53 protein-coding genes and 7 pseudogenes (2 of these 60 only partly in view) are annotated in these 55741 nt (G+C 68.8%); 32 read left to right on the top strand and 28 right to left on the bottom strand.

Features of this window, described 5'->3' with window-relative positions:
* Nucleotides 1–228: the 5' end (the start) of a Tn3 family transposase gene (locus ACSMXV_RS00620; RefSeq protein WP_473175728.1), read on the bottom strand. It extends 657 nt beyond the left edge of the window; 228 of the gene's 885 nt are visible here — the first part of the coding sequence; the start codon lies at nt 226–228; its stop codon lies off the left edge, out of view.
* A 318-nt stretch (nt 229–546) separates the two neighbouring features.
* On the bottom strand, nt 547–1392 hold the full coding sequence (locus ACSMXV_RS00625; protein ID WP_473175729.1) for an NAD(P)H-binding protein: 846 nt from the start codon (nt 1390–1392) through the stop codon (nt 547–549).
* A gap of 148 nt (nt 1393–1540) precedes the next feature.
* Here ACSMXV_RS00625 and ACSMXV_RS00630 point away from each other — a divergent pair, with 148 nt between their 5' ends.
* Together ACSMXV_RS00630 and ACSMXV_RS00635 are read left to right on the top strand one after the other, a co-directional pair.
* On the top strand, nt 1541–1933 hold the full coding sequence (locus ACSMXV_RS00630) for a winged helix-turn-helix transcriptional regulator (RefSeq protein ID WP_473175730.1): 393 nt from the start codon (nt 1541–1543) through the stop codon (nt 1931–1933).
* Between the two features lie 234 nt (nt 1934–2167).
* Entirely contained in the window at nt 2168–2668 is a 501-nt protein-coding gene (locus ACSMXV_RS00635; protein WP_473175731.1) for a type II toxin-antitoxin system Phd/YefM family antitoxin, read from the top strand.
* Nucleotides 2669–2863: 195 nt separating this feature from the next.
* On the opposite strand, the gene ACSMXV_RS00640 is transcribed toward ACSMXV_RS00635, so the two are convergent.
* Nucleotides 2864–3316, bottom strand: coding sequence for an Lrp/AsnC family transcriptional regulator (locus tag ACSMXV_RS00640; protein WP_473175732.1), 453 nt, complete (start codon nt 3314–3316; stop codon nt 2864–2866).
* Nucleotides 3317–3427: 111 nt separating this feature from the next.
* Here ACSMXV_RS00640 and ACSMXV_RS00645 point away from each other — a divergent pair, with 111 nt between their 5' ends.
* Entirely contained in the window at nt 3428–4045 is a 618-nt protein-coding gene (locus tag ACSMXV_RS00645; RefSeq protein ID WP_473175733.1) for a LysE family translocator, read from the top strand.
* Nucleotides 4046–4093: 48 nt separating this feature from the next.
* Complete coding sequence (locus tag ACSMXV_RS00650; protein ID WP_473175734.1) at nt 4094–4552, top strand: PaaI family thioesterase; 459 nt, start codon at nt 4094–4096, stop codon at nt 4550–4552.
* Nucleotides 4553–4894: 342 nt separating this feature from the next.
* Here ACSMXV_RS00650 and ACSMXV_RS00655 read toward each other — a convergent pair whose 3' ends face one another.
* Nucleotides 4895–5164: a hypothetical protein gene (locus tag ACSMXV_RS00655; RefSeq protein ID WP_473175735.1), complete on the bottom strand. Its 270-nt coding sequence runs from the start codon at nt 5162–5164 to the stop codon at nt 4895–4897.
* Here ACSMXV_RS00655 and ACSMXV_RS00660 point away from each other — a divergent pair.
* The 3 genes from ACSMXV_RS00660 (at nt 5147) to ACSMXV_RS00670 (ending at nt 10151) form a co-directional block, all read left to right on the top strand.
* On the top strand, nt 5147–6745 hold the full coding sequence (locus ACSMXV_RS00660) for a GMC family oxidoreductase N-terminal domain-containing protein (RefSeq protein ID WP_473175736.1): 1599 nt from the start codon (nt 5147–5149) through the stop codon (nt 6743–6745). The two genes, ACSMXV_RS00655 and ACSMXV_RS00660, sit on opposite strands and share 18 nt — an antisense overlap.
* 320 nt (nt 6746–7065) lie before the next feature.
* Nucleotides 7066–8289, top strand: coding sequence for a hypothetical protein (locus ACSMXV_RS00665; RefSeq protein WP_473175737.1), 1224 nt, complete (start codon nt 7066–7068; stop codon nt 8287–8289).
* Between the two features lie 110 nt (nt 8290–8399).
* Nucleotides 8400–10151, top strand: a complete 1752-nt coding sequence (locus ACSMXV_RS00670) for a VanW family protein (RefSeq protein WP_473175738.1) — start codon at nt 8400–8402, stop codon at nt 10149–10151.
* Between the two features lie 327 nt (nt 10152–10478).
* On the opposite strand, the gene ACSMXV_RS00675 is transcribed toward ACSMXV_RS00670, so the two are convergent.
* Nucleotides 10479–10766 carry a hypothetical protein gene (locus ACSMXV_RS00675; RefSeq protein ID WP_473175739.1) on the bottom strand — a complete coding sequence of 96 codons (288 nt, stop codon included), beginning with the start codon at nt 10764–10766 and terminating at the stop codon, nt 10479–10481.
* 20 nt (nt 10767–10786) lie between these two features.
* Between ACSMXV_RS00675 and ACSMXV_RS00680 the strand changes: the two are divergent.
* A pseudogene (locus ACSMXV_RS00680) lies at nt 10787–10921 on the top strand (phospho-N-acetylmuramoyl-pentapeptide-transferase); the annotation flags it as partial.
* 74 nt (nt 10922–10995) lie between these two features.
* On the opposite strand, the pseudogene ACSMXV_RS00685 reads toward ACSMXV_RS00680, so the two are convergent.
* From ACSMXV_RS00685 to ACSMXV_RS00695, 3 genes and pseudogenes are all read right to left on the bottom strand, one after another.
* A pseudogene (locus tag ACSMXV_RS00685) lies at nt 10996–11151 on the bottom strand (ATP-binding protein); the annotation flags it as partial.
* Between the two features lie 257 nt (nt 11152–11408).
* Nucleotides 11409–11921 (bottom strand): annotated as a pseudogene (locus ACSMXV_RS00690) (MraY family glycosyltransferase); the annotation flags it as partial.
* A 451-nt stretch (nt 11922–12372) separates the two neighbouring features.
* Entirely contained in the window at nt 12373–13122 is a 750-nt protein-coding gene (locus tag ACSMXV_RS00695; RefSeq protein ID WP_473175740.1) for an SDR family oxidoreductase, read from the bottom strand.
* Nucleotides 13123–13215: 93 nt separating this feature from the next.
* On the opposite strand from ACSMXV_RS00695, the gene ACSMXV_RS00700 reads away from it, so the two are divergent.
* From ACSMXV_RS00700 to ACSMXV_RS00715, 4 genes and pseudogenes are all read left to right on the top strand, one after another.
* Nucleotides 13216–13824, top strand: a complete 609-nt coding sequence (locus ACSMXV_RS00700) for a TetR/AcrR family transcriptional regulator (protein ID WP_473175741.1) — start codon at nt 13216–13218, stop codon at nt 13822–13824.
* Nucleotides 13825–14382: 558 nt separating this feature from the next.
* Complete coding sequence (locus ACSMXV_RS00705) at nt 14383–14583, top strand: hypothetical protein (RefSeq protein WP_473175742.1); 201 nt, start codon at nt 14383–14385, stop codon at nt 14581–14583.
* A 14-nt stretch (nt 14584–14597) separates the two neighbouring features.
* A complete protein-coding gene (locus ACSMXV_RS00710) occupies nt 14598–15113 on the top strand; it encodes a hypothetical protein (protein ID WP_473175743.1) in 516 nt (171 codons plus the stop codon).
* An 85-nt stretch (nt 15114–15198) separates the two neighbouring features.
* A pseudogene (locus ACSMXV_RS00715) lies at nt 15199–15390 on the top strand (MFS transporter); the annotation flags it as partial.
* Between the two features lie 191 nt (nt 15391–15581).
* Here the strand turns inward: ACSMXV_RS00715 and ACSMXV_RS00720 are convergent.
* The gene (locus ACSMXV_RS00720) at nt 15582–15752 is read right to left on the bottom strand and encodes a hypothetical protein (protein WP_473179250.1); all 171 of its coding nucleotides are present in this window, start codon (nt 15750–15752) and stop codon (nt 15582–15584) included.
* A 219-nt stretch (nt 15753–15971) separates the two neighbouring features.
* Nucleotides 15972–16925, bottom strand: coding sequence for a LysR family transcriptional regulator (locus ACSMXV_RS00725; protein WP_356095936.1), 954 nt, complete (start codon nt 16923–16925; stop codon nt 15972–15974).
* 171 nt (nt 16926–17096) lie between these two features.
* Here ACSMXV_RS00725 and ACSMXV_RS00730 point away from each other — a divergent pair, with 171 nt between their 5' ends.
* Both ACSMXV_RS00730 and ACSMXV_RS00735 read left to right on the top strand, forming a co-directional pair.
* A complete protein-coding gene (locus ACSMXV_RS00730) occupies nt 17097–18218 on the top strand; it encodes a PrpF domain-containing protein (protein ID WP_473175744.1) in 1122 nt (373 codons plus the stop codon).
* Between the two features lie 105 nt (nt 18219–18323).
* Nucleotides 18324–19577 (top strand): SLC13 family permease, encoded by a 1254-nt coding sequence (locus ACSMXV_RS00735; RefSeq protein WP_473175745.1) that lies wholly within the window; start codon nt 18324–18326, stop codon nt 19575–19577.
* A gap of 529 nt (nt 19578–20106) precedes the next feature.
* On the opposite strand, the gene ACSMXV_RS00740 is transcribed toward ACSMXV_RS00735, so the two are convergent.
* On the bottom strand, nt 20107–21285 hold the full coding sequence (locus ACSMXV_RS00740) for an MFS transporter (RefSeq protein ID WP_473175746.1): 1179 nt from the start codon (nt 21283–21285) through the stop codon (nt 20107–20109).
* 60 nt (nt 21286–21345) lie between these two features.
* On the opposite strand from ACSMXV_RS00740, the gene ACSMXV_RS00745 reads away from it, so the two are divergent.
* Nucleotides 21346–22353, top strand: coding sequence for an ArsR/SmtB family transcription factor (locus ACSMXV_RS00745; RefSeq protein ID WP_473175747.1), 1008 nt, complete (start codon nt 21346–21348; stop codon nt 22351–22353).
* A 247-nt stretch (nt 22354–22600) separates the two neighbouring features.
* Nucleotides 22601–22831, top strand: coding sequence for a DUF6416 domain-containing protein (locus ACSMXV_RS00750; protein WP_473175748.1), 231 nt, complete (start codon nt 22601–22603; stop codon nt 22829–22831).
* A 213-nt stretch (nt 22832–23044) separates the two neighbouring features.
* On the opposite strand, the gene ACSMXV_RS00755 is transcribed toward ACSMXV_RS00750, so the two are convergent.
* The 4 genes and pseudogenes from ACSMXV_RS00755 to ACSMXV_RS00770 all read right to left on the bottom strand — a co-directional run bounded on the left by ACSMXV_RS00755 (nt 23045) and on the right by ACSMXV_RS00770 (nt 26287).
* On the bottom strand, nt 23045–24193 hold the full coding sequence (locus ACSMXV_RS00755; RefSeq protein ID WP_473175749.1) for an SMI1/KNR4 family protein: 1149 nt from the start codon (nt 24191–24193) through the stop codon (nt 23045–23047).
* A 204-nt stretch (nt 24194–24397) separates the two neighbouring features.
* Complete coding sequence (locus ACSMXV_RS00760; protein WP_473175750.1) at nt 24398–24988, bottom strand: DUF6461 domain-containing protein; 591 nt, start codon at nt 24986–24988, stop codon at nt 24398–24400.
* A 277-nt stretch (nt 24989–25265) separates the two neighbouring features.
* A pseudogene (locus ACSMXV_RS00765) lies at nt 25266–25509 on the bottom strand (inositol monophosphatase family protein); the annotation flags it as partial.
* An 85-nt stretch (nt 25510–25594) separates the two neighbouring features.
* Nucleotides 25595–26287 carry a hypothetical protein gene (locus tag ACSMXV_RS00770; RefSeq protein ID WP_473175751.1) on the bottom strand — a complete coding sequence of 231 codons (693 nt, stop codon included), beginning with the start codon at nt 26285–26287 and terminating at the stop codon, nt 25595–25597.
* A gap of 447 nt (nt 26288–26734) precedes the next feature.
* Between ACSMXV_RS00770 and ACSMXV_RS00775 the strand changes: the two genes are divergently transcribed.
* On the top strand, nt 26735–26860 hold the full coding sequence (locus tag ACSMXV_RS00775; RefSeq protein WP_473175752.1) for a hypothetical protein: 126 nt from the start codon (nt 26735–26737) through the stop codon (nt 26858–26860).
* A gap of 1053 nt (nt 26861–27913) precedes the next feature.
* Nucleotides 27914–27995 (top strand): annotated as a pseudogene (locus ACSMXV_RS00780) (DUF6104 family protein); the annotation flags it as partial.
* A gap of 66 nt (nt 27996–28061) precedes the next feature.
* Here the strand turns inward: ACSMXV_RS00780 and ACSMXV_RS00785 are convergent.
* Nucleotides 28062–28646, bottom strand: a complete 585-nt coding sequence (locus tag ACSMXV_RS00785) for a hypothetical protein (RefSeq protein WP_473175753.1) — start codon at nt 28644–28646, stop codon at nt 28062–28064.
* Between the two features lie 376 nt (nt 28647–29022).
* Here ACSMXV_RS00785 and ACSMXV_RS00790 point away from each other — a divergent pair, with 376 nt between their 5' ends.
* The gene (locus tag ACSMXV_RS00790) at nt 29023–29913 is read left to right on the top strand and encodes a transposase family protein (RefSeq protein WP_473175754.1); all 891 of its coding nucleotides are present in this window, start codon (nt 29023–29025) and stop codon (nt 29911–29913) included.
* A gap of 136 nt (nt 29914–30049) precedes the next feature.
* Here ACSMXV_RS00790 and ACSMXV_RS00795 read toward each other — a convergent pair whose 3' ends face one another.
* The gene (locus ACSMXV_RS00795; protein ID WP_473175755.1) at nt 30050–30289 is read right to left on the bottom strand and encodes a hypothetical protein; all 240 of its coding nucleotides are present in this window, start codon (nt 30287–30289) and stop codon (nt 30050–30052) included.
* 383 nt (nt 30290–30672) lie between these two features.
* Here ACSMXV_RS00795 and ACSMXV_RS00800 point away from each other — a divergent pair, with 383 nt between their 5' ends.
* Both ACSMXV_RS00800 and ACSMXV_RS00805 read left to right on the top strand, forming a co-directional pair.
* Nucleotides 30673–31188: a GNAT family N-acetyltransferase gene (locus ACSMXV_RS00800; RefSeq protein WP_473175756.1), complete on the top strand. Its 516-nt coding sequence runs from the start codon at nt 30673–30675 to the stop codon at nt 31186–31188.
* 499 nt (nt 31189–31687) lie between these two features.
* On the top strand, nt 31688–31855 hold the full coding sequence (locus ACSMXV_RS00805; protein WP_473175757.1) for a DUF6372 family protein: 168 nt from the start codon (nt 31688–31690) through the stop codon (nt 31853–31855).
* Nucleotides 31856–32260: 405 nt separating this feature from the next.
* On the opposite strand, the gene ACSMXV_RS00810 is transcribed toward ACSMXV_RS00805, so the two are convergent.
* The 3 genes from ACSMXV_RS00810 to ACSMXV_RS00820 all read right to left on the bottom strand — a co-directional run bounded on the left by ACSMXV_RS00810 (nt 32261) and on the right by ACSMXV_RS00820 (nt 34638).
* On the bottom strand, nt 32261–33229 hold the full coding sequence (locus tag ACSMXV_RS00810) for a hypothetical protein (protein WP_473175758.1): 969 nt from the start codon (nt 33227–33229) through the stop codon (nt 32261–32263).
* Between the two features lie 499 nt (nt 33230–33728).
* Complete coding sequence (locus tag ACSMXV_RS00815; protein WP_473175759.1) at nt 33729–34151, bottom strand: hypothetical protein; 423 nt, start codon at nt 34149–34151, stop codon at nt 33729–33731.
* A gap of 199 nt (nt 34152–34350) precedes the next feature.
* Entirely contained in the window at nt 34351–34638 is a 288-nt protein-coding gene (locus ACSMXV_RS00820) for a metal-sensitive transcriptional regulator (RefSeq protein WP_473179201.1), read from the bottom strand.
* A gap of 82 nt (nt 34639–34720) precedes the next feature.
* Between ACSMXV_RS00820 and ACSMXV_RS00825 the strand changes: the two are divergent.
* A pseudogene (locus tag ACSMXV_RS00825) lies at nt 34721–35285 on the top strand (rhodanese-like domain-containing protein).
* Nucleotides 35286–36796: 1511 nt separating this feature from the next.
* Here ACSMXV_RS00825 and ACSMXV_RS00830 read toward each other — a convergent pair.
* On the bottom strand, nt 36797–36949 hold the full coding sequence (locus tag ACSMXV_RS00830) for a hypothetical protein (protein ID WP_473175760.1): 153 nt from the start codon (nt 36947–36949) through the stop codon (nt 36797–36799).
* Nucleotides 36946–37359 (bottom strand): DUF302 domain-containing protein, encoded by a 414-nt coding sequence (locus ACSMXV_RS00835; protein ID WP_473175761.1) that lies wholly within the window; start codon nt 37357–37359, stop codon nt 36946–36948. The genes ACSMXV_RS00830 and ACSMXV_RS00835 overlap by 4 nt, the downstream gene beginning before the upstream one ends.
* 170 nt (nt 37360–37529) lie before the next feature.
* On the opposite strand from ACSMXV_RS00835, the gene ACSMXV_RS00840 reads away from it, so the two are divergent.
* From ACSMXV_RS00840 to ACSMXV_RS00855, 4 genes are all read left to right on the top strand, one after another.
* Nucleotides 37530–38885, top strand: coding sequence for a rhodanese-like domain-containing protein (locus tag ACSMXV_RS00840; RefSeq protein ID WP_473175762.1), 1356 nt, complete (start codon nt 37530–37532; stop codon nt 38883–38885).
* A 38-nt stretch (nt 38886–38923) separates the two neighbouring features.
* A complete protein-coding gene (locus tag ACSMXV_RS00845) occupies nt 38924–39289 on the top strand; it encodes a rhodanese-like domain-containing protein (protein WP_473175763.1) in 366 nt (121 codons plus the stop codon).
* Nucleotides 39286–40029, top strand: a complete 744-nt coding sequence (locus tag ACSMXV_RS00850; protein WP_473175764.1) for a sulfite exporter TauE/SafE family protein — start codon at nt 39286–39288, stop codon at nt 40027–40029. The genes ACSMXV_RS00845 and ACSMXV_RS00850 overlap by 4 nt, the downstream gene beginning before the upstream one ends.
* A 774-nt stretch (nt 40030–40803) precedes the next feature.
* Entirely contained in the window at nt 40804–42969 is a 2166-nt protein-coding gene (locus ACSMXV_RS00855) for an MMPL family transporter (protein WP_473175765.1), read from the top strand.
* A 131-nt stretch (nt 42970–43100) separates the two neighbouring features.
* Here the strand turns inward: ACSMXV_RS00855 and ACSMXV_RS00860 are convergent, their stop codons facing one another.
* Nucleotides 43101–43709 carry a TetR/AcrR family transcriptional regulator gene (locus ACSMXV_RS00860; protein ID WP_473175766.1) on the bottom strand — a complete coding sequence of 203 codons (609 nt, stop codon included), beginning with the start codon at nt 43707–43709 and terminating at the stop codon, nt 43101–43103.
* A 252-nt stretch (nt 43710–43961) separates the two neighbouring features.
* Between ACSMXV_RS00860 and ACSMXV_RS00865 the strand changes: the two genes are divergently transcribed.
* On the top strand, nt 43962–45017 hold the full coding sequence (locus tag ACSMXV_RS00865) for an aldo/keto reductase (RefSeq protein WP_473175767.1): 1056 nt from the start codon (nt 43962–43964) through the stop codon (nt 45015–45017).
* A gap of 395 nt (nt 45018–45412) precedes the next feature.
* Complete coding sequence (locus ACSMXV_RS00870; RefSeq protein ID WP_473175768.1) at nt 45413–45787, top strand: winged helix-turn-helix transcriptional regulator; 375 nt, start codon at nt 45413–45415, stop codon at nt 45785–45787.
* Nucleotides 45788–46360: 573 nt separating this feature from the next.
* Here ACSMXV_RS00870 and ACSMXV_RS00875 read toward each other — a convergent pair.
* From ACSMXV_RS00875 to ACSMXV_RS00885, 3 genes are all read right to left on the bottom strand, one after another.
* The gene (locus tag ACSMXV_RS00875; protein WP_473175769.1) at nt 46361–47422 is read right to left on the bottom strand and encodes an LLM class flavin-dependent oxidoreductase; all 1062 of its coding nucleotides are present in this window, start codon (nt 47420–47422) and stop codon (nt 46361–46363) included.
* Nucleotides 47422–47964 carry an SRPBCC family protein gene (locus ACSMXV_RS00880; protein WP_473175770.1) on the bottom strand — a complete coding sequence of 181 codons (543 nt, stop codon included), beginning with the start codon at nt 47962–47964 and terminating at the stop codon, nt 47422–47424. Before ACSMXV_RS00880 ends, ACSMXV_RS00875 begins: the two co-directional genes overlap by 1 nt.
* A 114-nt stretch (nt 47965–48078) precedes the next feature.
* Nucleotides 48079–48576, bottom strand: coding sequence for a winged helix-turn-helix transcriptional regulator (locus tag ACSMXV_RS00885; RefSeq protein ID WP_473175771.1), 498 nt, complete (start codon nt 48574–48576; stop codon nt 48079–48081).
* A 107-nt stretch (nt 48577–48683) separates the two neighbouring features.
* On the opposite strand from ACSMXV_RS00885, the gene ACSMXV_RS00890 reads away from it, so the two are divergent.
* A complete protein-coding gene (locus ACSMXV_RS00890) occupies nt 48684–49580 on the top strand; it encodes a short-chain dehydrogenase/reductase (protein WP_473175772.1) in 897 nt (298 codons plus the stop codon).
* Nucleotides 49581–49627: 47 nt separating this feature from the next.
* Here the strand turns inward: ACSMXV_RS00890 and ACSMXV_RS00895 are convergent, their stop codons facing one another.
* Entirely contained in the window at nt 49628–50320 is a 693-nt protein-coding gene (locus ACSMXV_RS00895; RefSeq protein ID WP_473175773.1) for a TetR/AcrR family transcriptional regulator, read from the bottom strand.
* Nucleotides 50321–50521: 201 nt separating this feature from the next.
* Here ACSMXV_RS00895 and ACSMXV_RS00900 point away from each other — a divergent pair, with 201 nt between their 5' ends.
* The 3 genes from ACSMXV_RS00900 to ACSMXV_RS00910 are packed head-to-tail and all read left to right on the top strand — an operon-like array spanning nt 50522 to nt 53931.
* The gene (locus tag ACSMXV_RS00900) at nt 50522–51490 is read left to right on the top strand and encodes an enoyl-CoA hydratase/isomerase family protein (RefSeq protein WP_473175774.1); all 969 of its coding nucleotides are present in this window, start codon (nt 50522–50524) and stop codon (nt 51488–51490) included.
* A 6-nt stretch (nt 51491–51496) separates the two neighbouring features.
* The gene (locus ACSMXV_RS00905) at nt 51497–52420 is read left to right on the top strand and encodes an alpha/beta hydrolase (RefSeq protein WP_473175775.1); all 924 of its coding nucleotides are present in this window, start codon (nt 51497–51499) and stop codon (nt 52418–52420) included.
* A 35-nt stretch (nt 52421–52455) separates the two neighbouring features.
* Nucleotides 52456–53931, top strand: a complete 1476-nt coding sequence (locus ACSMXV_RS00910) for a class I adenylate-forming enzyme family protein (RefSeq protein WP_473175776.1) — start codon at nt 52456–52458, stop codon at nt 53929–53931.
* Between the two features lie 130 nt (nt 53932–54061).
* Here ACSMXV_RS00910 and ACSMXV_RS00915 read toward each other — a convergent pair whose 3' ends face one another.
* Nucleotides 54062–55741: the 3' portion of an ATP-binding SpoIIE family protein phosphatase gene (locus ACSMXV_RS00915; protein ID WP_473179202.1), read on the bottom strand. It continues 483 nt past the right edge of the window; only the last 1680 of its 2163 coding nucleotides appear in the window; its start codon lies beyond the right edge, outside the window; the stop codon is at nt 54062–54064.

Here is a 55741-nt window from a genome sequence, read left to right on the forward strand (position 1 = left end):
CGGGGTGCGGGCACGGGGCACCGAAAGAAGCGGCGCGAGGTCGAGCCGCTTGTCCATCTCCAGGCGGAAGGTCCCGTACGGGTTGATGTTCGACCAGAACTGCGCGGTCAGGCCCCGCCGGTCCTCGTCCGAGAGCTTCTTCGCCCAGGCCGGTTCGGCGAGGACCTGCTGAAGCAGCAGGGTGTTGACGTGCACGAGCGCGGACTGGAGCAGATGCAGGGCGAGCATCGAAAGGCTCGGCCTGGACCCAAAGCCCGGGCTCCGACTGGCAGACGAGTGGGGCTGCACGCCGGATTCTGTATGCAGATGGACTTCTGCTCGGACAAGCGCTCGAGCCCCACGCCAAGGGTTGGGGATCGAGCTGGCCCGGTATCGGCAACGGCTGACCATGACCGCTGCGAGCCTGAAGTAGTCCCACTCCGAGCACTGCACTTCCCCGAACCTGCTCACCTTGGATTCCCACTCCGAGGTGAGCGAACCGTCTGGTGCGGTCGGCAGTGCGTCGTGATGGATCGTCCAGCAATGCCTTGGCCGGAGACGCAGGGCCTATCGGAAGGCGACTATGTGGCGCTGGGCCCAGTCGGCGAAGGTGCGGGGCGCGCGGCCGAGGACCCGTTCGACGTCGGGGCTGATGCGCTGCTCGGAGGGGGTGGGCTCGCCCAGGATGGTCAGGGTGGTCTCGACCACGGACTCGGGCATGAACCGCAGCATCTGCACGCGCGCCTCGTCGCGTGTCTGCTCGATGAACCGGACGGGTTCGCCGAGTGCGTCGGCAATCGCCTCGGCCCGCTGGCGGGGCGTGCTGAGGGCCGGACCGGTCAGCTCGTAGATCTGTCCGGCGTGGCCGTCCTCTCGCAGGGCTACGGCGGCGACCTCGGCGATGTCGTCCGGGTCGATGGTCGGCAGACCGATGTCGGCGAACGGCGCGGCGGCGATCCTTCGGGCGCGGACCGACTCGGCCCAGGCGTACGCGTTGGAGTTGAAGCCACCAGGCCGCAGGATCGTCCAGTCCATGCCTGACTGCTGGACGGCGTCCTCGATGGACCGTCCCAGGTCCCCGTGAGAGGCCGAATGCGGTCGGGTCGCGACTCCTTGGGAGGACAGCAGGACGACCCGCCCGACGCCGCCGGCCTTGGCGACATCGAGGATGTCCTGGGGGCTCAGCAGGTGCGCGCTGGGGCCGCCGCTTTGCAGGAACAGCGCGTCGGCTCCGTTGACAACGGGCCGAAGGCTCTCAGGATCGACCAGGTCCGCCCGCATGTACTGGACGCTCTCCGGCACGTCCGCGTCCGAGATCCGCCGGGATGTCGCGGTCACCTGCGCACCGGCTGCCGCGAGGGTCTGCACGAGCGATCGGCCGACGTTGCCGGTCGCCCCCGTCACTACAAACATGAACAACTCCCGTGTCGATTCAGCATGGTTGTCGCCGCCCGAGCAGGCGGGACCGCCGCGGAGACCTGCTCTCCGGGCGACACGGGGACGCTAACACCGTCGATATAGTAGGTACCTACAGGAAAGTGACTATCCCGAGGGGGCGTGCATGGCCGGCAACGCTGACTGGGTGGCATCCGCTGCGACGGACCCGGAACTCGCCTGTCCGACCAGTGCGGTCGTGGACATCGTGTTCAGCCGGTGGACCACGCCGATCCTGTGGACTCTCAACATGCATGGTCGGCAACGGTTCGTCGAGCTGGAACGACGGATCGGCACGATCACCCCAAAGGTACTGACCCAGCGGCTGCGACAGCTGGAACGCGACGGCATGGTCGTGCGTACGTACCACCCGGAGGTCCCCCCTCGGGTCGAGTACGAGATCAGCGAGCTGGGCCGCAGTCTGGCCCCACTCTTCGCGCACCTCGCCGAATGGGCTGCCGGCAACCTGGACAAGGTCGAGCAGGCCCGGCACGACTACGACACCGATCCACCCCGGTAGCGCGTCAGCGAGAGGCTGGTCGCGTGAGGTAATCGCACTGTCCTCGATGATCCACGGACGCTGTCATGCCATGTAGTACCGCTCCGCTCCACACCTGCTCCATATGGGTGAACGGATGATATGGGTCGTCACTGACAACGGGAGTGTGACTCGTCACGCTAACTGTCGTGTCGGCGAGGTATCTGTCGTGATGACTGTCGGCCCCTGGCGCTCTGCCCGGTAGCGTCCGGCTCCATGGGTGATGTGAAGATCGTTGTTGAGCGCCGGTACGCCCCCGACCCGATCGACTACCAGCGCCTCGTATGGCTGGTCGAGTCCACCGGCGAACGCGTCGTGCTCACTGAGGCCGACGTGCCAGTGAGTGTCCTGTTCCCGGCGGGGGTGGTGGCCGAGCTGGAGCACTGGGCCCGTGCCGACTACTCCACACCCGCACCGATATCGCAGGAAGAGGAAGAGCAGGACTCGAACGAGCCGACGTGGGACGTTGGCCGACTCCAGGTCGAGCCGTTGGCCGGCCCGCAGGAGTACGGTCCCTACATCCGGTACGTGCGGGCCGATGGCAGGCGCTTGAGCTTCGCCCGGAGCGGGATGGTGGTGGCCGTGCAGCTGACCGCCGACGAGGCGGCATGGCTTGAGGACAAAGCCATGCACACGCGCCAGGGATACATGGACCCCAAGCAGGCAGCGGCATTCGAAGAGTTCCTGGCCCGACAGTCACCGGTCGGCGAGCAGTGACGTTGAGACGGGCCCAGGCCAACTGGGGGCACCGACGAAAGTATCCTGGCAGCACCGACGAAACGGTCGGCATCGTGATCACGATGCCGACCGTTTCGCTTTTCCTTTGTCCTCTGTCATCCGATCGAGGCGTTTGACAGCGAACCCAGCCACTTCGGCTTCTATGACAGTGAACCTGGTCGGGTTCAGCAGGCACTACTCGGGCAGAGGACGGTCGTCGATGACGTTCTTCATGACCAGGGTGGAGGTCAGGCGCTGAACGCCCGGGAGTCGGGCCAGCTGCGCGTCGTAGAGCTGTTGGAAAGCGGCCAGGTCGGTGGTGGCGACGCGCAGGAGGTAGTCGGGTTCGCCGAACAGGCGCTGGGCCTGGAGCACATGCGGGACGGCGGTCACGGCCGCTTCGAAGGCGGTGACGGTGTCGGGGTCCTCCCAGCGCAGGGTGGCAAAGACGAGGGCCTCGAAGTTCAGACCGACGGCGGCCGGGTCGACCACGGCGCGGTAGCCGCGGATGGCACCCTCGCGTTCGAGATCGCGCAGGCGGCGGTGACAGGGCGAGACGCTGAGCTGCACGCGGGCGGCCAGCTCGGTGACCGTGAGACGGCCGTCCAGCTGCAGCTCGGCAAGAATCTTCCGGTCCAAGGTATCCATGTAGAAGATTCTCCCCGCAAAGGCGCGATCATGGGGTAAATTCAGGAACACCTTCGGGCAGATCCGACCTAGCCTTCCTCACGTAACGCAAAACGTGAGAGGGATCGATCCATGGACACGACCACGCTGGCGGCATTCCTGGCAGTGGACCTCCTGCTGGTGTTCACCCCGGGCGTGGACTGGGCCTATGCAATCTCGGCGGGTCTTCGGGACCGTTCGGTCGTCCCGGCAGTCGCCGGGCTGATAGCCGGACACGCGGCATACGCGCTGCTGGCTGTCGCGGGCCTGGCGGTGATCGTGGCGAACTCCCCGGCCCTGCTCACCGTGCTGACCGTGGCCGGGGCCGGCTACCTGGTGTGGCTCGGCTGGGGCGTACTGAGGCAACCGGCCGCCTTGACGGCCACCGAGGAGACCATGGGCTCCTCCCGCTTGCGCATCATGCTCAAGGGAGCCGGGATCAGCGGTCTGAACCCGAAGGCGCTGCTGCTGTACTTCTCACTGTTCCCCCAGTTCATCACCCCAGCAACGGGCTGGCCGGTCGCGGCGCAGACCGGCCTGCTCAGCACGCTGCACATCACGGCCTGTGCCGTCGTCTACCTCGCCGTCGGCGTCCTGGCCCGCACCGTCCTGAAGACCCGGCCCTCAGCCGCCAGGACCGTCACCCGGGCCTCCGGCGCCATGATGATCGTCATCGGCGGCTTCCTGCTGGTGGAACGCCTCGCCAGCTGACGAGCCCATTCCACTCCACTCGATACAGGCACGAAGGAGAGCACGTACGTGGAAGAGCAGACGCAGCAGGAACAGGCGAGCCCCGCGGTCAAGAAGCGCGTCATGAAAAGCTTCGACCGGCAGGGCCTGATGATCCATCTTGGCGCGCGCCTCGCCCACATCGGACCCGGCCGCGTACACATCGAACTCCCGGCCCGTCCAGAGGTGACCCAGCAGCACGGCTACGTCCACGCCGGCGCCACCAGCGCCATCGCGGACAGTGCCGGTGGCTACGCGGCACTCACGCTGCTCGACGAGGACTCCGAGGTCCTCACCGTCGAGTACAAGATCAACCTCCTCGCGCCCGCCGCCGGCGACCACCTTGAGGCGATCGGCACCGTCCTGAAGTCCGGACGCACCCTGACCGTCTGCCAGTTGGAGGTGTACGCCGTCCGGGGGGACGACGAGCGGAAGCTCATCGCCAACGGCCAGCAGACCCTGATCCGCGTGAACCGGCCCGCCCAGTGAGCCAGCAGCCGCCTCTGCCGTCCTGGCTGACGTGGTGGCAGCACCCCTTACCCGCCAACACCCTGCTGCTGCACGGACGGCGACCAGCCCTGATCAGGCACCCGCTCCCGGCCGCCCCTCTGACAGCGAAGTTAGTCGCCGCACGTCAGAGGACCGCTGTCGACTAACTTCCTTGTCCAAGGACATCCTTGCAGGTCAGGCGGGGTGTTGGGGGATCGCGGACTGTCGTCGGCCTTCAGGTCGTCGGCAGTCATGGGTCTGCGGTTGTTCGCGGGGTGAAGGGCCCGGCCGGGGCAGAGGGTCGGGTCAGCATGCGGGTGTGAGGTACCCCACCCTGCAGCACTAATCCGGTGTGCAGCCGCGGAGGATGTACGCGAGCACGTTGTCCAGCCCGTGCTGGCTCATCTCGGGTGGCAGCATGCCGCTGACCGTCATGCCGACGTAGCCGTGGAGGGTCGTGAAGACGGGTAGGGCGACCTGTTCCAGCGGGCCCTTTCGCACCTCGCCCCGACGCTGGCCGTCACCGATCAGTTCGACGATCTGTCCGGCCCAGCGCTGGGCGCTCGCGCGCAGTTCCTCGGACGCCTCCGGGCCGTGCTTGACCGAGTACATCAGTCAACCGGAAGCGGCATCCTCACCGCCGCTGCGGCCCAAGCCGCCGCTCCTGGCACCGGGGTCCGCCCCGGCCGGGTGCCGCTGACCCGGGAGGAGCACCGTGCCGTCGTGATCGGTTCGGGCTTCGGCGGTGGAGTGACGGCCCTGCGGCTGGCGCAGGCCGGCGTGCCGGTCACGGTGCTGGAGCGCGGCCGCCGCTGGGTCACCGGCCCGAATGTGGACACCTATTCCACCGTGTCCCATCCCGACCGGCGCCTGCTGTGGTACGGCACCACGCCTGAGGCGGCCCGGCCGGTGCAGCAGCTGGTGGGCAGGCCGCTGGGCCTGGACCCGTACGTCGGGCTGGTCGAGCCGGTCCTGGGCGACAACCTGCTCGCGGTGTGCGCGGCCGGTGTCGGGGGCGGCTCGCTGGCGTACCAGGGCATGACGCTGCAGCCCTCGCGCGAGGTCTTCCAGACGTGGATGCCCCGGGAGTGGGACTACGGGCTGCTGGACCGCGAGTACTACCCGCGGGTGGCACGGATGCTGCGCGTTTCCCCGGCCCCCGACGAGCTGCTCGCCACACCGACGTACCAGGCGGCCCGGATCTTCCGGGACCGGGCCGAGCGGCACGGGTTCCCGGTCGAGAAGGTCCCGCTGCCCGTCGACTGGAACTACCCCCTGGCCGAGACGCGCGGGGAGATGAAGCCCGCGTACACCAGTGGCGACACCTGGTTCGGCATCAACAACGGCGGCAAGCACACCGTGGATCTCACCTATCTCGCGCAGGCCGAGGCCACCGGCCGGTGCCAGATCCTGCCCCAGCACCAGGTCACCTCCGTCGCCCGCGGTACGGGCGGCCGCTGGACCGTCCACGTGGACCGCATCGATGAGGCGGGCCGCATCCTCGAGCAGAAGATCCTGACCACGAACGCCCTGGTGATGGCCGCCGGCAGCATCAACACCACGCGGCTGCTGGTGCGCGCAGCCGCGCTCGGCGACATTCCCGGCCTGCCCGACGAAGTCGGCCGCGGCTTCGGCACCAACGGCGACCGCATCTACCTGTGGACGGACCTCCTGGACGACTTCGGCGCCCAGCAGGGCAGCCCCGTCACCTACGTCGCCAAGACCTGGGACGAACCACGCACGGCCACCACGGCCTGCCAGTTCTCCCTACCGCCCTTGTACGGCGTCAACTCCCGTTCCACGCTCCTTCTGGGGATGGCGGTAAGCCCCGACCGGGGCAGGTGGACGTACAACGGCCTGACCGACACGGTGAACATGCACTTCCCGCTGACCGGTGACCGCGCGGCCGGCCTGACGACAGCGCGGCGCGTGCAGGCGATCACCGCGGGCCTGGGCACCGTCGCGGACATCAACCTTGCGGTGAACTTCACCGTTCATCCGCTCGGCGGCGCCTGCGTCGGCCCGGTCGCCGACCCCTACGGGCGGGTGCACGACCAGCCGGGCCTGTACGTCCTGGACGGGGCGCTGATCCCGGGCACGACCGCGGCCTGCAACCCCTCGATGACCATCGCGGCCGTAGCAGAGCAGGCGTTGGACAACATCATCGCGCAGGACCTGGGCACGACGATCTGAATCACCCCGGGCCGCACGCAGGCTCGAAACTCAAGAGCGTGTCGACCAGCCGATTCCTCCCCTCCGCGACCTTCCCCTGCCCTGCGGGCAGGAGGAGACTCGACCGCCCCTCGGCCCGCAGTTCCGGCACACCGCCCCCGCGGCAGACGATCACCTGCTCTCGATCACGCCACCCCAGTGACCAGCAACTTCCGGATGAACCGACCTCATCGTCCGCGGGCATGCCTGCATCACCCTGCCTTCCGCCGGCGCATCCTGTCGGGCCCGTCAGTCAGTGCCGCCTCCGATGCCGGCAGCAGCGCCTGGCCGCCGGTCCACGGATGATCAACGTCGAGGGCGACACGGCGACGCGGGCCCGCCTGCTCCAGGCCCTGGCGGCGCGGTGGCACCAGCTGCCGGCAACCACGTTACGCAGAGCCTTGCCAGACGGGCTGGCCCCGGGGGGTAGTGCCACCGGGCCGGGAGGCACCGGTCGACCGCTGATAGGGGCATGGTCGACAGGGGGCAAAAGTCATGCCGGGCCCGGAGGTCGCGACGCGACGACGGAGGAGGAAGCCGTCACCGCCACCACCACGGTCACGGTCTGCGCCTCCCCCACCCGCGAGCAGGCCTGGCGCCTGAACGCCCTCACCGCCACCGGCACCATCGTCTGTCTCGCCGACGGCCCGGCCGCCGGGCACAGCTGGGCCCTGCGCGTCGACGGCCGCGGCCGGGTCAGCGCCCCGGAGCTCGACCTGTCCGCGGACTCGGCTCCGCTCGGCAGGGCCGTCGCCGCGGCTGTCCGCTCGGACCGGCGCCGCACGCGCCGCGCACCGGAGCAGCAGCGCCGCTCGAGACCGCCGTCGAGCCGCGCACCGGAGCGGCACGTGCCCGAACCGGCCGGGCGTTCGGAGCTCTCGGAGCTGTCCGAGCTCGTCGAGCAGCCCACGCCCGCAGCGCCGGCCCCGGCCCGGACCGTCGCGGGTGCCGACCTCCTCCGTCGCGGGTGCCGACCTCCTGTCCGAACCGGCCTCGGCCCGCACCCGCCGCGCCGAGGCGTCGTCCACCGGCGGGGAGTGACCCGCCCGCCAGGCTCCGCCGTAGTCCTGCACCGCAGCCCCCTTGCTCGCCCCGCGAACCACCCCCGAAGGGGAGACATGAAACTCCTCATCACCACCGTCGCCGACGGCGATCCCTCGAGCCGTCAGGACGTCGCACTGAGCGCCGACGCCGCCACCCCCGTGCGGGACGTCGCCAAGCACCTGCCCCGGCTGCGCGCCGACGACCCGGCGTCGGTGCCGGACAAGGCGCCCGTCTGCTACCTGGGCGACGACCCGCTGTCCCCCGGAGCGCCCTTGGCCGGTACGCCCGTCATGGACGGCAGCGTCGTCGGCCTCGGCGCGCCCGTCCGCCGGGCCGGCGCGGAGTACGGACCCCAGCCCGATCCGCACGGGCCGCCGGCAGGCCGGCGTCGCGGCGGGTCGCCTCGCCGCGCGGCCGGCCTGGCCCTCGACCGGGGAGAGCAGCGGGGCGACCTGCGCTGTGCGGCTGCCCGGAATGCCTGACGTGACGTGGGACATACATATTTGCCCCCGTTGCGGCTAGCTTGATGTGCTGCCCTGAACACAGCGTTGCGTCGTCGGGTGCACCGTCCTATCGATCGTCCAGGAGACCCATGCGACCCCGAATACCCTCCGTCCCAGTACCTTCCGTACCGCGAATAACCTCCCTTCCGCCCTTCGCCCTGGCAGGCGGTGCCCTGACCGTCGGCCTCGGTGGGCTGTATCTCGCCGGGCTGCTGCTCACGGGCGGGGAGATCGAAGCGGGTACGACGGTACGCGGTGTGGACATCGGGGGCCTCAGCCGTGCGGAGTCCGCCCGGAAGCTGGAGGAGGACCTGGCGGCGGCCGCATCGCAGGAACTGGCCGTGAAGGTCGGCGACCGCAAGGGCATGGTCGACCCGCAGCGGGCCGGACTCGCCTTCGACGCTCAGCAGACCGTTGACCAGGCGGCGCGCACCGGTGTCGATCCGTTCAGCGTGATCGCCGGGTTCTTCCGCTCAGGCGGTGCCATCGACCCGGTCGTACGCGTCGACGAGGACAAGACCCACGCTGCGCTCGGGGAGCTGGCGAAGGCACTCGACCAGAAGGTCCGCGACGGCGCTGTCACCTTCGAACGCGGGCAGGTCAGGGAGGTCGCCCCGCGCATCGGGTACGCGCTGGACGTGGACGCCGCGGTCGGCGTCCTGCGAACCTCCTTCCTGCGTGGCAAGGCGGCGGACTCGGTCACGGCCCTGCCCGCCCGCGAGACCAGCCCGAAGGTCACGGCGGCAGAGGTGCGGCGGGCGGCGCACGAGTTCGCGCGGCCGGCCATGTCGGCGCCCGTCGCGCTCACCGCGGGCGGCAAGCGGTTCACGATCAACCAGGCCGTTCTGGGCGAGTACCTGACGATGCGGCCGGACGGCACGGGCAGGCTGACGCCGAAGCTGGACAGCAAGGGCCTTCGCGCCGCCCCCGCGGTTGCCGAGCCCTTGGCCGGTGTCACCGGCAGAGCCGAGAACGCAAGGCTGCGGCTCGACGGGGACGAGGTCGTGGTGGCCGACGACGGCAGATCCGGCGCAGAGGTCACCGACAAGGCCCTGAGCGAGGCCGTGCTGCCGCTGCTCACCAAATCGGGCGCCGAACGCACCGGCGAGGTGGCCACGCAGCGGATCCAGCCGGAGCTGACGCGCGAGAACGTCGCGCAGCTGGGGCTGAAGGAGAAGATGTCCTCCTTCACCGTCAACTTCGAACCGGCCGCGTACCGCACAAGGAATGTCGGCCGGGCCGTGGAGCTCATCAACGGCTCCGTCGTGATGCCGAACGAGACCTGGAGCCTCAACCGGACCGTCGGAGAGCGAACCGAGGCCAACGGCTTCGTCGAGGGCATCATCATCCTCAACGACCAGTTCACGAAGGCGTCCGGCGGTGGTGTCTCCTCCGTGGCCACGACCGTCTTCAACGCGATGTTCTTCGCCGGGGTCAAGCCCGTGGAGTACGGAGCCCACTCCTTCTACATCGAGCGTTACCCGGAGGGTCGTGAGGCCACGGTTGCCTGGGGCAGCCTGGACCTGAGGTTCACCAACGACTCCGGCAACGCCATGTACATCCAGGCCGAGTCGACCGACACCTCCGTGACCGTCACCTTCCTCGGCACCAAGAGGTACGACGAGATCAGGTCGGTCAAGGGGCCGCGAACCAATGTGAAGCAGCCGGCCCAGAAGGTGAGCACCGACAAGAAATGTGTCCCGCAGACCCCGCTCGAGGGCTTCGACGTCACGGTGAAGCGGGTCCTCTACAACGACGGCAAGGAAGTGAAGCGGGAACCGTTCCGCACCCGCTACACCCCGCGAGACGAGATCACCTGCGAAGCGAATGACCTCCGGTGATCTGACAGCGGCCGACCTGGCCTGACGGCCGGCCCAGGTCGGGGTCGTGTGCCCCGCATCCGTTGCCCCTCTTCGGCTTCTTGGGCACGGACGGCGGTCAGATAGGCCAGAGCCGGCATGCGGCTCGGTAGAGCGTCTCGGAAACTCTCTGTGTGCCTGAGGGTTTCAGGCTTTTCGGGCGCGGCGTGGCTGTGTGCCGCCACGGTGGGGTGACCGGGCAGCACCGTCCAGAGGATCCCGGCGGTTGTGAGGAGGAGCACCACCGCCGCCACGGCGGCGGCCCGCGTGGTGCGCTGCCTCAGCACTGAAGCGGGCGACGCGGCCGCTTCAGTCATCTGCCACGCAGTAGCCAAGCACCGTGCTGACAGCCTCGATGTCGAGGGTCGTCCCAGGATCCTGGGCACCGGTCAGTTCGGAGAGCAGGTGCCCGGGGGTGGGGCGTCGCTCGGGTGATCTGGACAGGGCCGACGTCAGCAATTCCTTGAGATGAGCGGGAACTCCGTCAAGGTCGGGTTCCTCGTGCAGGGCCCGGTGGAGCACCGCCTCGGCCGGTCCGGTGCCGAATGGCGGCCGTCCGGTCGTGGCGTAGGCGACGGTCAGCGCCCACGCGAACACATCGGCCGGATGTCCGGCTTATGGCGCCGCTGCAGCATCACTTCGAACTCAAAGGCTGGTCCGAAGTTCTGGTCGTGGTCCGTTTCTGGACCATCCAGGGCATGTGCGTCATCGTTGGTCTCGGCCTGTTCTATGCAGGTTGGGCGGTGGGCTGAGACGGGACTTTCTGTTCAGGGTGCAGTCCGTGGGCGGCCTCACCGCTCAGCTCACTGGTGGCTGCCCCTCGTCTTCAGCCGGTAGCGGCGTGTTGCTGGGCAGCGGCCCGGGCCTTGGTGCTGGCCAGCCGGTAGGATTCGGTGCTGGTCTCGATGATGTTGCCGCCGAAGGTGAGGCGGTCGACGATGGCCGTGCAGAGCCGCGGGTCAGTGAAGGTTTTCGTCCACCCATCTGGGGCTGGCACTTGTTCCCTCACAAGAGTTGCCGCTGCCACCTGGCCATCCTGAAACTTATTCCTTCGTGCGCGGGTGGCGGCACCCTGTGACGGCGGGGAGTGCCGGATGCGCGTGACCAGGAGAACAAGACTGGCTCCGTGCGTAGTGCGTCGTTCTCGAAGCATCGCGCAGGCCGCCGATGCGACGGCGCTGACCCGCACCGGCGTCGCGATCGGGACCGTGGGTTATATGGCACCGGAACAGGTTCGCGGGCAGGGATCATGAACAGCGCCCACACGACGAACAGCACCGGCCCGATGGTCCAGCCGAAGTCGGTGACGAATGACAGCCTCAGGGAGGCCGGGGTCTGGCCGCGGTCGTCCGCGAACTGGACGGCCAGCACAGCGAACAGGATGCCGACGATCAGCTGGCCGGACATCTTCGCCCCGGCCCGCAGACCCAGCGAACGCCGCTTGACGATCTTGATGTAATCGTCCAGGAATCCGACGACGCCCATGCCCGCCATCAAGAACAGCACCAGCAGGCCCGGGTAGGTCACGCCCTCGCCAGTGACGACCTTGGTCAGTGCGTACGCGATGTGAGTGGCCAGGATAAAGGCGATGCCGCCCATCGTCGGCGTTCCACGCTTGCCGTGATGGCCCCGTGGCCCGTCGTCCCGGATGAACTGCCCATACCCCTTGCGAGCCAGCAGCTTGATCAGCAGCGGCGTCCCGATCAGGGTCAGAAAGAGGCCGATGGCCCCGGCGAACAGGATCTGATTCATCGGACGGCTGTCTCCCCCTCGGCTACGTTCCCGCAACGGGGCTGCCTCACTGGTATCGCTGGCTACCCCAGCTCACACCTTATGCAGACTCGCCATCGCCGTAAGCTGACGGGTAGTTGACACAGACGATCACGCTGACGGCCCTGAACCCGAAGCGTTGCTGATTCTCGGTTTCTGGCACAGATCTTGGGGAGCGGTCGCGGAAGGTCAGTGAAGCAGGATCACCTTGCGGAGTAGTTCGAATCCGGCTCGTCCGTAGAGCCGCCTCTTGATCTTCTTGATGCGGTTCACTGCGCCTTCGGTGCCGCCGGAACTCCCGTGCAGAGTGAGTCTGGAGGACCTGACCTCTGTCCGACCGGCCATCTGGCGATCGAGGCCGCCGGGCTCGCCCGCCTGAGCGAACCCGGTCGGCCGGGCTCCGCCATCCTCGCCGGATGTGCGGTTATGGAACTCAGATCTGGTTCAGGCCGCCGTCGACGTACAGGCTCGAACCGGTGATGAAGCTGCTCTGCTCGGAGGCGAGGAAGGCCACGGCGGCGGCGATCTCCTCCGGGCGCCCGAGCCGGCCCAGCGGCACCTGCGTCGCCAGATGCTGCCTGAGGCCCGCGGCCTGCTCCGGGTCGGGGGCTAGCCCCGACAGGCCAGGGGTGTCGGTCGGGCCGGGCGTGACGGTGTTGACCCGGATGCCGCGCCCCTTGAGTTCGTTGGCCCAGGTCCGGGCGAACGATCGGGTGGCGGCCTTGGTCGCCGCGTACACGCCGAACGCCTCCGTGCCGACATCCACACTGGTGGAGCCGTTCAAGATCACCGAGGCACCGTCGTTGAGCAGGGGCAGCGCCTTTTGAACGGTGAACAGCGTGCCTCGGGCGTTGATACCGAAGACGGTGTCGAAGTGCTCCTCGGTGACCTGCTCAAGCGTCACGAACTCGGCGACGGAGGCGTTCGCGAACAGGACGTCCAGGCCCCGTCCCCGGCCGCGGATCGTCTCGTAGAGGCGGTCCAGGTCGGCCAGGTTCGAGATGTCGCCGATCACCGCGGTGGCCGCTGAACCGATCACTTCGACGGCCGCGTCCAGTTCGGTCTTGCGCCGGCCGGTGATGAACACGTGTGCGCCCTCCGCCGCCAGCCGTACGGCACTGGCCAGGCCGATTCCGCTGCCGCCGCCGGTGACGAGAGCGGTCTTGCCCTCAAGTAGTCCCACGTGAACAACCTCCTTCGACTTCTGCATCGATCGATGCGGAAATCGACGGTAGCACTTCTACATCGATCGATGCAGAAGAGGTAGGCTGCGGGGGTGGAAACCAAACAGAGCGGCCCCATCGGCCGACCGCGAGGATTCGACGCCGACGAAGCTCTCGAGCGCGCCATGCTGGCCTTCTGGGAACACGGCTACGAAGGGGCCAGCCTGGCCAACCTGACCAACGCGATGGGCATCTCCACCACCAGCATGTACGCAGCCTTCGGCAACAAGGAGGAGCTGTTCCGCAAGGCCCTGGAGCGCTACACCGAAGGCCCGAGCGCATACCTGGCCCGGGCCCTGGAGGAGCCGACCGCCCTCGGCGTCGCCACCGCGATCCTGGCTGGCACCGTCCGAACCACCACCCGCCCGGCCCACCCCCACGGATGCCTGGGTGTCCAGGGCGCCCTGGCCACCAGCGACCCCGGGCGTGGCGTCCGTGACCTTCTCGCCGCCTGGCGCAACAACGGCTGCTCCCGCCTCCGAGAGCGGTTCCAGCAAGCCGTCGACGAAGGCGACCTGCCTCCCAAGACCGATCCGGGGCTACTGGCCCGCTACGTCACCACCTTGGCATTCGGCATTGCGGTGCAAGCCGCGAGCGGTGTCACCCGCGATGAACTCCAGGAGATGGCCGACGCCGCCCTACGCAACTGGCCGCTCACCTGAGAACCACCCGGCATCCGGAGGCACCGCAGTTTTCGATTGCGAAGGCCTGGTTTGCGCGAGGCCGCGTACGCCCTGCGGTCTGATCGACGTGCGTGACGCTCCGTCAGGTGTGTGGTTGACCCCGCTGCGGTGGGCCGTGGCCGGTGACGGTGCTTGTCATGCAGGCCGACGCATCATTCTGGGACTCTCTCGCATTCGCCGGGATCGACGACGTGGACGTCGAGGCGGTGACCGCCGCCTTCGGCACGGTCGACGTGATGGCAAGAGGCCGGGCAGCCGGCGCGGCATGTCCCGACTGTGGCTCGGGCCGGGTGCACGACTCTTACCAGCGAAGGCCGAAGGATCTTCCGCTCGGCCGGGCAGAGCGTCGTAATCCGGCTGACGTCCGGCGTTTCATCTGCTGCCGGGCGGACTGCCCGCGTCGTACGTTCGCCGAGCCGTTCGCTCGGCTGACCACCCCATACGCGCGCTTCACCACGGCTCAACCCCTGCGACGACCGAGTCAACACCCCGCAGATCGGCGCCACCGTCGACAACGCCTGGCGTGCGGCCGCCCTCATGCACGCCATCATCCGGCTACGCCCCCTCCCTGCCCGCAACGCCCTGTACGGCTCCGCAGTCGCCGTGTCGTACATGAACGCCGCGGGCGAGGTCATCGACCCGCCGTACGGCGCGATGATCGACCTCGCCGGCGACATCGATACCGGCCGCGCCGACGGGTACGACGCGGCTGTGCGCATTCGCTCCTGGCGGATCTGACCAAAGGAGATCGGGTGCCGTCCGTCGTTCAGCAGCTGTCCGCCAACCGGCCGCTCAGTGCGCTGCGCACCGTGTTGGAATGCCCTGCCAAGGCGTCCGCGCTCCGGCAGGGGCCTACTACTGACGCCCGGCCGGGCGCGGCCTGGCTCGCGTTTCTGTGCCCCGAGAACTCCGATGTCCTGCCCGGGTGGCCCGGCATCGAGACTCACGCCGACGGGGGCTCGATGCCGTGCGGAACCGTGCTTGACTTCCGGCCGCCCGAGCAGCTGCTCCAGTCGCACGCCGACCTGTGGCTCACGTCCCTGACCGGAGTGCGCCCGGAGACGTTCAGCGGTGTGTGGTCCGACGTCCTGGATCAGGCTGACCGTGTGCTCTGCGAGCGCCTGGAGCAGGACGCTGGAGGCGAGGACGGACCGCTGCAAGGCATCGTGACGATGATGGGCTGGGCCCGGCGGTCCGCTGCCGAGGGTGATCTCATTCAGGCAGCAACAGCCCTGGGCTACTGCGAGATGATCGCCCTGAACCTGTAGCCGCTGCTCGGGAAGACTGCTGCGTGTGCTGCTCCTGGTCGTGGTGCAGCATTCGCACGACTGGTGCAGCAGCAGTCGCTGCTCGGCTGCTGCCCGACCCGCCGACTGGACGGGCATCGCGGGGCTGCTGCCCGCTGCCGGGTACGTCGTCCTGCTCACACTCGGTCAGATGCTGGTCGTTCCGGCAGCCCACGCGTGGGTTCCCGACCTCGCCGACGCCGGTCGCATCGGCCTCTACACCGGCGCACTGTCCTCGGCCTCCGGTCTGATCGTTCTAGTACTCCAGTCGCAGTTTGCTATCACTGCTGGTCATGGGCGTGTTCGTAAGGGAACTCGGTTGATGTGCCGTCAGGTGGCGGGAGTTCGTGACTTCGGGTGCGGCGGCGGTGGTGACAGCGGCGTGCGGTGGCCTGGTGACGGCGGCGCCAGCGAGACCAGTTCAGTGCGTGGTGTGTGCGTCGTATGTGGTCAGCGTGGGGCGGCCAGCTGCCAGGAGTCGCCGGATATCCGCCGCTTGAGCGGGGCGAGATCGCCGGAACCGTTCGATCCGGCGTCAATGGCAGGGGTGCCCGACTTCCTGCGCAGGGCCGCCCAGTTCACCGAGTACCAGCTCCTGGCAGGGCCTCGGGATGCCGACATCCCGAGGCTTCGTCAACTCGGATACGGCCCGAGGAAGCGAGAGGGTCAGTCAGAGCAGAGTCGACTGGGAACCTTCTACGCCGATCTGTTAGCCGGCGATGCCATCAGCAGATCAGAGCTGTGGGTGCGCGTCCAGGCCCGCGAAATCATCCACGAACATCAAGACCTCCTTCGCGATCTGTGCGCCGAGTACCGGCTGGACCTGCTGCGGCCGCACCGTCAGCCCCGCCGGACCGCCCCGAGTTGGGCCCGGTGCAGGTCTGGGGCGGTGAATCGCTGCGCCACCGTGCGCAGGACGCGGGCCATCGCCTGGGCGGGTGGGGTGGCGGGGCGTGCCGCGGCGCGTGCGAGGAGGATGCGGCGGGTGGGGGCCGGGACGTCGGAGGCGAACGGCAGGAGGCGCACGTCGCTGCGTCGGCTGGTGAGGGCCAGGCGGGGCGCGAGCGCGATGCCGAGACCGGCGGCGACCATGGCCTGCGCCTCCTGGTAGTCGTGCGATGAGTAGGCGATGCGCGGCTCGAATCCCGCCTGGCGACAGCTTCGGCGCAGGACGTCGGCGACGGGGTGGTTGTCGGCGCGGATGATCCACTCCTGGTCGGCGAGGTCGCCGAGGCGCACGGAGGGATGTGTGCGCAGGGGTGAGTCGGCAGGGACGACCAGCACCGTGGGGTCGTCCAGCAGGTGGGTGAGGGTGAGCGCCGGATCGTCGAGGCGGTTCCATTCGTAGTCCCAGAGCAGCCCCTGCTCCACCTCGCCGGTGTGCAGCATCTCCCTGAGCTCCGCGAGGACTCCGGCGCGTACCTCGATGCGGATGCCTGCGTGGCGACGTCGGAAACGCGTGAGCGCCAGCGGCAGCAGGGACGCGCTCGCCGTGGGGAAGGAACCGAGCCGCAAGGTGCCCTGGTCGAGGGCGGTGAAGGAGTCCAGGTCGGCCTGGGCGGCACGGAGTTCCCGGCGGATGGCCTGACCGCGTTCGGCCAGCGCGGCACCCGCCGGGGTGGGGCGGATACCGCGTGGCAGCCGCTCGATGAGGGGCTGCCCTGCCTCCTGCTCCAGCAGGGACATCTGCTGGGAGGCGGCGGAGGTGGTCATGCCGAGGGCTTCCGCTGCGGCAGTGAGTGAACCGCGTTCGGTGGCCTCGGTGAGCAGCAGCAGACGGCGCACGTTGAGCATGACGTCGACTTTAGCTGAGCTAAACCCAGGTGAAGCGAACTGCGATTGTTCCGAAGTCGTGCCTCTGCGAAGGTCTCCGCAATCGCCGAGCGGTTCACCGGCCCGCAATGCGCCCGTAACCGCTGCCTCGGCCCTTTCCCTACCTCCGTTGATCCAGGAAGAGCCTCAGACGTGCACATTCCCGCGACCCTGGTGCGTGGCGGCACAAGCAAGTGCTGGCTGTTCAACCAGGTCGAAGTCCCTGCCGACCGTGGCGACCTCGAAAGGTTGCTGGTCGCCGCGTACGGCGCCACCGATCCCGTGGAGCTGGACGGGGTGGGTGGGGCAACCCCCACCACCTCGAAAGCGGCCGTGGTCAGCGCCTCATCCCAGCCTGGCGTCGACGTCGACTACCTGTTCGCTCAAGTCGGCATCGGTACGGGCTCGGTGGAGTGGACGAGCAACTGCGGCAATTGCGCCACCGGCGTCGCCCTGTACGTGGTGAGCAAAGGAATGGTTCCGGTCACCGGGGACCGGACGCGCGTGGTGATGCGCAACATCAATACCGGCGCGGTCCTCGAAGGGATCGTCGACACCCCCGGAGGCGTGGTGCACCACTTCGGCCGCCAGACGGTGCCCGGCACCCGTGCCGGCGGGGTCGCGGTCGGCCTCACCTTCCGCGACCCGGCCGGTGGCACTACCGGCTCGCTGCTCCCCACCGGCCAGGCCGCCCAGGACCTGCGGGTCGGCGCCGCCGAGCCGGTACGCGTGAGCATGGTGACCGCAGGAGCTCCGGTCGTCCTTGTCGACGCCGCCAGTGCCGGGCGTACCGGTGCCGAGTCATTGGAGCGGATGAGCGCGGACGTCCCCTGGCTGCGCACCGTCCGTCATACCGCCGCACGTCTGATGGGGCTGCTCCAGCCGGGCGAGGAACCGGGCGACGCGGTGCCCAAGGTGGGCCTGGTCGGCCCGCCGGTGCCGTACACCACCACCCTCGGTGAACTGATCGGTGCCGAGGACTACAACGTGTCGGTGCGCATGCTCACCATGAACGCCCCGCACCCCGCGATCGGCCTGACCTCCGCCGTCGCCGTCGCTGCGGCCGGGCTGCTGCAGGGGTCCGTGGTCTCTCGGACCACGGGCGGCCCGACCGACGAGTGGTTGCGCCTCGGCACGCCCGCCGGCGTCGTCGCGGTCCGCTGCACCGATGTAAGGGACGGCCTGCCGCACCGGGTCACCGTGCAGCGCGCGGCCCGTCTGCTCGCCGACGCCCGAATCTACGTACCGGAAGCCGGCAGCCCGCAAGTCGCCTGAGCCGCGACGAACATCACCTCGGTCAGGCCGGCTCCCAGCCGTCCGCACCGGGATACCCTCGCGCCCTCGGGGCGCGCCCCCCGTTCCCTCTCCCCAAGGACAAAGATGTCTGCTGAAGTGATCTCCATAGGCGCGCTGCTGGTGATGTTCGTGGTCGGCACCGTGCTGCCGATCAACCTGGGCATCCTCGCCTTCGTCGCCACCTTCGCGGTCGGCACCGCCTCGCTCGGCCTCACCGAGGACGAGATCTTCGAGGGATTCCCGGCGAAGCTCTTCGTCACCATCGTCGGAGTCACCTACCTGTTCTCCGTCGCCCGCCGCAACGGCACCATCGACTGGCTCGTCGCGGCCGGGGTGCGGCTGGTACGCGGCAAAGTGACGCTCATCCCCTGGGTGCTGTTCCTGGTGGCCGCCCTGCTGACGGCGTTCGGTACGTTCACCCCGGCCGCGGTCGCGATCCTCGCGCCGATCGGCATGAACTTCGCCTACCGCTACAAGCTCAACCCGCTGGTCGTCGGCATGATGGTGATCAGCGGCGGGCACGCGGGCGCGTTCTCCCCGCTGGCCGTCTCCGGTGCGCTGGTGCTCGGCCTCGTCGACAAGACCGATCTGCAGGTCTCCGCAGTGGCGCTGTTCAGCGCCAGCTTCGTGATCAACCTGGTGCTCTCGATCCTCACCTACGCCCTGCTCGCCAAGCGTCCCGCCCCGCTGGTCGAGGGCGCCGCGGAGGCAGCCGACAACGAGGATCTCGCCGTCTCCGGCAGGCTCGACTGGCGGCAGTGGCTCACCCTCGCCTCTCTGGTGGCCCTCGTCGTCGGCGCGCTCGGCTTCCAGCTGGAGATCGGCTTCCTTGCGCTGGGTGCCGGCGCCCTGCTGGCCCTGGTGGACATGAAGCGGCAGGAGAAGGCCGTGGACGGCGTCAGCTGGTCCACCCTGCTTCTGGTGGCGGGCATGATGACGTACATCGCGATGCTGGAGAAGGCCGGCATCATCGAGGAGATCTCCGAACATGCCGCCAACCTGGGCGCCCCGCTCGTCGTCGCCCTGCTGCTGTGCTTCACCGTGGCCATCACCTCCGCCTTCGCCTCCTCTACCGCGATTCTCACAGCGATCATCCCCATCGCCGTACCGCTGCTGCTCTCCAGCCACCTCAGCGCCGTCGGACTGATCGCCGCGCTCGCCGTCTCCACGACGATCGTCGACACCTCTCCCTTCTCCACCAACGGCGCACTTGTCCTCAGCAACGCCCGTGGGGTGGACGCCCGCCGCTTCTACCGCCAGGTCATCGGCTACACCGGCGGAATCGTCGCCCTCGGTCCTGTCGTCGCCTGGGGCGCGCTGGTCCTGCCCTGGTCGTAGCGCGCGGTGCACGTGCCGCGCGGTGCACGTGCCGCGCGGTGCACGTGCCGCGCGGTGCGCGACTGTTCCCGCACGCCGAGGGGGAGCCTTCGCCCGCGAGATCGTGCTGCCCTAGGCGATACTGCGCGCGCTGCCCGCCGGGATCGACTTGCGCGTCGCGGCCCTGGCCGAGCCGGCAGCCGTTGCCTGGCACGCCGTCTCGTAGGCGGGCGACCTCCGCGGCAAACGCGTCCTGGCTGTCGGCTGCGGCCCCATTGGCGCCCTCGCCGTCGTGGCAGCGGCACGGGTCGGTGCCGCCGAGGGACGCGACCGACGAGGCGCAACTCCGGTGCGAACGTCATGAGACTGGTTCTGTCGGTCCCTCGCGACTGGTGAATTGGAACGGGAACGAGCGGTAGGCGGTGATCACCTCATGGTCAGTGCGGGGCGGGGCCGGCCGCCATGCTGGCCCGTTCCGCCGAGCGTGTCCCTGCCACACCGGTCCCGGTCCCTGAGCACGCTGCTGTCCGGCTGACACGCCCCCCGCGTCTCACGCTGCCGCAATGACCGGCGGACGCCCCCGCAGTGCTGGAGCGAGCGCCAGGGTTACGGTGACGGAAGCGGCTGCCATGACCGTCATCGCCACCGCAGGTGTGGTGAGTTCGGCGATGGTGCCTGCGAGAAGGGCGCCGACGCCCTGCAGGGTGAGCATGCCGGAGGAGTGCAGGCCGAGGGCCTGGCCGCTCAGCTCGTCGGGCGTCAGCCGTATCAGGCGTTCCTGGAGCAGGAGGCTCGCTGCGAAGCCGACGGAGGCCAGGGTGACGGCGGCCAACGCGACGGAGAGTCCCGGTTCCAGGAAGAACAACAGGTAAGGGACAGCGAGCAGCAGCCGCAGCGGGGCGCCGAGGCGTTCACGCCACCACAGCGGGAGGAAACGTCCGGCGAGCGTGTCGCCGACGAACATGCCGAGGGCGGCGCAGGCGAAGAGCAGCCCCGCGTACTCGGGGGCATAGGAGACGTACAGGGACTCGCAGCCCACGATGAGTCCGTTCGGCACCCACAGCGCCAGGTAGACGTAGCGGCGGGGCGCGGACGACCACAGACGGGCGTTGACGCGCCAGGTGGCGGCAGCCGACGGACGGCCGTTGGCACGGGGCGGGCGGTCGGTGAGGCCGAGGCGGGTGACGGCCGCGGCGGCCACATACAGCAGCGCGCCGGCGAGCAGCGCGCCACGCGGCGACAGCAGGGCGACGAGGACGCCGCCGAGGGCGTAGCCGCAGATCTGCAGGGTGCCGACGGCCATGTTGAGCACCGAACGGCCCAGCAGATAGCCGTCCTTGGTGAGGATTTCGTTGAGCAGGCCGAAGCGGATTCCGCCGCCCACGGAGGCGATCAGGCCTTCGGCCGCCAGGACCGCGAAGACCGTCCACACCGGCAGCCCCGGGACGGCCTGGGCGGTGGCGGCAACCGCGAAAGCCAGGGTGAGGCCGGTCATGGCGGCGCGCGGGCGGAGCCGGTCGGCGGCCGACAGCAGCGTGGCCGCGCCGACGACCTGGGCGAGGGAAGGCCCGAACATGGCGAGGGCGGAGAGCAGCGGGGACCCGGTGGCGGAGTGGATCAGGGTGCCCAGGGCCAGCCCGCTCACCGTGGAAGCGGCCACGGACAGCGCGCTGGTGGCGAAGAGCGGTGTGAACTCCGGTGTGCGGAACAGTTCTCGGTAGGTGCGCATAACGGGGAGTGTGCGAGGGGCCGCTGCGGTGGCGTTAATGTTTCGCACGGAGGCGAAACGATGGGACTGTGGCTGCTCGATGCGGACACTCTTGCGCGCAGCCGTTTCGTGATCTCCCCCTTGGCCGAGACCGTTGCCGCCCTGATCGACCTGGAGGAGGCCGTGGCCTCCCACTCGGTGCAGCAGAGGTGGTTGGCGGCCCATCTGTCGGCGTTTCGTGAGCAGTTGGCTCGCGACCCGGTCGCAGCGGCCGTGGTGCGGGCCGGGTTCCGGTACAGCTGGATCGCCGACTTTCTCATCCCCGCCCCGGTGGGCGATGGCATCCCGCACATCGACGAGGAACTGCACCGCGTCCGGACCACCCCGCCCGCGACCGCCCGCACCGACCTGACGACCGCCCTGAGCGGCGGCTCCCTCCCCGACGCGCTGCGCCGCGACGACCTCCCCGAACGCTCGGCAGCCCTGCTGGAGTGGGTGTGGACCCGGACGGTGCTGCCGGACTGGGAACGGCGCCGCCGCGTCCTCGAGGCCGATGTCGTCGCCCGCACCCGGCAGTTGAGCAACGGCGGCTGGGCCACGGCCCTCGACGGCCTACGCCCCCGCACCCGCTGGCTGGGCGAGGGCCGGCTGCAGATCAACGCCCACGACAACCCGCCACGCGACATCTCCGGCGCACAACTCCTGTTCGTCCCCGTCACCCCGCGCCGCGGCTGGGTGACCTGGGACGAGCCCCACCGGTACGCCGTGGTGTATCCCTGCTCGGGCGTGCTGACCGGGGAGGAGGATCGTCCGGCGCCCCAGGCACTGCGCGCCCTGCTCGGTCCGGGGCGGGCCCGAACCCTCGCTCTCCTGGGCACACCCATGAGCACCACCCAGCTGGTGGCCCTGACCGGACTGGCACTGGGCTCGGTGGGACGGCACCTGAAGGTACTACTGGACGCGGGACTGGTCCGCCGGCGGCGCGCAGGGCGGTCGGTGCTGTACTACCGCAGCGAGGCGGGCGACTTGCTGGTCGAGACGGTCCGGCACGGCCGGCCAGGGCCTCCTGCCGCGGTCATCGCGGAGTGATCCTCCCCGCAGAGCCCTTGACTACGAAACGGGACCATCCCCGCAGGTGCGGGGAGCAGGCGAGACCTTTGCGGGTTCCGTGTTGTCCACGGGGACCGTCCCCGCGGGTGCGGGACCAACACTCAGCGGATATCGACGTCGAACGTGGGGACGGGACCATCCCCGCGGGTGCAGGGAGCAGCCGACGGGCGGCTGCGGCCTGGTCTGGAGTGAGGGACCATCCCCGCGGGTGCGGGGAGCAGCTTCCGTGGGGTCCCGCCTGGTCTCCTACGGCGAGATCGTGGAGCGGTTCGACCTCAACCTCGACGGCACCAAGAGCAGCCCCCACGTGCTGGCCGGGTACATGAACACCACCGGCCGGGCGTGCGAGGCGTCCGGGCGCCGCTTCCCGTTCTACTGGTGGAAAGCCGAAGGCGGCGCCAACTACGCGGTGAAGCAGTCCGTCGCCGACCTCTTCAAGGCGGCCCGGAAAGCGTAGGCGCCAGCACAGTCGTGACGACGGGCTTGACGCCCCCTGGAGCAGGTGGGCGTCTACCGCCCCGCCAGCGAATCTGGGGCCCCCGTATCACCGAAGGCGGAGGGCAAGTATCCAATCGACGCCATGGGCTGCGGCTACACCCCTCAAAGTTCACAGCGCGCGTGGTCGCGCTCCCCATGCCTGCGTGCCCGTAAGGTTTCAGTGGTCCAGTCGTCAGACCTGTTCCTGGGCATAACGGGCCGCGTACCAGCTGGAGTCGATGTCGGCGTTGCGCAGAGTCCCCCAGAAGCAGTCGTCGGGCATCTGCGGAATGGGCGGGTTGCCGAAGTCGGCGAGCAGTTCGGCGCGCCAGTCGACGCTCAGGTGGCTGCGGGTGGTTGCGATCTCGTACACCGCCCGGTGCGGCGAGCCCCATACGGCCTCCACCATCTTCTCTGCCGCCCATCTGCGGAGGTTGTCCCGTTGTGCGTTCGCCTGGACGATCACCTTGCGCAGCCGCAGGCCCAGCGGGCCGGCCTGGTCCGGCGGGAGGGTCTCGCCCCGCCCCAGCGCGTCCAGAGCCGCACTGACCTCGGTGTACTTGGCCAGCCCCGTCTCGACGGCCAGTCTGCGCATCTGCTTGCACGCCGCCTCGGCCACGCCTTCACGGGGCAGGGTGGCGACCAGCACGCCGAGTTCTTGCAGTCCATGCAGGTGAACCACCGGCAGCGGTTCCGTCCCGCCCGCGTGCAGATCCAGCGGGGGGAGCTGTGTCTCCGGCCCGGAAAGGGGGTCGTCGGCGCTGCCCCACTCCGGCCGGGGCGCACGCGCGGACTCCCAGAGCAGCCGTCCGTTGAACGAGACGGCGCTCGGGCCCTTGCCGCTCTCCAACTGATCTGCCACTTCCGCCAGATAAGCGCCCAGCGAGTCGGCGCGCCCGAAGTCCGTTCCGGTCTCGTCGAAGAACCGCCCGATCGCGCCGTAGGGATCCCGCTCGGGGCGGCAGTCGATGGTGAGGCCGTCGGCGGTGGCCTCGTAGGAACCGAACTTGAGGTAGCCGTGGTGCCAGTAGTACTCGGTCTCCTCCTCGTCCAGGTCGGCGGCGATGTTCCGCAGGAAACCGGTCGCTTCGACGATCTCGCGCACGCCGAGCAGCCGGTCGTTAGTCGGGAACCGGAACGCCTCCGCGCCGCCCCGCGCCCCGTTGTGCCGACGCAGCGACGCGACCAGGTCGGGGTGGAAGGTGACGTCCAGCTCCTCCTCCGCCGCCCGTATCTCCTCTTTCGCCGCGGGCGTGACGAACGAGGCGAACGTACGAGGCGCGTGCTCCCGCAGCCAACCGTCGATGCGGTCCCAGGAGTTCTCGACCAGGTCGGTAGTCATGCGGCCGACCCTAGAGGCAGGCACCGACAACGCGGCGGCGTACCGCTGCCGGGCGCCGCAATCAACATTCGATGGCACAGGACACTCGACTCATCTCGTATGGCTGAGCGCTCTACTTGGCCTCGCTGGACGAGGAGCGCTTGGTTCTGGTGGCGCGCCCCGTGAACCGCACCGTGCGTCGCGTACTGACGGTCTGGCGGGCCTTTAGTCCTGCTCGGGCAGGCGGAGCAGGCTGCCGCTCCAGCGCTCGTCGTCGTCCCCGGCCGGCGTCACGCGGAGCCCGAAGGCGTTCTCTGCCAGAGCCAGGACGCTGTACAGCGGATCAGGATGCCCGGGAATGAGCCCGAGCGGGCGCATGAACTCGTCGAGCCTCTGCGGGTCCAGACCAGTCGGCTCGATCGGCTGGAGCGTGTGGAAGTCGACGATGATGTCGCCGTCGACCGCGTATTTGAACCAGTGCATCGGCTTGTCGTTGCAGTACAGCGCGACAGCCTCCGTCCCCTGCGAAACCCTGGACAGGATCCGCTCATCCAGCCCGTGCCTCCCGCCCTGCTCCCACGCCCACGTCCACGCGCCGTCGGTGCCGGTCGTCACCACCGGCTCGTCCTCATCGAACAGGGTGTCGCCGAAGTCGTCGTCCAGGTCCATGGGGTCGCGTAGCGCGAGGGTGTCGGGGTCCACCCCCATGCGGGTCAGCAACTCCGTGGGAGACAGGTTCCTGGCGAAGGTCAGCATGTAAATGGGGATGTCCGCGCGGAAATGATCCAGGCCGCGGTCTCTGCCAGTACTCGTCATGCACAGGATGTTGCCACGCCTCACTGACATCCCGGCTCGGACCCAAGCCGCAACGCCAGGGGCCGTGCTCAGGATGAGCGCTCAGAGGCCAGCCAGCATGCAACAGGATTGCCGTTCCGGCCAACTACAGCGCTCAGAGTCGCCAGCCACGGCGCTCATGGCCAACCAGCGCGCTACCCGACCACTCTCGCGCCACCGGGCGAGCCTGTCGATGTGCACCCAAAAATCGAACAGCGTTCACGTCCACCAGTCGGATGGCGGGTGTGGACACCAGCTACGCATCGGCGCCGCCGTGCCGCCTCCAGGCGGTCTCACCGTCGGTGAAGAAGACCTCGCCGCTGAACGAGTCGGCCACCGCCGCCGCTCCGTTGCGCAGCGCCACGTTGACGGCCGCCAGCATGTTGCCGGCAGCGTAGTTCAGCGTGCCGCACAGAGGAGCCACCAACCACTGGCGCACAGCGTCGGCGGCGCCCGTGCTGCCCGCCCTCCTCGCCGAGCTCCGCATCACCGGGCCGGACGGCATGGACAGGCGACAGAGGCCTGTCCAGGCTCGTCAGCTGTGTCCGCGGGAATACCGTGCCATCGGGCAGCGCGGTGAAACCCGACTCAGTAGAGGAGGCAGTCGGGCCAGTGTGGGTCGTCCCAGCGGGCGTCCCCGGTGAGCCCAATCAGCCGCACCTGGTGGAGCAATTCCTCAGGCACGTCCAAAGCGCGCAGCCGGGCTGGAGCGTGGCTCGCCAGCCAGGCTGCGAGTTCGGTGCACCGGGATTCCTCGTCATCCCAGTACCAGGAGACCCACGGAAGTTCGTCTCGCAGCAGGTCGCCAGCCCATTGGGAAACCGCTTGTGCCAGGTGCCGGTCGGCGACGGGGTGGTCCTGTGCCTCCCAGGCGGTGAGCCAGGGGTCGAGTGTGCCGGACGCCTCCGCGCACATCGCGAACACCTCGTACGCCGGCACCACTGGGTCCGCTTCAGCGAGGCTGTGGGCCAACCAGGCGTGCAGGAACACCCGAACTGCCGTGCTCTGCTGCGCGGGCCACTGCTGCCAATGCCCCCGGGCGAACGACAGCCCGACCATGCCCATGTCGAAGAGGGGCTCGACCAGGCCGCCGACCAGAGCCCTGGCGAACTGGGGCAGGATGCGCCGCAGCACCGCGCCGTGGTCGTCCCAGTCAGGGGCGTCCCAGGTGCGGCGCAGCAGATCCGGCTCCAGCTCCACGTCGGGGACCTTCAGCAGCGCGAGCTCTTCGGAGCTGCCCCAGTGGCATTCGCACTGGACCTCTTGGAGGCCAGCGGTCATACCGCGGAAGGTGACGGCCACACCGTCCACCGCAGCGTCGAGTCGGCGTCGTGCAAGGGCGGGGTCGAGGTGCATGGTCGCAGGCACAGCCTCACGGGACTCCGGGCGGCTTCCGCCGACCGAAGATGACGACCCTATCGCCCCCGGGCGCCACCGTGAATTCGGCATCCACGCCGAACGCTGGACACCGCTGCACGCGCATCGACGAGTGGAGGGAATCCCTGGCCTCGGCACACCACGCCGCGCTCCAGGCAAAAAGCATCACGAAGACCGCGGGCGACGCCGCTCACGCCCTGGACCTGGAGGAGTACGAACCGGTGCCTGAGGTCCAAGGGATAACGGACAGCTGGTGGCGCGGGACGGACTCCCTCATCGCCGTCCACCGAGGCGAAGCCGACTGTCTCACGGCGCCCCAGTGCCGAACGGCACACATCTACGGCGGTCTCCATGACTGAGGCCTTCGCGGTGGCCGACCGCGGCCTGACGGGAACGATCACCCGCACCCGCCTGCGAAACGCGCTCCTGCCGCAACCTCCCGGAGAGCAGCTCAGCTGGGCCGCCTCGGGAAACTGACACCTGCCCTGAGAAAAAGGAGGCCTCCAGTGTCAGCGAGGATGTCATTCCGAAGTTCAGATGGCCGACTGCCACCAGGTTCGTTGACACGTCAGCCCGAGAACTCGGCACCCAGCACCGCCCGCGACACAGCAGCCCGCCCTGCCGTCTCACTCCAAGATGACACAGCCCAGCTCAGAGCCCCTCGGCCAACGAAACGCATTGAGAAGGGACAGAACGGATAGCAGACGGAAAGAATGGGGCCCACCGTCCCAATGGACCGTGGGCCAGGCAGTTATCGCTGGCTCCACCAGGCAAGAGCGGTCACGATGACGCCGCCGGATGCTGACGCCAAACCGTAGACCAATCCGTGGCTGGCCGTGCGACTCAGGGATCGCAGATAGCGGTGTCGCCTAGCAGCGCGATTCCCCTCGTTCGGGGACGCCAGCAGTGAAGCTGCCGGCTCTTGGTGGGCGGGGTCCGTCGGCGTACGGTGGGTATCGCCCGAGGGTTCTGTGAGACCCATTGCTTCTTTCTCCTTGTCTCGATGAAGTACTGGGCTACGTCGCAGCCCTCTGTGAGCACAGAGGGCCGCCGCTGGTTTCTCCTCCTTGGCGTCTCCCTTTGCGTCTCTAGGGGCGCCAGTTCCGGGCAGGGGCGGTGTGGGTCGTCGTAGAGCACAGCGCAGGGACGCGTTGACCGGGGTCAGGCCCAGCCCCTCTGTCCAGGAAGGAAAGGCACCGGGCCGCTGCGTCCCTAACCACACACAGGTAAGTCAGCACCCAGTTCGGGGCGACGAAGAATCCGCTGCCAACGTTCGGCGAAGCTAGGTCAAGACGTATCGATTTGCCCGCCGACGACGCTCGCCGCGGACCGGAAGGGAACGGAAACACATGATCGGTTACACCACTTGGCGAGCGAGACGCGACCACTCCGTCTATCGGAGAGACGCGATATGGCTCGACAGATGCGAGGCGGTCCGCCTCCTGGAGGAGCGGTACGAGGGGGAAGGTCACGTTCGAGCACCTTGCTGACCCGGTTCACGAACATGAGGTCTGTACGCCGCTCGCCCCCATGCACTTCACCAACCGTGGCATCGAGGAGCCGGAGAAGCGGCGCGGCGAGGAGGAGGTCACCTTCGAGTGGTTCGCCGAGCGGGCCGGGTTGCCGATCGGCCTCTCGCGGATCACTCAAAATCCGATGGCACGCACCCGTTCCGCGGCTATCCGCGCTGCTCGTAGCGCCGCCAATCGCGTCCGCCGTCGCGAGAGATCCATAGCCCTTCGCCCTTCACCAAGCTGTACATCGCCGTCGTCGAGTCCGCGATGCCGTAGAGCGTCGTGCCGTCGACGGTGAACGACGTGAATTTCGTCGGCGTCTTCAGCTCGTGGAAGACGCTGTTGGTGCGGTCGTCGGCGAGCCAGTAGCGGCCGCCTTCCTCGCCGACGAGAAGCCGCCCGTCCGCAAGCAGCTCCAGGACCAGCGACTCCGGGCCACGCTTCAGATGCCTCCAGGGAATGCCGCCGGTGAGGACCGTCTGCCAGTGCTCGCCGCCGTCCGTTGTCACCAACAGGCCGCGCACGCCCTCGCCCCGGGTGAGGGACAGCGCCGCGGTGCCACCCCGCGCGGCGAGGACGCCCCCCGCGTACGGCTTCGGGACGGCCGTGGAGCCAAGGGTGTGACCGTCGCGCTGCCATACGACGCGGTTGGGGTCTTCGGTCAGGGGCTGCTCCAGGGTCCAGGCCGTGCCCCGCTCGTCAACGGCGAGGCGGATGACGTCGTCCGGTACTCCGGCCGGGGGCCCCACGGTGCGCGTGGCGGGGCGGTAGATGTGACGCGCTTGTACTTCGCCTCGCGGTCCCCGGAGTCCCCGTCGTCGGAGCCGCCCGGGCTGCAGGCGGTCAGCCCCAGCGCCGCACTCGCCGCGGCTACGAGCCCGACCGTCCGCCTCCCGCGTTTCCTCAGCCACGCCATTGCCACATCCTCACATGAGGCCGCGACCGCCTTGGTGGCTTCGTAACTGACAGGCGGGTTCTGGCACAGATCTTGGGGAGCGGTCGCGGAGGGTCACCGCGGTGTTCGATTGCGAGGGTTGGTTTCATGTGAGACCGCGCACACCGTGCCGCACGACAAACGAAGATGACGCTCCGTCAGGTCTGTGACGGTCTCCACCGTGGTCCGCTGTGGCCAGTGACGGTACTGGTCATGCAGGCCGACGCATCATTCTGGGACTCTCTCGTGTTCGGCGAGATCGACGACGTGGACGTCGAGGCGGTGACCGCCTGGACGTCGAGGCGGTGACCGCTGCCTGCGGCACGGTCGGCGTGGTGGCGAGAGGCCGGGCGGCCGGGGCGGCCTGTCCTGACTGCGGTCGTTTCTCGGGCCGGGTGCACGACTCCTACCAGCGCAGGCTGAAGGATCTGCCGCTCGGCGGGCAGAGCGTCGTGATCCGGCTGACGGTCCGGCGTTTCATCTGCGCTGCAGGCGACTGCCCGCGCCGTACCTTCGTCGAGCCGTTCGCTCGGCTGACCACCCACCCCGGGGTGGAGGTCATCTGCCGGGACCGGGCGGGCGCCTATGCCGAGGGTGCCCGGCTCGGCGCCCCTGACGCCGTTCAGGTCGCCGACCGGTTCCACCTGTGGCAGGGGCTCGGCCGCGCCGTGGAGACCTGCGTCGCCGCCCACCGTGAGTGTCTGCGCACTCCGACGCCGCCCAAGCCGTCGAACGTTGACACGCCGCAACTGAACGAGGATGACCGCGCCGCCTTGAAGGACGTCCTGGCCCGCCGTCCCGAACTGGACACCGCCGCCGGACATGTCCACGGCTTCGGCGAAATACACACCAGCCGCCTCGGCACCACGAGTTCGCGCCGCAAGCCGGTGCGCGACGGTGCAACGTCCATCTGCGTGAGGACGGCGGCCCAAACGCCCGCTTCGCCCTCCTGTTGCCGTGACTACCTGCACGCCGATGAAGCGGCCCGCCGAACGTGGGGTGCGTTCAAGAAGCGCCTGCCCTCAGCGTGCCGGACCTGCTGGATTATGGGCAGATCAAGCCCCCGGTCACTGAAGTTCTGATGATGGCAGCCGAACGCTGGGCAGCCGAAACCGGCTGGCAGCTAGCTTCCGGCGGCATCGCGAGGTCTCGCCTTGCCTGAGCAGAGTTCAGTGCTACGAACCTGGTGGACATCAACCTTCGGTGACTGAGGTCCCGTCAGGACGCATCTTCATCGAAGCGGCTGAGGAGTCCGTCGAAGATCTGCTCCCGTGCGATCTGTCCCTTGGCTGCCGCGTCGTCTCGCTGGCGTTCGAGGGTGGGCCGGAACTCGATCGTGGTGACGAAGAACGTGCAGGACTCGCAAATCGACTCGAAGTGGCAGTCCATCTCGACGGGGCGAGCGCAGTAGCCGTTGCCGAGCACTCGGCGGTGCATCTCCCTCCGGAGCTTGGCCATCTCCGCCCCTTCGCCCCTTCGGCGTCGGCCGGTAGTTGGCGCGGGGCGTCGTAGAGTGCCTCGACCTTCTCCGAGACGGCGAAGTACTCGTCGGCGACGGTCCGGTCGGCGATCCGTAATGGTGGAGCCGGGTATTGGAACTGCCCGAATGCCTCTGTGATCAGAGCGGGGCGAGGAACATGCGGACCTCGTCACGGGTCTCATCACGCGCTAGGCCGAGGGCTCCGGGCCAGCGACCGATCCCACGCCACCCGAGCGGCGCACCCGACCGCGTCGTCTTCACCGGCTACTGGTGCTCGCGATCGATTAGGCCGGTTGGCCGGGCGGCCGGGCGTACCCAAAAATCCTTTGCGGCGCCGCGGCTAGGGGCCCAGACTGTGCCGGTGCTGATCCGACGCGAAACGCCTGCCGATGTCCCCGCCGTAAGCACCGTCACCGCGGCGGCCTTCGCCAAGCCGGAGACTCCGGTTCCGGTGGAGGTAACCCTCCTCGACGAGCTGCGCACCTGCGACGGCTGGCTGCCGGAACTGTCGCTCGTGGCACTCAGCGACAAGGACGAGGTAGTAGGCCACGTGGTCTGCACCCGGGGCCATGTCAGCACTGCCCCCGCCCTGGGCCTCGGCCCGCTCAGCGTGCACCCCGACCACCAGCGCCGCGGCGTCGGCCTCGCCCTTGTCCACAGCGTGCTCGGCGCAGCGGATGCCCTGGGCGAGCCCCTCGTCGCCCTCCTCGGCAGCCCCGCGTACTACGGCCGCTACGGTTTCCGCACCAGCACGGACTACGGCATCACCGCACCGGACCCCTCGTGGGGCGAGTACTTCCAGGTCCGCACCCTGACCGCCCACGACCCCGCGCTACGGGGCGTCTTCAAGTACGCGGAGCCGTTCGAGCGGGTCTGACATCGGTGCAGGGGTCAGCTTCCAAGTTCCGTCGGGCGATCTCGGCTGCGTAGGCGCCCCAGTCTCCGGCGGCGGCTCGCTGCCATTTGACGGCGACCCACTGACCGGGCCGCAGCCCCACCGTCAACAACGAAGTGTTCATCTACCAATGCCAGTCTGGTGACCCGGATATGCGGTGGAGCGTCCTCGATCGCATTTGAGCGGACCGAGGTCGAGCCTGCGTTCTGACTCAGACGCCAGACGAGACGCGGCGGCCCTGCCACATGGAGGGCCGCCGCAGTCGTACGGGTCAGGGCCGGAAAGCGTCTTCCATCTCAATCAGGGTCGAGCTGACCTTGCCCATGTCCTCGCCGGGCGCTGAGCACAGCGCGGCGGCAGAACCACGACGGCAAGCCGGACGGCGAGGCCTGACCGTGCCCCGGCCGCCCGGGGCGCCACTGGAGAGAACCAGCTGATCACCAGCTACCGCACGGGCCGGGCCCGGTACGGGTTGAAGGGCTTGCTGCCGCCGAAGCTGGAGCAGCTGCGCCGCGCGGTCGGGCTGACCGAGCAGCCGGTCCTCACGATCTGGCTCCCGTTCCTGTACGGCTGGGAGCAGTACCGGCCTGGCGGCTGCCGCTGTGTGTGCCGCCTCTTCCACAACACCCGGGCAGCAGCGTGTGCCTAGCCGCAGCGGAGCCGGGTCTGCTGATCCTGGTGAGACCGATACGGAGTCGGACAGGCCGTTGCCCGTCTGCGCCCCGTGCTACACCGTGCTGGCGAGGGTCTCGGGCTGATTGCGCTGGAGTTCAGCCCGAGCCGTCCACCGGAGCCGGCCGCTCCGCCTACGCGTCAACAGGCAGGCATCCAGTTCTCCACACCCAAGCTGCTGTCCAACACCGGCGGCTACAGCCAGATCGAGTCAAAAAAAGCAGATGAAGGCCCGCGGCATGAAATCGCCTGACCGGGCCGAAGCGGTGCTGCTCGCTCTGTACGAGGCCGAGCCGCTCGTCCAGCCGCGCTGCCGCGGCTTGCTCAACTGATACCGGACGAACTGGCCGATGAGCCGCGAGCAGCGCCACGCCGACCACTGTCAGTAGTAACCACACGACGCTTCCGGCGAGTCGCATCGAGGATACTCGGACTCCTCGGACCTGCGCGGGTGGCCCTCCAACGAGCGGAACGCCTTGTCGAGGCTCTTCAGCTCCTTGGAAGGCGTGATCTTGGGGACACCCAGGATCTTCGCCACTGTCGCGGCGTTACGCTTCGTGCATCCCGGCACGGATTCCGTTTCGATGTGCCAGGTGTCGCCGTCGGCGTAGAAGGCGGGGTTGCCGCCCGTGTCGATCACAGCGATAGGGCCGAAGGTCAGCCTCTTCCCGTGGTCGTGTTCCAGCTCCACGTCGAAGACACCGATCCACGGGCTCTCGCCATCCATGGTGATCTCGTTGCCGGTCGTCAGCGTGAACTGGTCGAAGGCGTTGTTCTCCACGGTGAAAGCCATTTCCGCTTCCTTCGTGAAGGGCACCTTGTGCGAGCGGGTGCCCTTCACTCTGGGCTGGTCGTCGGGGATCGTGAGCTGGTACTTCACCGTGTCCCCGAACTGTCCCCCGATGCCATAGCAGGGCTCGAGGTAGAACGACTGCCGAAACGTCGCCTTGACCTTTGTGATGAGCGCGGGCGCGGTGGCGATGTTCTGCACCGTCACCTTCACATGAGGGCCCCACGCGTTGATCTTCTCGAGAGTGCGGGTCTCCCCCTCGCCGAGGTACTCCTTCATCTCGCCCTTGAGTCCTTCGCCGAGCAGAGCCTCGACCTTCGCGATCTTCAGGTCCGACTTGAGGGTCGGCCCATTCGCCGTGGCGTCAGCGGCTTTCTCCGCGACCTGGTGATCCTGGTACCACGTCCACATCGCCCACGCAGCGGCCCCGAGGAGAACAAAAGGGGCAAGGTAGTAGCCCAGAAGCTCAAACCAGCCGCGCAGATGATCGAGGTTCTCCCGCCGGTGAGCCGTGCGGATCCGGCGAACTAACCGCTGCAACCGACCGGGCTGAGGCGGCACTGGCGTGGGCGTCGGGGCAGGTGAGGGTGCGGGCGCAGGCGTGGGCGCCGGGGGTCCGCCGGCCGAGGGCCCCGGCGGTGCGGGATTGGGCGATCCACCAGACCCAGAAGGTGGCGTGGGCATGCCAGTCAACTCCAGTCAGAAGGACACGACGAAGGAACTACGGGAAGACACCCCTCGCGAGGAAGAGGGGGCAGCACTGTATGGGCACCGCACTGAGTTGCGCCAACCGGCGCATCCAGACCGCTCGAAACCAGGCAAACTCTTGTTTCTTGAGTTCGACCGCCCCAGAACCAGCCCCGGCGCCGACCGCGCGACGCCCACGCAAGCCGACGGCTTCCAGCGCCGATGGCACGCCCTCACCCGCCGCCACACCCACGCCAGCTACCGACCGTGAAAATCGACCACGACACCGCCCGGACGTCGGCGGCGGCAGGCACTGACACGAAAATGACTCGCAGGTAAGGCGGTCAGGCCGTGATGGGTTCGAAGCGGACGGTCAAGCCCAGGCTGTTGGCTTCCTTGAGCATGCGGCGCGTGGCGTTCGGGGTCGCGTCGGTCCGCGAAGCACGGACGCACCGGGCGGCGCGCGGCGCACCGGCAGCGGTGGCGTCGGGCGTTGTCCACACGTGCCGAGGTAGAGGGTGATCCCGTTGCGCTCGGCCAGATCCAGGCACGCGCGCAGTTCGTGCAGCAGCGGATCGGCCACCTCGTCATACTCGGCGAACAGCCGGCGCAGCCGAGCCGCGGCGACCGCGTACTCGGCGCGTGCCCGTCGGTCGCTCACGTCCACCCCGCCGGCGGTCAGGTCGGCGAGCAGCGGGATGGCCGTTGTGGACAGCTGTGCGTAGCGCGCGTTGCGGTCCGCGTGCAGCTGCTCGGCGACGGCCCGCTCGGTGCGGATCCATTCCGGTTCCGCCATGGACGCCGCCGCTCACCACCGCGATGGCGCGCAGCGCCATCGCGGTGGTGAGCACCGGGATCTGACTGCCGAGCACGATCGCGGTCACCACGACCAGGTCAGCCGCGCCATGTCCTTGTCCGACAACGACGAGCTGGATGAAGCTACCCGCCGTGTGCACCGCGAGGAAGGTGCTGTTCGAGCGTATCTGCCTCGGGTTTCATGCCAGAGAGAGGAACAGCTTCTCCAGGCGACTCCGCATCTCCTCACGGTCCTCGCCGGAGCGGCGACCGTCCTCGACGTCAGTGAGGCACTGCTGGAGCCCGGTCGCGATAATGGCGAATCCGGCCCGGTCCAGCGCGCGCGAGGCGGCGGCCAGCTGGGTGACGACCTCCTCGCAGTCCCGGCCCTCCTCGATCATCCGGATCACTCCGGAGATCTGTCCCTGGGCCCGGCGCAACCGGTTGAGGACCGAACGCAGTTCGGCGCCCGCCAGATCAAGTTCCATCATCGCTCCTCATCGAATACCCCCAGGGGTAATATACCGCCCCGGGCTGGGGTACTGACGACGAACAAGGATGACATCTGCTATGACCACACCCAGCTCGTTGGGTACACACGAGGCAAACCCGTCTGCACGAACGACCGTCAGTACGCACCCCGTGCGAGTACGCGAGCGGTCATCTGCCGGGCGCACTGAACATCCCTCTCGACCAGATCCAGCGTGCCCTGCCTGACACACGCCACGCGGCCGAACGCGGGGACATCCTGGTGGTCTGCGCCTCCGGGCCCGCTCCGAGAACGCCTGCCGGCGCCTCGCCGAGAACGGCATCAGCACCGCCACCCTGAACGGCGGCACGGGTGCCTGGACCGCCGATGGTCACGACCTGCATCGCCCCAAGGGCGGCACCCGGGCACCTCGACCCTGGAGCGTCAGGTCCGGTTCACCGCCAGCACCACAATTCTCCTCGGCCTGCTCCTCGGTTTCCTCGTCCACCCCGCCTTCCAGCTCCTGTCCGCGGGCATGGCCGCCGGCCTGGTCTTCTCGGCCGTCACCAACAGCTGCGCCATGGCCGACGTGCTGTCCAAACCCCTCACATTCGCCCTCGCACGGCTGATCTCGACCACACCTTGGCGGCCCTGCATAGCCGTTGACCCTGGCATGCGAACGGGGCGGGCCGGCTCAAGCCCGACCGCCCTGTTCGTGTAGGCACTTGCTGAACGTCCTCTTCGCCGTGAGGCTTCCTCACTCGTGCCTGCCTCGGCTGCCCGGCTGCCTGCACCGGCAGGAGCACGGATCAACGCGGCGACGGTTCAGTCGACTCGTGAACGAACCGGCGACTCCGAAGGAGCCAGAATGATGGCAATCCCCCGCCGTTTATGACCCCCCGCCGTGGGCTCGGCCTCACGGCCCTCGTGTTCACGGACCTGCCCTCGCAGCCGGCCGTGGAACTCGGCGATCAGCCCGTGCTCGCGCCAGCGGCTGAAGTAGGCGGAGACCCGGCCTCAGGCCGGGAAGTCCGCGGGTATCGCCCGCCAGGGGATACCGCCCGCGACCAAGTTCCTTGTTGCCCGCCTGAGCTGTTCCGGTCGGCCGCGCGGGCCCGGGACGCCCAACTGGCCAGGGTGGTCTCGTTGATCCCCGAGTCATTTGCGGCCTCAGCGATCAGCTTGCCGGTCTCTGCCACGATCCGGACAGCCCTCTTCACGGAACTCCGGCTCGACTTCCGTCGCTTCTCGGCGGCTCGCCGGGCTGGCCCTCCCGGAGGGATCGGCCCACCTCACGCCCGACCGGAAGCGCCGCTGGTGAAACGGGCCGAGAGGAACCCGCCTGCCGTGCGGATCAGTGCGCGATGCGGCGCGTGACCTCGGAGCCACGCATCTTTTTGGATACCCCCACGGGTATCTTGTACGCTATGCGGATCCAGTACCCCCCAGGGTATGCGAAAGGAGGATGGTCATGACCGCTGCGCAACCGACACTGCAGATGGAGGACGCCTCCGCCGGCTGCCCGTTCTGCTGCGCCTGACCGGCCGGGCCGCCTGGCACACCCCCGCCCGGCTCCGGTGGATCCTTCCCGACATCCATTTCAGCCACGGATGAACAGCCGGGCAGACAGCCCGAAAACGTCCGCACAGCGACTCTGTCCGACGGGCTGGTGGCAGACAGTGCCAGCCCGCAGTGAGTTCGACGAAACCAAGGAGTAAAAGACCATGTGCCAGCGAGCCGTGTGCCGAAAGTGCCAGAAAATCACCTATCGGGGCTGCGGGATGCACGTCGCCCAAGTACTCGCCGGAGTACCGCAGTCACAGCGCTGCACCTGCACCAAGGAGGCGACGCCCGTTCGCAGCGGCTGGAAGCGCATCTTCGGCCGGAGCTGAGTCAGATCGCACCTATCGCACGGTGATGGGGATCCGAGCGCCCGCGCCTCGGCCGTTGACCACGAGCGGGCGCGCTGACGAGAACGAGGCATCCGGCTGGCGCGCCTACGCATCGCGCACGCTGGGACGCCCCGTTCTTGATCCTCGGCCAGAGGGTGCGCAGTAGCGGCGCGATTCGACTGCCGATCGCCGGGATCCCATTCACCCGACCACTGCGCTGGATCAGTAGCGACTGGACTGAACGCTGTTGCCTCACACACGAGGGGTGGCTGGGGCAGACCTTGATCACGGGCCGACGCCGGCGAGGAGGGCGGCGGCGTGGCGGGCGATGGGCTCGGCGACTGGTTCGACGACGAGGCGGGACAACGACCGCTCCAAGGCCGGGCGGTTGATCCGCAGGTGGACCACCGCGACCAGGGGGGCCGCACATGCGATCACGCGCCGGTCGTCGGCGAGAGCCGGCCGGTGACCGTCCGGTCACGCAGGACGGTCCTGGCCAGCCCCTCGCTGTCCGGGACGAGCGGGGCCAGCGTGCCGAGCGGCCGGCCAAGGAAGCGTGCGTCGACCTGAGACGGGTCGGACGGAGTGCTGCGGCGGTGACGCCGCCGTCCGGAGGGTTCCTCTAGCAGCCCGACCGAGGGGTCGGCCTCCAGTGACTGCCGGGCGAGCGGCGGGTTGCAGGCGCCGAGGTTCAGGTACTGCTCCATGTCGTGGCCGAGCTCCCCTTTGAGCGTGGCCCGTTTGAGCGTGGCCCGCGTGTCGATCTCCCTCAGGACGCCGAAGCCCTGATCGGCCAGCGCTCGGCGGACGGCCGTGAGCGTCTCCTCGAAGGTCCCTGTCAGCTTCACGGTGCGGTCGTACGGCGCTGTGCCCGCCTTCCTGTTCCCGTGATCGCGGCACAGGCGTGCCGCTCCGGCTGTGGCCGGTCACCACATCTCGGAATATACCCCCCGGGGTACAAGTGTTAGGGTGGGCGACATACCCCCGGGGGTAATTTACGTCAGTAAGGAGTATCGGCGTGTTCTTCATCGACACCATCGAGCTGGAGGGTCTGGGCAACCGCACCTACCTCGCCGGAGGGGCGCGCGCGGCGGTGGCCGTGGATCCCCCGCGTGACGTCGACAGCGTGCTTGCGGCGGCCGCTCGGCGTGGCGTGCGGATCTCCCACGTGGTGGAGACCCACATCCACAACGACTACGTCACCGGGGGTCTGGAGCTGGCGCGGATCACCGGTGCCGCGTACCTGGTCCCCGCCGGGGCGCACGTCTCCTTCGCCCGGACCCCGGTCGCGGACGGTGACACCGTCGACATCGACGCGGACCTGACGCTGGAGGCGATGGCGACTCCGGGGCACACGCCGCACCACACGTCCTACGTGCTGCGCGAGGGGGGCCGTCCGGTGGCCGCGTTCACGGGCGGTTCGCTGCTGATCGGCACGGTCGGCCGCCCGGACCTGGTCGAGCCCCGGCTCACCGAGCAGCTGGCCCGCGCCCAGTACGCCTCGGCCCACCGTCTCGCGGACGGCCTGCCGGAGGAGACCGCGGTGTTGCCCACGCACGGCTTCGGCAGCTTCTGCGCCTCCGCCCAGGCGGACGGCGACTCCACCACGATCGGCAAGGAGAAGGCCGCCAACACGGCCCTGACCGTGGACGTGGACACCTTCGTCGCCGACCTGCTGGCCGGGCTGGAGGACGTGCCCTCGTACTACGTGCACATGGGCCCGGCCAATGCCGCCGGCCCTGCACCGGTCGACCTCACACCGCCCGCGGTCGCGGACGCCGGGGAGATCGCCGCACGGCTCGCGGCGGGCGAGTGGGTGGTGGACCTGCGCAACCGGGTCGCCTTCGCGCAGGGGCACGTGGCCGGTTCGTTCAACTTCGAGGCCGAAGGCAAGATCGCCACCTACCTGGCCTGGATGATCCCGTGGGGCAAGCCCGTCACCCTGCTCGCCGGGTCCGCCGAGCAACTCGCCGTCGCCCAGCGGGAACTGGTCCGGGTCGGCGTCGACCGCCCCGCAGCCGCCGCCATCGGCGGCCCTGCCGACTGGCTGCCCGCAGGCGAACACCCGGTCTCGTTCGCGCGCTCGACCTTCGCCGGCCTTGCCGCGGAGGACGCGGACCGGATCGTCGTACTGGACGTGCGCCGCCACTCCGAACGCGCGAGCGGCTGGATCGAGGGTTCCGTGCACATCCCGATCCATGAGCTGCACCGCCGCCTGTCCGAGGTGCCCGACGGCACGGTCTGGGTCCACTGCGCCGGAGGCATGCGCGCCGGAATCGCCGCCTCGCTGTTCGACGCGGCGGGCCGGGACGTGGTCGCCGTCGACGACGGTTTCGACGCCGCCGCGGACGCGGGCCTGACTGTTCTCACCTGAACCACCTGTCCCATCCGACCAGAAAGGTCACGAACCAGATGATCCCGTTCCGGAAGGACGAACAGCGCCTCTCGGTCGACGAGGCGCGTAGCCGCACCGGTGGCGACCAGCCCGACGCCGTACTGCTGGATGTCCGGGAGAAGCCCGAGTGGAAGGCCGGTCACGTGCCGGGCGCGGTGCACGCGCCGCTTGCCGGCCTGGCCGCGGGTGATGCGCTGCCGCAGGCGGCGCAGTGCCGCCCGCTGGTGGTGATCTGCCGCAGCGGGCACCGCTCCCAGCAGGCAGTGGAACTCCTCGCTGAACAGGGTGCGGACGCCGTGGACGTGAAGGGCGGCATGCACGCATGGGCCGCCGCCGGACACCCGGTCGTCGACGAACGCGGGAACAGCGGCTCGATAGCGTGAGCGCACTGATCCTGGCCCTCGTCGCCGGAGCCGTCGTCGGCCTGGCGCTGGGCGCCCTCGGTGGCGGGGGCAGTGTCCTCGCCGTCCCGGCATTGATCTACCTGCTCGGCTTCACCCCCGCGGCGGCGACCACGGCGAGCCTGATCATCGTCACCGCCACATCCGCCACCGCCCTCTCCGTCCACGCGCGGGACGGAAACGTGGCGTGGCGGACGGGAACGCTGTTTGCCGCCGCGGGCATCGTGCCGGCGTTCCTCGCCGGATCCACCGCCGGACACCTCCCCGAAGCAGCACTCACCACGGCGTTCGCGGTCGTCGCCGCCCTCGCGGCCCTGCGGATGCTGCGCCCCTCCGGCGCCGAGCCGCCGGACCGCATCCGTCCCGTCCACGCGGTCGGAGCGGGAGCAGGGCTCGGCGCGGTCACCGGATTCCTAGGCGTGGGCGGCGGATTCCTCGCCGTCCCGGCCCTGGTGGGTGTGCTGGGTCTGCGGATGCGGCAGGCGGTGGCTACCAGCCTGCTCGTCATCACTGTGAACTCGCTGGCCGCACTGGCTGCCCGTACGGGAACCGGCGACGACCTCCGTTGGGAGCTGATCGGGCCCTTCGCCGGAGCCGCGATACTGGGGGCCTGGGACGGCAAGCGGCTCGCGGCGAAGGTCTCCGGAGGGGCGTTGCAGAGGATCTTCGCGGGCGTGCTCCTGGTGGTGGCGACCTTCATGCTCGCCGATGTGGTCTTCTGATCATGACGGCTGCCACGGGGCAGGCCGGGCGAGAAACAGCTTTCCCGGGCGGCCCCGCATCCCGTCCCTGCCCTCGCTGGAGCGGGGGCTGCCCTGGATGTCAGTGAGGCACTGCCGGAGGCCGGTCGCGATGATGGCGAATCCATAGCCCGGTCGCGCTGATGGCGAATCCATAGCCCGGTCGCGCTGATGGCGAATCCACCGCCACGACCACGTCATCGACACCCGCAAGGCCCTCGCCGAAGAGGCCGCCAAGGGCGCCGACATCCCGCTGCTGCAGGCCCAGGCGTTACGTGGCCCGGACCGCGGGACGGCCGTCCCCCGGCAGGACACCCGTCCCGTTGCAGGCGGACAGCCGGCCGGTACCCACAGCCGTCGTCTGCGCCGACGGCTCGGCGGTCCTGTTGCAATTCCCGTTCCACAAGCACACCTACGAGCTTCCCTCCGGGACCGTCGACGGCACCGCCGGGGTCGCCGAGCGGCAGGCCGCCCGAGCCTCAAGGTCCTGCCGTCGGCGTCGATGACGGAGATCCCGGAGGTCATCGGCGTCGGGGGGCGTGGGGGCGGACCCGCCTCTGGTCGACCTCTCGCTCACCATCCGCGAAAAGCGAATACGCCGGTCTGCGCCTTGCCGTCGTCCACCCCGAGACGGGGGATGTCGACGCCGTGGTCCTCGCCTTCGACGAGCACGACACCTTCACCACCACCAATACCCCGCGGGGTATCATCCCCTCTCGAAGATACCCCCCGGGGTATTACCTTTAAGGAGGAATCATGTCCACAACCACCACCGATGCACCCGGCCGTAGCGCCGAGGACCCCTCACCGCCGGGCTCGCTGGGCCCGCTGGGGCGGCTCGGCGACTGGACCGCCGGGCACTTCAAGCAGGTGTTGATCGGCTGGCTGGTCGTCGTCGCCGTCCTGGGCGCCTTCGCCCCACAGGTGACCTCGGTGCTGTCCGGAGCCGGCTGGCAGAGCAACGGCTCGGAATCGGTGAAGGTCCGTGAGCTGGCTCAGGAGCACTTCGGCGGCAACGCCTCCTCCGCGATCCAGGTGGTCGTCTCCTCCAAGAGCCACCAGGTCAGCGATCCGGCCGGACAGCATGTGATCGCCGAGATCACCAAGGAGCTGAAGGCCGACGACCGGATCAGCGAGGTCGTGGCGCCCCAGGCCGGCATGACCATCAGCCCCGACGGCCGGACCGCCATCGTCCTGGGCGGCGCCGCCGCGAACACCGACGACATGGTGCGGGCCGCGGAGGACCTCAAGGATCCGCTGCGGGAGCTGTCCACCGACGACGTGATCGTGCGGGCCACAGGCGCCTCGGTGATGTGGAGCGACTTCAACACCGCCAATCTGGAGTCGATGATCAAGGCGGAGATCATCTCCTGGCCGGTCACCCTCGTCGTGCTCGTCGTGGCGTTCGGCTCGCTGGTCGCCGCCGGGCTGCCACTGCTGCTCACGATGGCGGGTTTGGCCGCCTCGGTCGGCTCCCTCGTCGTCCTCAGTCACGTCACGCCGATCTCCATCTGGGCGATGGACTTCGCCCTGATGTTCGCGCTCGCGCTGGGCATCGACTACGCCCTGTTCCTGGTGATTCGCTATCGCGCCGCCCTGGCGAGGAGCGGCGAGCGGCGGCGGGCCGTGGTGGAGACCATGGACACTGCGGGCAAGGCGGTCCTGCTGTCGGGGCTGACCGTGCTTGTCAGCCTGTCCGCCGTGACACTGGTTCCCGCGCCTGCCGTGCGGACCATGGCGGTCGGCATCATGCTCTCCGTTGTCTTCGTCCTGGCCGCCACCCTCACGTTGCTCCCGGCCGTGCTGGGCAAGCTCGGCCCGAACGTTAACAAGTGGGCACTGCCCCGCACCCGCACCGACAAGACCGAATCGCCACTGTTCGGCGCGTGGGGCGAACGCCTGTGGCGGCAGCCGCTGCGCTTCGGCGCCCTAGCGCTGGCCGTGCTCGTCGCGCTGGCCGTGCCGGTGTTCGGACTGAAGACGGCGATGCCGTCCATCAAGGTCGTGCCCGAGGGTGACAGTTCGCGCCAGGGCTACGCCCTGGTGCAGGAGAACTTCGGCGACGGTGCGCCGGGCATGCTGCAGATCGCGGTTCCGGCCGCACAGTCCGCCGCCACGGTCCAGGCGCTCAATTCCAGCGCGGGTATGGCGGGCGTCATGCCCGCGCAGCAGGCGGCCGACGGGTCCGGCTGGACCCTGATCCAGGCCATGCCGTCCGTCGACCCGTCGGATCCCGCGCTGGCGAAGACAGTGGACACGCTGCGCGCGGAACTGCCCGACGACGCGCTGGTCGGCGGCGCGGCCGTGGAGAACCTCGACCTGAAGCAGGCGTTGGACGACAAGGCACCACTGGTCATCGGGGTCATCCTGGTCCTCGGCTTCGTCCTGCTACTGGTCGCACTGCAGGCTCCGCTGGTCGCCGCCATGGGCGTGCTGACGAACCTGCTGGCCACCGCCGCCGCCTTCGGCGTCGCCAAGCTGATCTTCCAGGACGGACGCCTCTCGGACCTGCTCGGTTTCGAGCCACAAGGCTTCCTTGATGGGTGGGGGCCGGTCTTCTTCTTCGCGATGATCTTCGCCATCGCCATGGACTACACCGTGTTCCTGCTCTCCTCCGCCAAGGAGCACTACGAGCAAACGGGAGACCCCAAGAAGGCGGTCGTCGGAGCCCTCTCCCAGTCCGGCCGGGTTGTCTTCGCGGCGGCCGCCGTGATGGTCGCCGTGTTCTTCACCTTCGCGCTGGCCGATCCGCTGCCGCCCAAGGAGATGGGCATCGTGCTCGGCGTCGCCGTCCTGCTCGACGCCTTCCTCATCCGGCTGGTCCTCCTGCCGGTCCTGCTGCGCCTGACCGGCCGGGCCGCCTGGTGGTCCCCGGCCTGGCTACGCCGGGTCCTGCCCGAGGTCCGCTTCTCGCACGACTGAGCCGCGCCAACGCCTCATTACCCCTGGGGTACACAGTGACAGGATTCCTATATACCCCAGGGGTAATTGCCTTTAAGGAATGCCCAGATGTTCTTCATCGAGGCCATCGAAAGGACGCGCCGTGGCCCTCATCACGGGGACGCCGGGCCGACCTCAGGGAGGGCGGCATCGACCAACGACTCTGCGATGGATCGCGCGCACGCGGCGGTGTGGCTGCTGTTGAGTGCAGTGGCCCGTGCGGCCGCGCCGTCGAAGAGCAGTGCCAGTTGTTCACCGAGGGTTTCCGGGTCGGCGACGCCGGCCTGCCGTGCTATGTCCGTGAGGCGGCGGGCGAACTCCCTTTTGTACACCGCGGCCAGCTGATGGGCGGAATGGCCGGGGTCGGGCACCTCGACGCTGACGTTCAGGAACGGGCAACCCCGCAGCGGAGCGGTGGTTTCCGACGGCTTCCAGTCGAAGACGGCGAGGAGTTGCTCACGCGGGCTCGGTGTCGGTAGGGCCGGCGACGGGGGGACGGGGAGGAGATCGTCCACCAGGGACTGAAGGTATGCCCCGACGAGCTCGTCCTTGCTGGGGAAGTGCGTGTAGAGAGTCCGTCTCGATACTTCGGCGACGGTCGACAGCTGAGCCATCCCGGTCGCGTTGATTCCCTGCGCAATGAACAGCTCGGTCGCCGCTTTGAGGATCCGCTCCCGGGCGCCACGCCCACGACGCCGACGTACGGGGTGAGATTCGGTCATAGCCTTGAGGATACCGATCGTTTTACATAGGCCCGTGGGCCAGCTACGGTAGAGCCCTAAGTAGACCGATCGCCTTACTTAGCCGCGCCCGGCATCGCGCCCTACGCGGATCGGTGGTTCGTCGGTGCCGCATCCGTCCATGGCCCGATCGGCGCCCCTCTGATCGCCCCGCCGGGCCATCGTCCTGACCCGCGCCTGACCCGCCACCACCGACCGCGATCATCGATGCGAAACCAGCACCAAGGAGACCTGATGCGATACACGACCTTCGGACGACGGACTGGACTGCGCGTTTCCGAGTACGCACTCGGCACGGGGAACTTCGGCACCGGCTGGGGTGCCGGTGCGGAGCCGGACGAGTCGCGCCGGATGTTCGACAGGTTCGCCGAGGCCGGCGGAACGTTTATCGATACCGCGGACGGCTACCAGTTCGGCGAGTCGGAAGAGTTGGTGGGGAAGTTCGTCGCCGCTGACCGGGATCACTTCGTCCTGGCCACCAAGTTCACCAACGGGGCCACCCCGCAGCCCGGCATCTCCAGGACGGGCAACAGCCGCAAGAACATGGTCGCTTCGCTGGAGGCGAGCCTGAAGCGCCTGGGCACCGACTACATCGACCTGTACTGGGTCCACTTCCCCGACGACCTCACGCCCATGGAGGAGATCCTGCGCGGACTGGACGACCTGGTCACGTCCGGCAAGATCCTTCACGCCGCCCTGTCCAACTTCCCCGCATGGCGTGTCTCCCGCGCTGCCACCCTCGCGGACCTGAAGAACTGGGCACCGGTCACAGGCATCCAGATCGAGTACAGCCTCGTCGAGAGGACCGCCGACCGCGAGCTGCTGCCGATGGCCGAGAGCCTGGGACTCGGCGCCGCTCTCTGGTCCCCGCTCGGCGGCGGACTGCTCACCGGCAAGTACCGCCGCAGCGCCGAGGGACGGCTGAGCGATCTCAAGACACTCGTGCACACCGAGAGCACCGACCAGAAGGCCGCTGTCGTCGACACCGTCCTGGCCATCGCCGAGGAGACCGGCGCGACGCCCGCCCAGGTGTCGGTGGCCTGGCTGCGTGAGCGTGCAGCCCAGGCGTCGACCTCGTTCGTGCCGATCATCGGTCCGCGCAACCTCACCCAGCTCGACGACTACCTGGGCGCTCTGGACGTCCAACTCGCCCCGAAGCATTTCGCACGCCTGTCCGACGTCAGCGCAATCCCCCTCGGGGTGCCCCACGAGGCGACCGCCGGCGTCCGCGACGCCGTCCAGGGCGGTGACTCCTCGCTCGTCACCCAGCCCGCCGTGCCCGCGGCCTGAGCCGCGGATCCTGCCGCTGGCGGCCCCATGCCGTCGTCGCCGCGTTCCGTCCCGCATCGTGCGCACGGTCCGGGGTGGTGCCGTCTGCCTGACCGCGGCACGTCCCGCCCAGCCGTCGCAGCCCTCATCGTGTCGAGCGATTCCCTCAAGGAGCCGATGGTGCGTTGGCAGACGGCCATCTCGCCCACCGGTTCGGCGGTCCGACGCCGAACCGACCACCTGCACCGTAGGGCCTGGGTTTGCTGCGAGAGCCCCGCGGCCGACGCATCGCGTCGGCGACCGTGACACTGGCCTTTGTCCGTGACTCACCAGGCGGAGAAGACAGACCACGATGCCGCATTCCCGATCAGTGTCGGTGGCACCCCTGACCGCACGACCGCAGTGAGAGAGGAGCCATGAAAGGGCGTGACGGCTCGGGCGAGCGGGGCGAGGGCAGTAAGAGCCGCCAGGTGGACACGGTGACAACGCGCGTCTTCGACCTGCTGGGCAAGCGCTGGAGCGGTCCGCTCATCGCCGTGCTCCTCGCCGGTCCCGCGCACTTCACCGAGTTGCACCGTGCTGTCCCCGGCATCAGCGAGCGAATGCTCTCCGACCGGCTGGCCCGCCTGGCGGCGGCGGGTCTCGTCGTGCGCGAGGTGAGCGATGGGCCGCCACTGCGGGTGCGGTACCGCTTGACGCAGGCCGGAGTGGCGATCCGCCCAGCCCTGGAAGAGCTCCGAAACTGGGCAGTGGCCCACCTCGGCGACCCTGCTGGGGGCGATCCGCCCTGACCCGGGCGGACGACGCTGTCGCTGGCGGTGCGGTTTGCCGTGTCCCACCGGTCCGTGTGCGGGGAAACGTGTGCGGGGAGTTGATTCCCGCACGGCTGTTCGTCGTTGTCGTGCGCCCCGTGGCTGTCAGCCGGTCATCCGGTTGAGCTTGCGGACGCTCTTGTCGAAGGTCCGAGCGGGGACGATCCGGCGCAGCACCTTCTGCGGCGCCCTGTCGCCCAACCCGCTGAGCACCACCGCGCATACCGTTCCGCTATCGCGGCGAGGAACCGCTCGGAGATCGGCGCCGCGCCGCGAACCGGGAACTAGCACCGCCGTCACGACCGGCGACTTCGGCGTTGACCCATGCACGATTTCAGCTGACGCAGGAACAACGGACAGGCCCTCCACAGTCGCGAGGCGATCCGTTCAGCACCGCGTGGGCCGCCGACGTGCTCACCGAAACGCTCGCGGCCGCCGAACGGCCCGCCCGCGGAGTCGTCGTGCGCCTCGGTGGCGCCGGCTCCACGCCTGAGTCGCTGCGGCAGCAGGCAGCGGCCGACGAACGGGACACCCTGGACGGCGAGTGCGCGGCTACCGTGCCGCTTCGTCCTCGACGTCTCGGACCAGGTCGATCGCCCGCCCCAGAGTGGCGAGTCGGGCGTCGAGGGTCTCGCCCGCGGGATAGAAGCGCACGGTGTCGACACCGGCATCGCGCCACACACGCAGCCGATCGCGCACCATGTCCTCGGTTCCGATCAGCGTTGTCGCCAGCACCATCTCGTCGGTGACCAGGCCTGCGGCGCCGTCCCGGTCCCCAGCCTGCCAACGTGTCCGGACCTCGGCCGCCACCTCCGCCCAACCCTGGCGGCTGTAGGCGTTGTTGTAGAAGTTCGTGGTCGCGGAGCCCATGCCGCCGAGGCTGAAGGCCAACTCCTTCTTGCGTCCGGCCACCATCGTGCGCAGCGCGTCCTCGTCCTCGGCGAAGGCGACCTCGGCGCCCTGGCAGATGTCGAGGTCGGAGCGGGCGCGACCGGCGGCGGCGAGGCCTTGGTACAGATGGTCGAAGTACGCCTCTTGGGCGCCCTCGGGCACGAAACTGGTGCCCAGCCACCCGTCGGCGATCTCACCGGTCAGGTGCAGCATCTTCGGCGAGAGGGTTGCCAGGTAGACGGGGATGTCGTATTCGGCGCGCATCGACAGGCGCATGGGCTTCGCCTCCCCGCCCGGCAGGGGGATCTGGAACTCCCGCCCGGAATGGGAGACCTTGTCGCCCGAGGCTGCCTGCCGCACGATCTCGACGGTCTCGCGCATCCGGGACAATGGACGGTCAAAGGGCACACCGTGCAGCCCTTCGATCACCTGCGGCCCGGAGGGGCCCAGCCCGAGAAGGAAGCGACCCTGGGAGATCTGCGACAGCGTGATCGCGGCGCGAGCGATGGCCATCGGTGTGCGGGTGCCGAGCTGGATGATTCCGGAGCCGAGCAGCATGCGCTCGGTCTTCGCAGCGAGGTAGCCCAACGGCGAGGGCGCCTCGGAGCCCCACGCCTCCGCCACCCAGCAGATGTCCAGACCCAGCTTCTCCGCCTCGGTGACATAGTCGACGATCTCCCGCCAGTCGCCCCCGGAGGCTTCGATCGTGGTGGAGGTACGCATCAGAGACTCACCTCGCCCGAGGTCTCGGCACTCTCGGCCCCCTCGGCCCTCTTCTTGATCTCTTCCAGGGTTGCGGCCATGTTGGCCTCGAACTCCCGCATGCGTACGAAGACGATCTTCTGCTCCTTGTCCGGCATGCGATCGATGGCGAAGGAGAGGCCCGAGCGGGCCGGCCCCATCTGCATCCATTCCCGCAGCAGCGTGCCACCGTCCTGCGGCTCCAACGTGAACCGCCAGATGGCTGTGGGGTGTTCAGGATCCTCGACCGCCCAGGCGAGCATCCTCGGCGGCTCGTACTCCACGATGTGGGACGTGGTGGCCCACTCCCCCAACGCCTCATGCTTGCTCCGGCCGATGAACCGGGCTCCCAGAGCAGGGCCGCTCCTGCCGTCCAGCCATTCCACCGACTGCAGCTCGGAGCTCATACGCGGCATCAGCTCGATGTCGGACACCAGCGTCCACACTTGTCCCGGCGGGGCGGCGATCCAGGTGTGGACCTCAACCGTCGGCTTGTCCGCATAGCGCGCGCCCGTCCACTCCATGATCCCGCGGCCTCCTTGCCCGTCCGAGAACCCTCTTGCCACAACCTGACCAGTAAAGTTGCGTAGATAGACTCACTTGTCAAGGGCAGACACAGGCCCGACAGAGTCACTGAGTCAGCCCGCGAAACGCTCCCGCACATCCGGCCGCTCGGCCAGATGCGGCGGATAGCCGGGGCCTATCCGGGGGCGGGTGTTGTCCGCTGTCATCGGCTCGCCACAGGCGGCGCACACCACCTCGGCATGGGTCTCCTGCCCGCACACCTCGTGATGCATGGCCACCGGCGGGCCCGCTTCACCGGCCAGCCATCGGTCCCCCCACCGGTTCATCACCAGCAGCACGCCGTAGAAGTCACGTCCCTTTTCGGTGAGCACGTAGTCGTACCGCACAGGCTCCGTCTGGTACGGCCGCTTCTCCAGCAGCCCCTCCTCCACCAGCCGGCGCAGCCGGTCCGTCAGTGTGTTGCGGGCGATCCCCAGCGACTCCTGGAACGCGTCGAACCGCCGAATCCCGTAGAACGCCTCACGCAGCACCAACGGCGTCCACCAGTCCCCGAGCAGATCCATGGTCCGCGCGATCGAGCAGGGCCACTGCGCAAAGGATGTCCGCCTCATGACAGCCAGCATAGGTTCGTCCAGTCATGAGACCCAGCAGGTGCAGCGAGAGCGGCCGGTGCCCGCGAGGTCTTGTGTGCAGTCAATAACGAAGTTATGTTGCCGCCATGAAACGTGACTTGCTGGGCAGAAGGCTCGTTGTCACCGGAGCGGCGCGCGGCATCGGCGAGAAGGTGGCCCGCCTGGCCGTGGACCGAGGCGCCCGTGTGACCTTGATCGGCCTGGAGCCAGACCGCTTGCGTGACCTCGCCGACGATCTGGGCCCCGCCGCTTCCTGGCGTGAGGCCGATGTGCGCGACAGTACCGCTCTACGGTCGGCGATCGATGAGGCCGCGGATGTCATGGGCGGCATCGACCGCGTCGTCGCCAATGCCGGCGTGGTGGCGTACGGGACGGTGCGGCAGACGGACGAGGCGTCGTTCGAGCGGGTCCTGGACATCAATCTGAACGGCGTCTTCCGCACCCTCAAATACGCGACACCCCATCTGGAGCGCAGCCAGGGCCACGTGCTGGTCGTGGCGTCCGCGCTGTCCTTCATGCCGCTGGCGGCGATGGCCTCGTACGGAGCGAGCAAGGCCGCGGCCGAACTGCTCGCCCTGACCTACCGCCAGGAGGTGGCGCACCTCGGGGTCACGGTCGGCCTGGTGCACCCCTCCTGGATCGATACGGACCTCGTCCGGGGCGCCGAGGTGGACCTCCCCTCGTTCCGGGGCCTGCGTCGGCGGCTCCCCTATCCGGGCAACGTCACCACGAGCGCCGACCGGGCGGCTGCCGCGATGGTCCACGGGCTCGTGCGCCGCCGCAGCCGCGTGTACGTCCCACGCGCAGTCGTCGTGGCCAACTGGGCGAAGGCGGCGCTGAACTCGCCGCTGGCCTGGCCCTGGGCGAGGCGCTTCGCGGCCCGGGCGGTCCCGTCCCTCGAACGGGAGGTCGCGGCGCTGGGGAGGCATGACCAGCTCACGCCCGGCACCGATACCCCCGGTGCGGACACCAGGTCGCCCTAGCCGCGCACGGGTAGCCCCCCACGGGGCAGCGCCCTACCACCCGACTTTCACCGCCCATAAACGATCGAGTCGTAAAGGCGCGCGCCCGTCTCGTGCGAGGCCTCGGCGCGTTCCCGCTCATCGCCCAACCCGACAGAGAAGTTCACGCCCATCGGCTGCATCACCTGGACCACCGCGTCCTCGAACTCGACGAAGTGCTCGGCCAATTCGAGGGTGATGTAACCGTGGACCAGACTCCACAACTGAGCGGCTATGACCTCGGGTTCCTGCTGCTCGACCCTGTTGGAGTCCACGAGCCGTTCGCACGCTGCAATGACATGCGCGTGGGCGCCTCGAAAGGCCGGCGAATGCCCACTCAGACGAAGGTCCGCATCCGACAGCGGCCGGTACGTCGCCCGAGTGGACAGCCCGAACATCAGGTCGTACAGGTGAGGGTTCTCGCGGGCCACTCGACGGCAGGTCAAGGCCATGGCATAGAGATCCGCAATCGGGTCCTCCGTCACCGGCACCTGGGCAAACGCCGCGCCCAGCTCCTTGAACCCATGGTCGGCGACGGCTCGCATCAATTCGGGAATCCCACCGAAGTGGCTGTAGACCACCATCGTCGACAGTCCGCTCGCGGACGCCACCGTACGCGCCTTGATGGCCGACGGCCCCTGCTCGGCCAGCAGACCGATGGCGGCCTGTACAAGCCGCTCCGGAGCGTCATCGAGCCTCGTCCGCCCTGACACGTCTCTCACGCCTCCACGGTTGACACACTTTAAATAACTTGGTTATCTGACTCGTCACGGCAATAGTACACATCACGAGTGACGTGCCGTTTCGGACACAGGCGCGCGTCCCTGGACGCGCCCTCACGCGCTGTCCCAGTTTCCTGGCGCCGGTACCCCTCCACCACGCGCTTTCCACTCCCCCATGAACTCAGCACGGGAGCAGAATCCATGCCATACAAAGACAAGGGCCAACTGGAGATCGAGGACCGCGGAGCCGTCCTGATCGTCCGGGTCGACGGCGGCCCGCACGGCGTGTTCGGCCTCGACATCGCCAACCAGCTGGACGAACTGGTGGACCGGGTCGACCGCGATCCGAGCATCCGTGCCGTCGTCTTCACCGGGGCGCATCCCGAGCGGTTCGTCAGCCATGCCGCGGTCCAGTGGCTGCAGGAAGAGGGCGCCGCCAGTCCTACGGTGGGCCGGCGCGCCGCCTCCGCCGTGGTACACGTGGCCAAAAGCGCGGACCGGGCACGTGTTCTGGAGCCTGTCGTGAGAAGGACCCCACTGCGGGGAGCCCTCCAGCTCGAGCGCCTGCACGCCACGTTCCTGCGGATGAACTCCAGCGGAGTCGTCTTCGTCGCCGCCCTCAACGGTTCGGCTCTCGGCCTCGGTGCGGAATTCGCCTGGGCGTGCGATCTGCGCGTCATGGCTGACGGGGACTACTTCATCGGCCAACCGGAAATCCTCCTCGGCATCATTCCGGGCGGTGGCGGTACCCAGCGGCTGACCCGCCTGATCGGCACCCACAAGTCCCTGCTCGCCATCCTCGAGGGCAAGCCGTTCACGCCCGAGGAGGCTCTCGCCAACGGGGCCGTCGACGAGGTCGTGCCGCAGGACGAGGTGGTCGCGAGGGCGACCGCACGCGCGGAAAACCTCGGCGCACGGTCCAAGGGGTCCGTCGCGGCCGCCAAGAGGTCGGTGTACTTCGGTGGCTCGATGTCGCTCACGGAAGGGCTGCACGTCGAGCGCACAGAGTTCTTCACCAGAGTCATGTCGAAGGAGGGGCAGGAACTCATGCTCGACTACATCGCGACGACCGAGGCCACCGGCGAGCTCCCGCTCTACGACCCGGACACGTACGCACAATCGCTCGCTCTGGGCAGGGTGCCCGGGCACCGCTCGACAAACGGACGGTGAGCCGACATGACCACTCCTGAGTCCTTCACCCGTCACGACATCACTTTCGCCTCCGGCGACAGCACCTGTGCCGGGTGGCTCTACCTCCCCACGGGCGTCACCTCCCCGCCTGTCGTCATTCTCGGGCACGGCCTCGGCGCCACCCGCGAGATGCGCCTGGACGCCTTCGCCGAGCGTTTCGCACAGGCCGGCATCGCCGCCGTGGCCTTCACCTATCGGCATTTCGGCGACAGCGGCGGCCACCCTCGCCAGCTCCTGTCGATCAAGCGTCAGCTCGCCGACTGGGATGCCGCCATCGCCTACGTCAAGGCACGACCTGACGTCGACCGCGCCCGTGTCGCGGTCTGGGGCAGCTCCTTCGGCGGCGGCCACGCCATCACCGTCGCCTCGCGCCATCCCGAACTGCGCGCGGCCGTTGCCCAGTGCCCGTTCACCGACGGTCTCGCCTCTGCGCTCGCGCTGGGCCCGGTCGCCTCACTCAGGATGACCCCCGTGCTCGCCCGGGACCTGGCGACCAGGGTCCGCGGCAAGGCGCCAGCGATGGTTCCCATCGCGGCCTCCCCCGGTTCTCCGGCCCTCATGAACGCTCCGGACGCACTCCCTGGATACCGGGCGCTGCAGCCGCCCGGGACGACGTTCCGCAACGAGGTGGCGGCACGGGTCATTCCGACCATCGCCGCCTACCGGCCCGGGCGTGCCGCGAAGAAGGTCGCCATCCCGATCCTCTTCTGCGTCAGCGACACCGACTCCGTCACGCCTCCCGCCCAGACCCTCCGCTACGCACGCACCGCGCCCCGGGGAGAGATCAAGAGGTACGACGCCGGCCACTTCGACTTCTACACCGGCGAGACCTTCGAGGAACTGGTGCGCGACCAGATCGAGTTCCTCACCCGCCAGCTGCACACGGCGCCCGCCGCGTCGACTCCTTGACCGGATCGCAACACACCGAGACAGGTACGCTCGCCATGAATTTCGCTTCTCTGCCCGACCGTCGCGCCGCTCTCGACCCCCATGGGCCGGCGGTCTCGGACGGGCACCAGTCGCTCTCCAACACTCAGCTGCTGGACCGGGTCCGTGCGGCAGCGTGTCAGCTCCAGGACCTCGGGATCGGTCCCGGCGATGTCGTGGCCCTCAAGCTGAGGAACCGCGTCGAGTTCGTTCTCCTGCTGTTCGCCGCCTGGCGGATCGGCGCCACCATCACGCCGGTCAACCCGGGCATGACCGAGGGCGAGGTCGTCCGACAGCTGAGGGACTCCGGCGCGCGCCTGTTGGTGGTCGAGGACGGCGCGGCCGTCGTCACGGACGGTATTGTTGCCGTACTCGCCGTCGGCGCACTGTACGAAGAAGCGGTGGAGCCGGATCACGCGCCGCATCTGGACCCGTCCGCGCTGGCCCTTCTCATCTACACCAGCGGCACCACCGGCGTACCGAAGGGCGTGATGCTCGACCACGCCAACATCGACGCCATGGCGGAGATGGGGCGCCAGTCGCTGGACGTCGGGCCGGCGGACCGGTGCCTGCTGATTCTGCCGCTCTTCCACGTCAACGGCATCGTGGTCAGCATTCTCATGCCGCTGCTCGCGGGCGCGAGCGTCGTCATCGCCGACCGATTCAACCCTCAGACCTTCTTCGCCGTCGTCGAGCGCGAGCGCCCCACCTTCTTCAGTGCAGTGCCGACGATCTACAGCGTGCTTGCGGCGCTCCCAGATGATGTTCAGCCCGACACGTCGTTCTTGCGGTTCGGAGTCTGCGGCGCGGCGCCCGCCTCAGCCGAGTTGCTGGCCCGGTTCGAGGCCCGGTACGGGTTTCCGCTCGTCGAGGGGTACGGCCTGTCCGAAGGAACCTGCGGCTCGACCATCAACCCCGTCGCGGGCCCTCGACGCGGCGGGACCGTGGGGCTTCCCTTCCCCGGCCAGGAGATTCGGATCGTCGACGCCGACGGTACCGAGGTGGCGCCGGGCATGGACGGTGAGGTCGTCGTGCGGGGCCCGAATGTCATGCGTGGCTATCTCGGTCGTCCGGACGAAACGGCCAAAGTCATCGTCGACGGCTGGTTGCACACGGGCGACGTGGGCCACGTCGACGCCGAGGGTTATCTGACCCTGGTCGGGCGCTCGAAGGACATGATCATCCGGGGCGGCGAGAACGTCTACCCCAAGGAGATCGAGGACGTGCTCGTAGGCGACCCGTCGGTGCTCGAGGCCGCCGTGATCGGCGTACCCGACGAAAAGTGGGGAGAGGTGGTCGTCGCCTACGTCCAACCCCGACCGGGCGTGACCGTCGATCCGGCGACGCTGAAAGCACTCTGTGCGCGAAGCCTCACTGGCTATAAGCGCCCGACCTCGTTCTTCGTAGTGGAAGCCATCGCAAAGAACGCGGTCGGAAAGATCGACAAAGCCCAGTTGCGGGCCGCCCACGCCGCGGCTTCGGCCAGGTCTTGATCAACGCGGATGTGCTATGGGCCGGCTCGGGTAGCGGCCCGTAGCCCCTGGGGGGCGGGTCCGGCTCCGTGGCTGCCCGCGGCTCCTCGAGCTTCACCACGAGCCCAGCCTGCCGCCGGCATCGATGGCGTTAAGCGGTACGGGTGGATGGAATCAGCTGTTCCGCCCAGATGACCTTCCCCTCGCGGTTGTGCCGTGTGCCCCAGCGTTCGGTGAGCTGGGCGACCAGGAGCAGGCCCCGGCCGCCCTCGTCGAAGGCCCGGGCGCGGCGCAGGTGCGGGGCGGTAGCACTGGCGTCGGAAACCTCGCACGTCACGGTGGATTGGAGGATCATCCGCAGTTGAATGGGGCTCTTGCCGTAGCGGACGGCGTTCGTCACCAGTTCGCTGACCACAAGCTCCGTGGTGAAGGCCATCTCTTCCAACGCCCAGGCGGCCAGCCGGTCGGATGCGAAAGCACGCGCCTCGGAGACGACGGCCGGATCGGAGGGAAGATCCAGAGTGGCGACGTGGTCGGCGTCCAGCACTCGGGTTCGTGCCACGAGAAGAGCGACGTCATCGGCGGGGCGGCTGGGCAACAGTGCGTGGAGCAGTCCGTCGCAGGTCTCCTCCAGCGACGCGGGTGCCTGGGCGAGGACGTCGGACAACACCGCGAGGGCGGCGTCCACATCGCGAGTGCGACTTTCAATGAGGCCGTCGGTATACAGCACCAGAAGACTGCCTTGATCCAGTTCGACCTGGGCGGTTTCGAAGGGGAGCCCTCCCAGGCCCAGTGGCGGGCCGATCGGCACCTGTGGGAAGACGACCGCGTGAGAGGCCGGCGCATCACCGGGAGTCACTACGGCCGGCAGAACGTGTCCGGCGCTGGCCAGGGAGCACACGCGGGAGACGGGGTCGTAGACGGCGTACAGGCAGGTGGCGCTGATCTCGTCCGTTCCCCGCTCTTCCGCGCGCTGTAGCCGGATGACCACGTCGTCGAGGTGCGTCAGCAGCTCGTCGGGAGTCAGGTCGATGTCCGCCAGAGTACGGACGGCCGTCCGCAGGCGGCCCATGGTGGCCGAGGCCTGGAGGCCGCGGCCGACCACGTCGCCCACCACGAGGGCGACGCGGGCTCCCGAGAGCGGGATCACGTCGTACCAGTCACCCCCCACTCCCGCTCGGGATCCGCTGGGCAGGTAGCGCGAGGCTGTCTCGACGGCGGACTCTTCCGGCACGTGCTGCGGCAGCAAGTTGCGCTGGAGGGTGAGCGCGGTGGAACGCTCCTGGGTGTAGCGACGGGCATTGTCGATGTTCACCGCTGCTCTGGACGAGATCTCCTGGGCGAGAAGCAGATCGTCGTCGTCGAACGGATCTGTCGTTCGACGGCGGCAGAACTGTGCCAGCCCCAGCGGATTTCCACGTGCCCATAGCGGGACCAGGAGAATGGAGTGGATCTCGTTGGCGCCCGAGGCGCTTCTGTGGCCCGCAGGCACCTTCAGCCACGTCGGCGCGTCGGAGGTCGTGATGCCGAGCCGGAGGGGTTGTCCGGTGGCCAGTACGAGAGCCGGCTCCGAGCCTTCCGGGTAGGTGTGCCTCGGCCCTGGGTCGACTGACGCGTCCGGGGTGCCATCCGAGACGGATTGTGCGATCCGGCGGAGTACCGGCGGAGCATCTGCCGGGTAGGTCCCCTCTTCCTGGAGGGCAGCGTCGAGAAGGTCGACGGTGACGATGTCGGCCAAGTGGTCGGTGCCGACGTCTGCCAGTTCCTGGGCGGTGCGGGCGGTGTCCAGCGTGGTCCCGATCCGCGTGCCGGCTTCGATGATCGTGGTCAG

It is taken from the genome of Streptomyces sp. DSM 42067, from assembly GCF_055792885.1.

Bases quoted from the DNA above. Each gene is read 5' to 3' on its own strand.
- ACSMXV_RS00795 (WP_473175755.1), bottom strand. From the start codon at position 30,289: ATGGCCAAGCTCCGGAGGGAGATGCACCGCCGAGTGCTCGGCAACGGC.
- ACSMXV_RS00865 (WP_473175767.1), top strand. From the start codon at position 43,962: ATGCGATACACGACCTTCGGACGACGGACTGGACTGCGCGTTTCCGAG.
- ACSMXV_RS00640 (WP_473175732.1), bottom strand. From the start codon at position 3,316: ATGGATACCTTGGACCGGAAGATTCTTGCCGAGCTGCAGCTGGACGGC.
- ACSMXV_RS00720 (WP_473179250.1), bottom strand. From the start codon at position 15,752: ATGTCGGCATCCCGAGGCCCTGCCAGGAGCTGGTACTCGGTGAACTGG.
- ACSMXV_RS00880 (WP_473175770.1), bottom strand. From the start codon at position 47,964: ATGGAGTGGACGGGCGCGCGCTATGCGGACAAGCCGACGGTTGAGGTC.
- ACSMXV_RS00905 (WP_473175775.1), top strand. From the start codon at position 51,497: ATGACCACTCCTGAGTCCTTCACCCGTCACGACATCACTTTCGCCTCC.
- ACSMXV_RS00745 (WP_473175747.1), top strand. From the start codon at position 21,346: ATGGGACTGTGGCTGCTCGATGCGGACACTCTTGCGCGCAGCCGTTTC.
- ACSMXV_RS00645 (WP_473175733.1), top strand. From the start codon at position 3,428: ATGGACACGACCACGCTGGCGGCATTCCTGGCAGTGGACCTCCTGCTG.
- ACSMXV_RS00845 (WP_473175763.1), top strand. From the start codon at position 38,924: ATGATCCCGTTCCGGAAGGACGAACAGCGCCTCTCGGTCGACGAGGCG.
- ACSMXV_RS00635 (WP_473175731.1), top strand. From the start codon at position 2,168: ATGGGTGATGTGAAGATCGTTGTTGAGCGCCGGTACGCCCCCGACCCG.
- ACSMXV_RS00870 (WP_473175768.1), top strand. From the start codon at position 45,413: ATGAAAGGGCGTGACGGCTCGGGCGAGCGGGGCGAGGGCAGTAAGAGC.
- ACSMXV_RS00815 (WP_473175759.1), bottom strand. From the start codon at position 34,151: ATGGCGGAACCGGAATGGATCCGCACCGAGCGGGCCGTCGCCGAGCAG.
- ACSMXV_RS00875 (WP_473175769.1), bottom strand. From the start codon at position 47,422: ATGCGTACCTCCACCACGATCGAAGCCTCCGGGGGCGACTGGCGGGAG.
- ACSMXV_RS00725 (WP_356095936.1), bottom strand. From the start codon at position 16,925: ATGCTCAACGTGCGCCGTCTGCTGCTGCTCACCGAGGCCACCGAACGC.
- ACSMXV_RS00860 (WP_473175766.1), bottom strand. From the start codon at position 43,709: ATGACCGAATCTCACCCCGTACGTCGGCGTCGTGGGCGTGGCGCCCGG.
- ACSMXV_RS00705 (WP_473175742.1), top strand. From the start codon at position 14,383: ATGCACGCCATCATCCGGCTACGCCCCCTCCCTGCCCGCAACGCCCTG.
- ACSMXV_RS00630 (WP_473175730.1), top strand. From the start codon at position 1,541: ATGGCCGGCAACGCTGACTGGGTGGCATCCGCTGCGACGGACCCGGAA.
- ACSMXV_RS00760 (WP_473175750.1), bottom strand. From the start codon at position 24,988: ATGACGAGTACTGGCAGAGACCGCGGCCTGGATCATTTCCGCGCGGAC.
- ACSMXV_RS00735 (WP_473175745.1), top strand. From the start codon at position 18,324: ATGTCTGCTGAAGTGATCTCCATAGGCGCGCTGCTGGTGATGTTCGTG.
- ACSMXV_RS00890 (WP_473175772.1), top strand. From the start codon at position 48,684: ATGAAACGTGACTTGCTGGGCAGAAGGCTCGTTGTCACCGGAGCGGCG.
- ACSMXV_RS00885 (WP_473175771.1), bottom strand. From the start codon at position 48,576: ATGAGGCGGACATCCTTTGCGCAGTGGCCCTGCTCGATCGCGCGGACC.
- ACSMXV_RS00770 (WP_473175751.1), bottom strand. From the start codon at position 26,287: ATGACCGCTGGCCTCCAAGAGGTCCAGTGCGAATGCCACTGGGGCAGC.
- ACSMXV_RS00900 (WP_473175774.1), top strand. From the start codon at position 50,522: ATGCCATACAAAGACAAGGGCCAACTGGAGATCGAGGACCGCGGAGCC.
- ACSMXV_RS00775 (WP_473175752.1), top strand. From the start codon at position 26,735: ATGACTGAGGCCTTCGCGGTGGCCGACCGCGGCCTGACGGGAACGATC.
- ACSMXV_RS00655 (WP_473175735.1), bottom strand. From the start codon at position 5,164: ATGTACTCGGTCAAGCACGGCCCGGAGGCGTCCGAGGAACTGCGCGCG.
- ACSMXV_RS00820 (WP_473179201.1), bottom strand. From the start codon at position 34,638: ATGGAACTTGATCTGGCGGGCGCCGAACTGCGTTCGGTCCTCAACCGG.
- ACSMXV_RS00755 (WP_473175749.1), bottom strand. From the start codon at position 24,193: ATGACTACCGACCTGGTCGAGAACTCCTGGGACCGCATCGACGGTTGG.
- ACSMXV_RS00910 (WP_473175776.1), top strand. From the start codon at position 52,456: ATGAATTTCGCTTCTCTGCCCGACCGTCGCGCCGCTCTCGACCCCCAT.
- ACSMXV_RS00740 (WP_473175746.1), bottom strand. From the start codon at position 21,285: ATGCGCACCTACCGAGAACTGTTCCGCACACCGGAGTTCACACCGCTC.
- ACSMXV_RS00855 (WP_473175765.1), top strand. From the start codon at position 40,804: ATGTCCACAACCACCACCGATGCACCCGGCCGTAGCGCCGAGGACCCC.
- ACSMXV_RS00665 (WP_473175737.1), top strand. From the start codon at position 7,066: ATGATCAACGTCGAGGGCGACACGGCGACGCGGGCCCGCCTGCTCCAG.
- ACSMXV_RS00670 (WP_473175738.1), top strand. From the start codon at position 8,400: ATGCGACCCCGAATACCCTCCGTCCCAGTACCTTCCGTACCGCGAATA.
- ACSMXV_RS00625 (WP_473175729.1), bottom strand. From the start codon at position 1,392: ATGTTTGTAGTGACGGGGGCGACCGGCAACGTCGGCCGATCGCTCGTG.